Source organism: Synechococcus sp. BSA11S (assembly GCF_014224355.1).
Classification (GTDB): domain Bacteria; phylum Cyanobacteriota; class Cyanobacteriia; order PCC-6307; family Cyanobiaceae; genus Regnicoccus_A.
On sequence record NZ_VNWP01000001.1, the window covers coordinates 215,992 to 267,939 of the forward strand.

At 67.3% G+C, this 51,948-nt stretch carries 63 protein-coding genes and 3 tRNA genes (2 of these 66 cut by a window edge); 17 read left to right on the top strand and 49 right to left on the bottom strand.

Annotated features, from left to right (window positions below):
• From truA to rplC, 26 genes are all read right to left on the bottom strand, one after another.
• Window positions 1-859, bottom strand: partial view of a tRNA pseudouridine(38-40) synthase TruA gene (truA, locus tag FPZ61_RS01130; RefSeq protein WP_185464397.1) — the 5' portion only. 83 nt of this gene lie to the left of the window's left edge; the window shows 859 of its 942 coding nt (coding positions 1-859); the start codon lies at window positions 857-859; its stop codon lies beyond the left edge, outside the window.
• Window positions 860-885: 26 nt separating this feature from the next.
• Window positions 886-1,236 (bottom strand): 50S ribosomal protein L17, encoded by a 351-nt coding sequence (gene rplQ / locus FPZ61_RS01135; RefSeq protein ID WP_185464197.1) that lies wholly within the window; start codon window positions 1,234-1,236, stop codon window positions 886-888.
• 41 nt (window positions 1,237-1,277) lie between these two features.
• A complete protein-coding gene (locus FPZ61_RS01140) occupies window positions 1,278-2,216 on the bottom strand; it encodes a DNA-directed RNA polymerase subunit alpha (RefSeq protein WP_185464196.1) in 939 nt (312 codons plus the stop codon).
• A gap of 50 nt (window positions 2,217-2,266) precedes the next feature.
• Entirely contained in the window at window positions 2,267-2,659 is a 393-nt protein-coding gene (rpsK, locus tag FPZ61_RS01145; protein WP_006173334.1) for a 30S ribosomal protein S11, read from the bottom strand.
• A gap of 66 nt (window positions 2,660-2,725) precedes the next feature.
• Window positions 2,726-3,091: a 30S ribosomal protein S13 gene (gene rpsM / locus FPZ61_RS01150; RefSeq protein WP_185464195.1), complete on the bottom strand. Its 366-nt coding sequence runs from the start codon at window positions 3,089-3,091 to the stop codon at window positions 2,726-2,728.
• Window positions 3,092-3,185: 94 nt separating this feature from the next.
• A complete protein-coding gene (rpmJ, locus tag FPZ61_RS01155) occupies window positions 3,186-3,299 on the bottom strand; it encodes a 50S ribosomal protein L36 (protein ID WP_007100636.1) in 114 nt (37 codons plus the stop codon).
• A gap of 45 nt (window positions 3,300-3,344) precedes the next feature.
• A complete protein-coding gene (locus FPZ61_RS01160; protein ID WP_185464194.1) occupies window positions 3,345-3,893 on the bottom strand; it encodes an adenylate kinase in 549 nt (182 codons plus the stop codon).
• Window positions 3,894-3,938: 45 nt separating this feature from the next.
• Window positions 3,939-5,255, bottom strand: coding sequence for a preprotein translocase subunit SecY (gene secY, locus FPZ61_RS01165; protein WP_185464193.1), 1,317 nt, complete (start codon window positions 5,253-5,255; stop codon window positions 3,939-3,941).
• Window positions 5,256-5,388: 133 nt separating this feature from the next.
• Window positions 5,389-5,841: a 50S ribosomal protein L15 gene (gene rplO, locus FPZ61_RS01170; protein WP_185464192.1), complete on the bottom strand. Its 453-nt coding sequence runs from the start codon at window positions 5,839-5,841 to the stop codon at window positions 5,389-5,391.
• A gap of 5 nt (window positions 5,842-5,846) precedes the next feature.
• Window positions 5,847-6,506 carry a 30S ribosomal protein S5 gene (gene rpsE / locus FPZ61_RS01175; protein WP_185464191.1) on the bottom strand — a complete coding sequence of 220 codons (660 nt, stop codon included), beginning with the start codon at window positions 6,504-6,506 and terminating at the stop codon, window positions 5,847-5,849.
• Window positions 6,507-6,519: 13 nt separating this feature from the next.
• Window positions 6,520-6,885 (bottom strand): 50S ribosomal protein L18, encoded by a 366-nt coding sequence (gene rplR, locus FPZ61_RS01180; RefSeq protein ID WP_185464190.1) that lies wholly within the window; start codon window positions 6,883-6,885, stop codon window positions 6,520-6,522.
• Window positions 6,886-6,917: 32 nt separating this feature from the next.
• Window positions 6,918-7,457 (bottom strand): 50S ribosomal protein L6, encoded by a 540-nt coding sequence (gene rplF / locus FPZ61_RS01185; protein WP_185464189.1) that lies wholly within the window; start codon window positions 7,455-7,457, stop codon window positions 6,918-6,920.
• A 15-nt stretch (window positions 7,458-7,472) separates the two neighbouring features.
• Window positions 7,473-7,874 carry a 30S ribosomal protein S8 gene (gene rpsH, locus FPZ61_RS01190; RefSeq protein WP_185464188.1) on the bottom strand — a complete coding sequence of 134 codons (402 nt, stop codon included), beginning with the start codon at window positions 7,872-7,874 and terminating at the stop codon, window positions 7,473-7,475.
• A gap of 22 nt (window positions 7,875-7,896) precedes the next feature.
• Window positions 7,897-8,436: a 50S ribosomal protein L5 gene (gene rplE / locus FPZ61_RS01195; protein ID WP_185464187.1), complete on the bottom strand. Its 540-nt coding sequence runs from the start codon at window positions 8,434-8,436 to the stop codon at window positions 7,897-7,899.
• 83 nt (window positions 8,437-8,519) lie between these two features.
• Window positions 8,520-8,876, bottom strand: coding sequence for a 50S ribosomal protein L24 (gene rplX / locus FPZ61_RS01200; protein WP_185464186.1), 357 nt, complete (start codon window positions 8,874-8,876; stop codon window positions 8,520-8,522).
• 1 nt (window position 8,877) lies between these two features.
• Complete coding sequence (gene rplN, locus FPZ61_RS01205) at window positions 8,878-9,243, bottom strand: 50S ribosomal protein L14 (RefSeq protein ID WP_006173346.1); 366 nt, start codon at window positions 9,241-9,243, stop codon at window positions 8,878-8,880.
• Between the two features lie 12 nt (window positions 9,244-9,255).
• Window positions 9,256-9,507: a 30S ribosomal protein S17 gene (gene rpsQ, locus FPZ61_RS01210; protein WP_185464185.1), complete on the bottom strand. Its 252-nt coding sequence runs from the start codon at window positions 9,505-9,507 to the stop codon at window positions 9,256-9,258.
• A gap of 15 nt (window positions 9,508-9,522) precedes the next feature.
• The gene (rpmC, locus tag FPZ61_RS01215) at window positions 9,523-9,738 is read right to left on the bottom strand and encodes a 50S ribosomal protein L29 (protein ID WP_185464184.1); all 216 of its coding nucleotides are present in this window, start codon (window positions 9,736-9,738) and stop codon (window positions 9,523-9,525) included.
• Window positions 9,739-9,742: 4 nt separating this feature from the next.
• Window positions 9,743-10,204: a 50S ribosomal protein L16 gene (gene rplP / locus FPZ61_RS01220; protein ID WP_185464183.1), complete on the bottom strand. Its 462-nt coding sequence runs from the start codon at window positions 10,202-10,204 to the stop codon at window positions 9,743-9,745.
• A 16-nt stretch (window positions 10,205-10,220) separates the two neighbouring features.
• The gene (rpsC, locus tag FPZ61_RS01225) at window positions 10,221-10,949 is read right to left on the bottom strand and encodes a 30S ribosomal protein S3 (RefSeq protein WP_185464182.1); all 729 of its coding nucleotides are present in this window, start codon (window positions 10,947-10,949) and stop codon (window positions 10,221-10,223) included.
• Window positions 10,950-10,968: 19 nt separating this feature from the next.
• On the bottom strand, window positions 10,969-11,328 hold the full coding sequence (gene rplV, locus FPZ61_RS01230; RefSeq protein WP_185464181.1) for a 50S ribosomal protein L22: 360 nt from the start codon (window positions 11,326-11,328) through the stop codon (window positions 10,969-10,971).
• Between the two features lie 13 nt (window positions 11,329-11,341).
• Window positions 11,342-11,617 (bottom strand): 30S ribosomal protein S19, encoded by a 276-nt coding sequence (gene rpsS / locus FPZ61_RS01235; protein WP_185464180.1) that lies wholly within the window; start codon window positions 11,615-11,617, stop codon window positions 11,342-11,344.
• Window positions 11,618-11,652: 35 nt separating this feature from the next.
• Window positions 11,653-12,516, bottom strand: a complete 864-nt coding sequence (gene rplB, locus FPZ61_RS01240) for a 50S ribosomal protein L2 (RefSeq protein WP_185464179.1) — start codon at window positions 12,514-12,516, stop codon at window positions 11,653-11,655.
• Between the two features lie 15 nt (window positions 12,517-12,531).
• Window positions 12,532-12,834 (bottom strand): 50S ribosomal protein L23, encoded by a 303-nt coding sequence (locus tag FPZ61_RS01245; RefSeq protein ID WP_185464178.1) that lies wholly within the window; start codon window positions 12,832-12,834, stop codon window positions 12,532-12,534.
• Complete coding sequence (gene rplD / locus FPZ61_RS01250; RefSeq protein WP_185464177.1) at window positions 12,827-13,462, bottom strand: 50S ribosomal protein L4; 636 nt, start codon at window positions 13,460-13,462, stop codon at window positions 12,827-12,829. The genes FPZ61_RS01245 and rplD overlap by 8 nt, the downstream gene beginning before the upstream one ends.
• An 11-nt stretch (window positions 13,463-13,473) precedes the next feature.
• Window positions 13,474-14,121, bottom strand: a complete 648-nt coding sequence (rplC, locus tag FPZ61_RS01255) for a 50S ribosomal protein L3 (RefSeq protein ID WP_185464176.1) — start codon at window positions 14,119-14,121, stop codon at window positions 13,474-13,476.
• Between the two features lie 415 nt (window positions 14,122-14,536).
• On the opposite strand from rplC, the gene FPZ61_RS01260 reads away from it, so the two are divergent.
• The 6 genes from FPZ61_RS01260 to recA all read left to right on the top strand — a co-directional run bounded on the left by FPZ61_RS01260 (window position 14,537) and on the right by recA (window position 20,111).
• Window positions 14,537-14,998, top strand: coding sequence for an NAD(P)H-quinone oxidoreductase subunit N (locus FPZ61_RS01260; RefSeq protein ID WP_185464396.1), 462 nt, complete (start codon window positions 14,537-14,539; stop codon window positions 14,996-14,998).
• A complete protein-coding gene (locus FPZ61_RS01265; protein ID WP_185464175.1) occupies window positions 14,988-16,049 on the top strand; it encodes an LdpA C-terminal domain-containing domain in 1,062 nt (353 codons plus the stop codon). The genes FPZ61_RS01260 and FPZ61_RS01265 overlap by 11 nt, the downstream gene beginning before the upstream one ends.
• A 26-nt stretch (window positions 16,050-16,075) precedes the next feature.
• The gene (locus FPZ61_RS01270; RefSeq protein WP_221629691.1) at window positions 16,076-17,770 is read left to right on the top strand and encodes an AAA family ATPase; all 1,695 of its coding nucleotides are present in this window, start codon (window positions 16,076-16,078) and stop codon (window positions 17,768-17,770) included.
• Between the two features lie 156 nt (window positions 17,771-17,926).
• Window positions 17,927-17,998: transfer RNA gene (locus FPZ61_RS01275), tRNA-Gln, on the top strand.
• Between the two features lie 17 nt (window positions 17,999-18,015).
• On the top strand, window positions 18,016-18,765 hold the full coding sequence (locus tag FPZ61_RS01280) for an HAD family hydrolase (RefSeq protein WP_185464174.1): 750 nt from the start codon (window positions 18,016-18,018) through the stop codon (window positions 18,763-18,765).
• A gap of 155 nt (window positions 18,766-18,920) precedes the next feature.
• A complete protein-coding gene (gene recA, locus FPZ61_RS01285; protein WP_185464173.1) occupies window positions 18,921-20,111 on the top strand; it encodes a recombinase RecA in 1,191 nt (396 codons plus the stop codon).
• 29 nt (window positions 20,112-20,140) lie between these two features.
• Here the strand turns inward: recA and FPZ61_RS01290 are convergent, their stop codons facing one another.
• From FPZ61_RS01290 to FPZ61_RS01300, 3 genes are all read right to left on the bottom strand, one after another.
• Window positions 20,141-20,518 (bottom strand): DUF1815 family protein, encoded by a 378-nt coding sequence (locus FPZ61_RS01290; RefSeq protein ID WP_185464172.1) that lies wholly within the window; start codon window positions 20,516-20,518, stop codon window positions 20,141-20,143.
• An 86-nt stretch (window positions 20,519-20,604) separates the two neighbouring features.
• On the bottom strand, window positions 20,605-20,850 hold the full coding sequence (locus tag FPZ61_RS01295; protein ID WP_185464394.1) for a DUF2839 domain-containing protein: 246 nt from the start codon (window positions 20,848-20,850) through the stop codon (window positions 20,605-20,607).
• Between the two features lie 69 nt (window positions 20,851-20,919).
• Window positions 20,920-22,353 carry a helicase gene (locus tag FPZ61_RS01300; protein WP_185464171.1) on the bottom strand — a complete coding sequence of 478 codons (1,434 nt, stop codon included), beginning with the start codon at window positions 22,351-22,353 and terminating at the stop codon, window positions 20,920-20,922.
• 43 nt (window positions 22,354-22,396) lie between these two features.
• Between FPZ61_RS01300 and FPZ61_RS01305 the strand changes: the two genes are divergently transcribed.
• Window positions 22,397-23,266 carry a prephenate/arogenate dehydrogenase gene (locus tag FPZ61_RS01305; RefSeq protein WP_185464170.1) on the top strand — a complete coding sequence of 290 codons (870 nt, stop codon included), beginning with the start codon at window positions 22,397-22,399 and terminating at the stop codon, window positions 23,264-23,266.
• A 30-nt stretch (window positions 23,267-23,296) separates the two neighbouring features.
• Here the strand turns inward: FPZ61_RS01305 and crtD are convergent, their stop codons facing one another.
• A complete protein-coding gene (crtD, locus tag FPZ61_RS01310) occupies window positions 23,297-24,901 on the bottom strand; it encodes a C-3',4' desaturase CrtD (protein ID WP_185464169.1) in 1,605 nt (534 codons plus the stop codon).
• Between the two features lie 25 nt (window positions 24,902-24,926).
• Between crtD and FPZ61_RS01315 the strand changes: the two genes are divergently transcribed.
• Window positions 24,927-25,826 (top strand): fructosamine kinase family protein, encoded by a 900-nt coding sequence (locus tag FPZ61_RS01315; protein ID WP_185464168.1) that lies wholly within the window; start codon window positions 24,927-24,929, stop codon window positions 25,824-25,826.
• Window positions 25,827-25,836: 10 nt separating this feature from the next.
• On the opposite strand, the gene FPZ61_RS01320 is transcribed toward FPZ61_RS01315, so the two are convergent.
• Window positions 25,837-26,217, bottom strand: a complete 381-nt coding sequence (locus FPZ61_RS01320) for a CAAD domain-containing protein (RefSeq protein WP_185464167.1) — start codon at window positions 26,215-26,217, stop codon at window positions 25,837-25,839.
• A 46-nt stretch (window positions 26,218-26,263) separates the two neighbouring features.
• On the opposite strand from FPZ61_RS01320, the gene FPZ61_RS01325 reads away from it, so the two are divergent.
• Both FPZ61_RS01325 and moeB read left to right on the top strand, forming a co-directional pair.
• A complete protein-coding gene (locus tag FPZ61_RS01325; protein WP_185464166.1) occupies window positions 26,264-26,779 on the top strand; it encodes a M67 family metallopeptidase in 516 nt (171 codons plus the stop codon).
• A gap of 51 nt (window positions 26,780-26,830) precedes the next feature.
• Entirely contained in the window at window positions 26,831-28,003 is a 1,173-nt protein-coding gene (gene moeB, locus FPZ61_RS01330) for a molybdopterin-synthase adenylyltransferase MoeB (protein WP_185464165.1), read from the top strand.
• Window positions 28,004-28,068: 65 nt separating this feature from the next.
• On the opposite strand, the gene FPZ61_RS01335 is transcribed toward moeB, so the two are convergent.
• Entirely contained in the window at window positions 28,069-29,232 is a 1,164-nt protein-coding gene (locus tag FPZ61_RS01335) for a cob(I)yrinic acid a,c-diamide adenosyltransferase (RefSeq protein ID WP_185464164.1), read from the bottom strand.
• 46 nt (window positions 29,233-29,278) lie between these two features.
• Between FPZ61_RS01335 and larE the strand changes: the two genes are divergently transcribed.
• The gene (gene larE / locus FPZ61_RS01340) at window positions 29,279-30,199 is read left to right on the top strand and encodes an ATP-dependent sacrificial sulfur transferase LarE (protein ID WP_185464163.1); all 921 of its coding nucleotides are present in this window, start codon (window positions 29,279-29,281) and stop codon (window positions 30,197-30,199) included.
• Here the strand turns inward: larE and speD are convergent.
• Together speD and recF are read right to left on the bottom strand one after the other, a co-directional pair.
• The gene (gene speD / locus FPZ61_RS01345) at window positions 30,159-30,641 is read right to left on the bottom strand and encodes an adenosylmethionine decarboxylase (RefSeq protein WP_185464162.1); all 483 of its coding nucleotides are present in this window, start codon (window positions 30,639-30,641) and stop codon (window positions 30,159-30,161) included. The genes larE and speD overlap by 41 nt on opposite strands.
• A gap of 47 nt (window positions 30,642-30,688) precedes the next feature.
• The gene (gene recF, locus FPZ61_RS01350) at window positions 30,689-31,831 is read right to left on the bottom strand and encodes a DNA replication/repair protein RecF (protein WP_370593318.1); all 1,143 of its coding nucleotides are present in this window, start codon (window positions 31,829-31,831) and stop codon (window positions 30,689-30,691) included.
• An 81-nt stretch (window positions 31,832-31,912) separates the two neighbouring features.
• Between recF and FPZ61_RS01355 the strand changes: the two genes are divergently transcribed.
• Window positions 31,913-31,986: transfer RNA gene (locus tag FPZ61_RS01355), tRNA-Arg, on the top strand.
• Window positions 31,987-32,480: 494 nt separating this feature from the next.
• Here FPZ61_RS01355 and ppc read toward each other — a convergent pair.
• The 7 genes from ppc to FPZ61_RS01390 form a co-directional block, all read right to left on the bottom strand.
• A complete protein-coding gene (ppc, locus tag FPZ61_RS01360) occupies window positions 32,481-35,489 on the bottom strand; it encodes a phosphoenolpyruvate carboxylase (protein ID WP_185464161.1) in 3,009 nt (1,002 codons plus the stop codon).
• Window positions 35,490-35,521: 32 nt separating this feature from the next.
• A complete protein-coding gene (gshA, locus tag FPZ61_RS01365; RefSeq protein ID WP_185464160.1) occupies window positions 35,522-36,676 on the bottom strand; it encodes a glutamate--cysteine ligase in 1,155 nt (384 codons plus the stop codon).
• Window positions 36,673-38,202 carry an anthranilate synthase component I family protein gene (locus FPZ61_RS01370; RefSeq protein WP_185464159.1) on the bottom strand — a complete coding sequence of 510 codons (1,530 nt, stop codon included), beginning with the start codon at window positions 38,200-38,202 and terminating at the stop codon, window positions 36,673-36,675. The genes gshA and FPZ61_RS01370 overlap by 4 nt, the downstream gene beginning before the upstream one ends.
• Before the next feature lie 131 nt (window positions 38,203-38,333).
• Window positions 38,334-38,765 carry a photosystem I reaction center subunit II PsaD gene (locus tag FPZ61_RS01375; RefSeq protein WP_185464158.1) on the bottom strand — a complete coding sequence of 144 codons (432 nt, stop codon included), beginning with the start codon at window positions 38,763-38,765 and terminating at the stop codon, window positions 38,334-38,336.
• A 116-nt stretch (window positions 38,766-38,881) separates the two neighbouring features.
• Window positions 38,882-40,273 carry a HAMP domain-containing sensor histidine kinase gene (locus FPZ61_RS01380; protein ID WP_185464157.1) on the bottom strand — a complete coding sequence of 464 codons (1,392 nt, stop codon included), beginning with the start codon at window positions 40,271-40,273 and terminating at the stop codon, window positions 38,882-38,884.
• On the bottom strand, window positions 40,267-41,541 hold the full coding sequence (gene rodA / locus FPZ61_RS01385; protein ID WP_185464156.1) for a rod shape-determining protein RodA: 1,275 nt from the start codon (window positions 41,539-41,541) through the stop codon (window positions 40,267-40,269). Before rodA ends, FPZ61_RS01380 begins: the two co-directional genes overlap by 7 nt.
• A 5-nt stretch (window positions 41,542-41,546) precedes the next feature.
• Window positions 41,547-42,653, bottom strand: a complete 1,107-nt coding sequence (locus tag FPZ61_RS01390) for an Mrp/NBP35 family ATP-binding protein (protein WP_185464155.1) — start codon at window positions 42,651-42,653, stop codon at window positions 41,547-41,549.
• A gap of 133 nt (window positions 42,654-42,786) precedes the next feature.
• On the opposite strand from FPZ61_RS01390, the gene hemF reads away from it, so the two are divergent.
• Window positions 42,787-43,872 carry an oxygen-dependent coproporphyrinogen oxidase gene (gene hemF, locus FPZ61_RS01395; protein ID WP_185464154.1) on the top strand — a complete coding sequence of 362 codons (1,086 nt, stop codon included), beginning with the start codon at window positions 42,787-42,789 and terminating at the stop codon, window positions 43,870-43,872.
• Window positions 43,873-43,907: 35 nt separating this feature from the next.
• On the opposite strand, the gene FPZ61_RS01400 is transcribed toward hemF, so the two are convergent.
• A complete protein-coding gene (locus FPZ61_RS01400) occupies window positions 43,908-44,744 on the bottom strand; it encodes a dehydrogenase (RefSeq protein ID WP_185464153.1) in 837 nt (278 codons plus the stop codon).
• 10 nt (window positions 44,745-44,754) lie between these two features.
• On the bottom strand, window positions 44,755-45,309 hold the full coding sequence (locus tag FPZ61_RS01405) for a cofactor assembly of complex C subunit B (RefSeq protein WP_221629716.1): 555 nt from the start codon (window positions 45,307-45,309) through the stop codon (window positions 44,755-44,757).
• 83 nt (window positions 45,310-45,392) lie between these two features.
• Between FPZ61_RS01405 and FPZ61_RS01410 the strand changes: the two genes are divergently transcribed.
• Complete coding sequence (locus FPZ61_RS01410) at window positions 45,393-46,055, top strand: ribonuclease D (RefSeq protein ID WP_185464151.1); 663 nt, start codon at window positions 45,393-45,395, stop codon at window positions 46,053-46,055.
• A 36-nt stretch (window positions 46,056-46,091) separates the two neighbouring features.
• On the opposite strand, the gene FPZ61_RS01415 is transcribed toward FPZ61_RS01410, so the two are convergent.
• Both FPZ61_RS01415 and FPZ61_RS01420 read right to left on the bottom strand, forming a co-directional pair.
• On the bottom strand, window positions 46,092-46,349 hold the full coding sequence (locus tag FPZ61_RS01415; protein ID WP_185464150.1) for a hypothetical protein: 258 nt from the start codon (window positions 46,347-46,349) through the stop codon (window positions 46,092-46,094).
• A gap of 30 nt (window positions 46,350-46,379) precedes the next feature.
• Window positions 46,380-47,657, bottom strand: a complete 1,278-nt coding sequence (locus FPZ61_RS01420; protein WP_370593307.1) for a lipid-A-disaccharide synthase-related protein — start codon at window positions 47,655-47,657, stop codon at window positions 46,380-46,382.
• Between the two features lie 9 nt (window positions 47,658-47,666).
• On the opposite strand from FPZ61_RS01420, the gene FPZ61_RS01425 reads away from it, so the two are divergent.
• Window positions 47,667-47,737: transfer RNA gene (locus FPZ61_RS01425), tRNA-Cys, on the top strand.
• Between the two features lie 38 nt (window positions 47,738-47,775).
• Here the strand turns inward: FPZ61_RS01425 and FPZ61_RS01430 are convergent.
• On the bottom strand, window positions 47,776-48,333 hold the full coding sequence (locus FPZ61_RS01430; RefSeq protein WP_185464149.1) for a hypothetical protein: 558 nt from the start codon (window positions 48,331-48,333) through the stop codon (window positions 47,776-47,778).
• 74 nt (window positions 48,334-48,407) lie between these two features.
• Window positions 48,408-48,587: a hypothetical protein gene (locus FPZ61_RS01435; protein ID WP_185464427.1), complete on the bottom strand. Its 180-nt coding sequence runs from the start codon at window positions 48,585-48,587 to the stop codon at window positions 48,408-48,410.
• Window positions 48,588-48,628: 41 nt separating this feature from the next.
• On the opposite strand from FPZ61_RS01435, the gene FPZ61_RS01440 reads away from it, so the two are divergent.
• Window positions 48,629-49,597 carry an aldo/keto reductase gene (locus tag FPZ61_RS01440; RefSeq protein ID WP_185464148.1) on the top strand — a complete coding sequence of 323 codons (969 nt, stop codon included), beginning with the start codon at window positions 48,629-48,631 and terminating at the stop codon, window positions 49,595-49,597.
• A gap of 4 nt (window positions 49,598-49,601) precedes the next feature.
• On the opposite strand, the gene FPZ61_RS01445 is transcribed toward FPZ61_RS01440, so the two are convergent.
• A complete protein-coding gene (locus tag FPZ61_RS01445; RefSeq protein WP_185464147.1) occupies window positions 49,602-50,270 on the bottom strand; it encodes a hypothetical protein in 669 nt (222 codons plus the stop codon).
• An 89-nt stretch (window positions 50,271-50,359) separates the two neighbouring features.
• Entirely contained in the window at window positions 50,360-51,394 is a 1,035-nt protein-coding gene (purM, locus tag FPZ61_RS01450) for a phosphoribosylformylglycinamidine cyclo-ligase (protein WP_185464391.1), read from the bottom strand.
• A 432-nt stretch (window positions 51,395-51,826) separates the two neighbouring features.
• Between purM and FPZ61_RS01455 the strand changes: the two genes are divergently transcribed.
• Window positions 51,827-51,948, top strand: partial view of a septal ring lytic transglycosylase RlpA family protein gene (locus FPZ61_RS01455; protein ID WP_185464146.1) — the 5' portion only. 436 nt of this gene lie beyond the right edge of the window; only the first 122 of its 558 coding nucleotides appear in the window; the start codon lies at window positions 51,827-51,829; its stop codon lies beyond the right edge, outside the window.

The window sequence follows — 51,948 nt, forward strand, 5'->3', positions numbered from 1 at the left end:
GGGGTGGGCTCAGGGAAGGAAGCTCCGGCGGATCCTGGCATTCCAGCCAGAGCCGCGGTTGGCAATCATACCAGGCTGACAGCGGAAAAGGGGATGTGGGATAGCCAACCCGCAGCAGGCAGAGCCCGTGGGCTGGGGCCGCCTCTTTCACCTCCGAGCGGGCACGCCGCCGCCAGCGGTTCTCAAATCCGTCCGGACTCAAGCGCTCCTCACCCACGGCCACCAACTGGCCCATGATCAGGCGCACCATGCCGTACACAAAACCGCTGGCCTGGATCTCGGCCACGACCAGGTCGCCGTCACGTTCCAGACTCACGGCCTGCACCTTGGTGCGGGCGTGGGGGCGGCGGCTGCCGGCCCGCTGGTAGGCGCTGAAATCATGGGTGCCGAGCAACCCACGCAGTGCCCGGGCCATCGCGCCCTCGTTCAGACGCCTCTGGTAGCGGTGCCAGCTCCAGGGGGAGAGGAACAGGTTGGGCCTGCGGCCGTTGTAGAGGGTGTAGCGGTAGCGGCGGTAACTGGCGGAGAAACAGGCGTGCCAGCTGGAGGGAACCACTGCGGCCGCCCTCACCCGGATGGAGGCGGGCAGCCGGCCGTTGATGGCCGCGGCCCAGCGCTGGGCGGGGATCGGTCCGCTCGCCTCAAAATGCACCACCTGGCCGGCCGCATGCACTCCGCTGTCGGTCCGTCCGGCGGCCATGGCCCGCATCGGCCGGTGCGGATCAAGGTGGGCCAGGGCCTGCTCCAGGGTCTCCTGCACACTCAGCTGCCCCGGCTGGCGCTGCCATCCACAGAAGGGATACCCCTCGTACTGCAGACAGAGGGCGATTCGACGAATCCCCTCATGCGTGGACAACAGGGATGCTGGAGCGAAGTCGTGGGGCGTCAGACCAGCTCGATGATGGCCATTTCGGCGTTGTCACCCCGGCGGGGGACAGTACGGATGATCCGGGTGTAGCCGCCGCTGCGCTCGCCGTAGCGCTCCTGCGCCTTGTCAAACAGGGAGTGAACCAGCTGCTTGTCGAAGATGTAGCCAATGGCCCGCCGACGGGCGGCCAGGCTGCCGTCCTTGGCCAGGGTGATCATCCGCTCCGCCTCATCACGCAGGGCCTTGGCGCGAGCCTTGGTGGTGGTGACACGGCCCTCGCGGATCAACTGGGTGGTGAGGCCCCGCAGGAGGGCTTTGCGTTGGTCGGCGGGACGTCCGAGCAGGGGGACGCGGCACTGGTGTCGCATGGTTCCGGGAGAGGAAAGGAAAAGGGAGGAAACGGTGCCGCTCAGGCAGTGGTCCGGCTCTGGGGCAGGGAGATGCCGATGCGCTCCAGCGCTTCGATCACCTCATCAGCCGATTTGGAGCCGAAGTTCTTGATCTCGAGGAGGTCCTCGTAGCTGAAGCCCATCAGGTCGGAGACCGAATTGACCTGCGCACGCTTGAGGCAGTTGTAGGCCCGCACCGAGAGGTTCAGCTCCTCCAGGGGGATCTGGCTTTCAGCCGATGGCTCTGGCTCGAGGCCAGGCTCCTCGACCATGGTCAGGCTGGCCAGGGGCTGGAACAGGGCAATCAGCTGATTGGCCGCCTGGGCCATGGCGTCATCGGGAGTGATCGAGCCACTGGTGACGATCTCCAGGCGCAGGCGTTCCCGGGCCGAACCGCCTTCGCCAACAGCTGTTTCGTCGACCGTGTAGTTCACCCGTCGAACGGGCATGAACACGGCATCGATCTGCAGCAGGTCGATGGCGCTGGTGTCTTCATGGTGGCGATCCACCGGCCGGTAGCCGACCCCACGCTCCACGTGCACCTCAAGCTCCAGGGAGTGACCTTCGGCCACAGTGGCGATCGGGCGATCGAAATCAATCACCTGAACCTGGGAGGAGAACTGAAGATCACCTGCCGAGACGCTGGCTGGACCATTGACCACCAAGCGGCCGATCTCGAGGTCGCGGTTTCGGCTGTTGACCACGACTTCCTTGCAGTTCAGCAGGATGTCGAGGACGTCTTCACGAACGCCGGGGATGGTGGCGTACTCATGGTTGACCCCGGCGATGCGCACGGCAGTGATGGCACTGCCTTCCATGCCGCCCATCAGAACCCGGCGCAGGGCGTTCCCCAGGGTGATGGCTTGGCCGCGGTCGAGAGGCCCGATCACGAACACACCGGTCTGGGAGCGGTCGTCGGCGATGGAATGCTCGACCCGATCGATCTGATACTGATGCACGGCCTGATGGTGGTGAGGAGGAACGCCGGGAGGCGGTTGGAAGCGGGGATTCAGACCCGGCGACGCTTGGAGCGGCGGCAGCCGTTGTGGGGCAGGGGGGTGACATCCCGGATCAGGGTGATCTCGAGTCCGGCCACCTGCAGGGCACGGATGGCGGTTTCACGCCCGGAGCCGGGGCCACGGACCAGTACTTCGATCTGGCGCATGCCTTGCTCCAGGGCCCGGCGGCCGGCGGCCTCGGCAGCCGTCTGGGCGGCGAAGGGGGTGCCCTTGCGGGCTCCCTTGAAGCCGCTGGCCCCGGCCGACGACCAGGAGATCACCTCACCGGCGGTGTCGGTGATCGACACGATCGTGTTGTTGAAGGTGCTCTGGATGTGTGCCACGCCGTTGGGCACGTTGCGCTTGGTCTTTTTTGCGCCGGTTTTCTTGGCTGGCTTCGCCATGGACGGGGGCCTGGTGGGGTGAGGTGGTGAGGGATCTGACCGCCGTGGTGGGGTCGGACGGGAGAGTTACTTCTTCTTGCCGGCCACGGTCTTGCGGGCGCCGCGGCGGGTACGGGCATTGGTGCGGGTGCGTTGGCCACGCACGGGCAGGCCCATACGGTGACGGCGACCCCTCAGGCAGCCGATGTCCTGGAGGCGCTTGAGGGCCATGCCCTCCTGACGACGCAGGTCGCCCTCGAGGGTGAAACTTTCGGTGGCAGCCCGCAGTTTCTGGACATCAGCGTCTTCGAGGTCCTTGACGCGGGTGTCGGGGTTGACGCCGGCTTTGGCCAGGATTTTCTGGGCACGGGTGAGCCCGATCCCGTAGACGTACGTGAGAGAAATCTCGACCCTCTTGTCACGAGGGATATCGACACCGGCAATCCGAGCCACGAAGAAAACGATTCAGTAGGGCAGAGGGAGCCCGGCCGTTGAAGGCAGGGCGGTGTGCCCGAAGGGGCACTGGGAAAGAAGAGCTCGGCTCAGGTCAGCCCTGACGTTGCTTGTGCTTGGGGTTGGTGCAGATCACCATCACCCGGCCGTGGCGACGAATCACTCGGCACTTCTCACACATCTTCTTGACTGAGGCACGCACCTTCATGGGCGGCGGCTCTCCATTTTGCAAACAGCTACCGTATCACAAGGGTCAACCCAGGATGCTGCTGATTCTGGAGGCCACCGCCTCCACCGATCCTTCGGCCTCCACCTCCCGGATCAGGCCCAGGTTGCGGTAGAAGGCGATCAAGGGCGCGGTCTGCTCACGATAGACCTCCAGACGGTGGCGGATCACCGCTTCGTTGTCGTCCTCGCGGCCTCGGCTGAGCAGGCGCTGCAGAAGGATTCCGTCGTCGAGCTGGAGCAGGATCACGTGCTGGATCGGCTTCTGCAGTTCGTCGAGCAGCTCGCCGAGGGCTTCGGCCTGGGCCAGGTTGCGGGGAAAGCCATCCAGCAGCCAGCCACCGTCATGGCCGAGCAGGCGGGCCCGCACGATCGCCAGCACAAGTGCGTCGCTCACCAGCTCACCCCGTGACATCACGGCCTGGGCTTCGGCTCCCAGCTCCGTTCCCGCCTGCACTTCCGCCCGCAGCAGGTCGCCTGTGGAGAGGTGGAGCAGCTGGCGACCTTCGGCCAGCTGCTGGGCCTGGGTGCCCTTGCCGGCGCCGGGGGGGCCGAGGAAGAGAAGACGGTCGGACATGACGGGTGAGGGCGTCTGGGAATGGCGGCCAGGGGCTGGAGGAGATCACTCCCGCACCATGCCCTCATAGCGCTGGGAGATCACGTAGGTCTGCACCTGTTTGGCGGTGTCGATGGCGACACCGACCAGAATCAGCAGGGAGGTGGCACCCAGACCCTGGAAGGTGCGCACCTGGGTGGCTCCTTCCACGGCGGAGGGAATGATCGCCACCGCCCCCAGGAAGAGACCACCCAGCAGGGTCAGTCGGTTCTGCACACCGCTGAGGTACTGGGCGGTGGCGGAGCCTGGCCTGACACCGGGAATGGCCACACCCCCTCGCTTGAGGTTGGTGGCGATGTCGATCGGATTGATCGTGAGCGAGGCATAGAAGAGGGAGAAGCCACAGATCAGCGCAAAGAAGATCAGGGCATAGAGCCAGGGGGTGCTGCTGTTGGGGTTGAGGTAACCGGCCAGCTGGATCAGCCAGGGAGCCCTGGTGATGTTGGCGATGGTCAGGGGCAGGAAGACGACAGCGGAAGCGAAGATGATGGGCATCACGCCACCGGCGTTCAGCTTGAGCGGCAGGTAGCTCTGGCGACTGGCGAGAGCCGCCTGGCCTGCCTGACGCTTGGCGCTCACGATCGGGATGCGCCGGCTGCCCTCCTGCACGAAGATGATCCCCACGATCGTGACCAGGAAGATCAGGACGAGCACCACGATGCCGCCGATGGTGGCCCGGTCACCACTCTCGGCGAGCTTCACGGTGGAGCCGAGCGCCCTCGGCAGGGTGGCCACGATGTTCACGAAGATCACCAGCGAGGCGCCTTGGCCGATCCCCCGCTCGGTGATCACTTCACTGATCCACATCACCACCATCGCGCCGGTGACGAGCGCCAGGGTGGTCTGGATCACGAACACCGGTACCGGAATGCCGGGGAGGGCGTACTGGCGAAGGATCAGGGCAAAGACGGTGCTCTGAAGAAGGCCCCAGCCCAGGGCCACATAACGGGTGATCTGGGCGATCTTGCGTCTCCCGGCTTCCCCTTCGTTCTTCTGGAGATCCTCCAGTTGGGGCAGGGCGGCTGTAAGCAGCTGCAGGATGATCGATGCGTTGATGAACGGCAGGATCCCGAGGGCGAACACCCCGAGGGTGGAGATCCCTCCGCCGGTGAAGATGTCGAGGAAGCCGATCAGCTGGCCACCCTGCTGAATGAACTGCTGAAAGGCCACCCGATCGATGCCCGGCACGGGGATGTAGATCCCCAGACGCACAAGCAACAGCAAGCCAAGGGTGGTGAGGACCCGATCCCTCAGTCCCTTGGACTGGACCACCTGGGTGAGGATTTCCGCGGCACTGGGGTTGCGGCCCCGGCTGACGAGCATGGCGAGAAGGGATGAGGGACGGGCTTGCGAAACGGGAGCTGCTATGGCAAAGCCGCCTGCACGGCCAAGGGGCGGCGGCAGGCGGCTGGTTGCCCGGCGCACCCCTGAAGAGCAGGGGGCGGACCGTGACCGATCAGTCGATCAGCTCGCAGCTGCCACCTGCTGCCTCGATCTTGGCGCGAGCCGAGGCGGTGAAGGCGGCCGCCTCGACAGTCAGCTTCACATCCAGATCACCGCTGCCGAGGATTTTCAGCGGATGCTTGGGGCTGGTGACCAGACCGGAAGCCACGAGGGTGTCGAGGTTGACGGTGCTGCCGGCCTTGAGCCCAGAGAGCTTGGCCACGTTCAGCACGGTGAAGTGCCGGGGGTTGACCAGGGGGAAATGCTTGAGCTTCGGAATCCTGCGGTAGAGAGGCATCTGGCCGCCTTCAAAGCCTGGACGGGTGGGTCGGCCCGAGCGGGACTTCTGGCCGCGCATGCCGAACCCGCAGCTGGCGCCCTGGCCGGCGGCGATGCCGCGGCCTTTGCGCAGTTTGCGACGACGGGCACCGGTCTGGGGGGTGAGGGTGCTGAGAGAGAGGGTCATGGGGCTCAGGAGTAGATCTGCTCGAGGGAGATGCCCCGTTCCTTGGCCGTCTCCTTGTGGGTGCGCAGAGACTGCAGCGCCTGAATGGTGGCGCGGGCATTGTTGAGGGGAGTCTTGCTGCCCAGGCGTTTGGCCAGCACATTCTTGATCCCGGCCAGCTCGAGCACGGTACGGATCGAGCCGCCCGCGATCACGCCGGTGCCTGGGGCCGCCGGGCGCATCAGGATGCTGGCGGCACCGTCGACGCCATGGCCGTCGGTGGGGATGGAGCTGGTGCGGGTCAGGGGAACCTTCACCAGGTGCTTCTTCCCATCGGCGACGCCCTTGCGCACGGCGCCGATCACATCACCCGCCTTGCCGACGCCCACACCCACCTGGCCGCGTTCGTTACCGACCACGACGATGGCGCGAAAGCTCATCTTCTTGCCGCCTTTGACGGTCTTGGAGACACGGCGGATCTGCACCACCCGCTCCTGCCATTCGGAGTCGCGCTCCTGGCCGCGGCGGTTGTCGCCCCGGCGTCCGCCGCCGCCACGGCGGTCACCACCACCGCCACCACGGTTGCCGCCACCTCGGCGTTCCTGCTGAGCTTCGGCAGCAGCGGGAACTCCGACGGCCGCGGATGGCACGTCGCTGGATTTGGTCTGTTCGTTGGTTTCGGTCATGGTTGGAGGCGGTTCAGAACTGAAGGCCCGCTTCCCGGGCGGCATCGGCGAGGGCCTTGACCCGGCCGTGGTACAGGTTGCCACCGCGGTCGAAGACCACCTGCTGGATTCCCTTGGCAATGGCGCGGGTGGCCAGCAGCTGGCCCACGGCGACGGAGGCGTCGCGGGTGGCACTCGACTCGAGGCTGGTGCGCAGATCCTTGTCGAGGGTCGAGGCTGCACAGAGGGTGGCCTGGGCCGCGTCGTCGATGACCTGGGCGTAGATGTGGTTGTTGGAGCGGAACACGGCCAGGCGAGGACGATCGGCGGTTCCGTTGAGATGGCGACGCAGACGGCGGTGACGCTTCTGGGTCTGCTGTTTTCTGGAAAGGGTGGACATGGCAGTACAGGGTGGGAACGCTCAGGCAGGCCTCATTTCTTACCGGACTTGCCGGCCTTGCGCAGGATGCGCTCACCCGCGTACTTGATGCCCTTGCCCTTGTAGGGCTCAGGAGGACGGATGGCGCGGATCTTGGCGGCTTCATTGCCCACAAGCTCCTTGTCGGCTCCGGACACCATCACCTGGGTGGTGCCCTCCACCGTGAAGCTGACGCCCTCCGGGGGAGTCACCTCCACCGGGTGGCTGTAGCCCGCACTGACCACCAGCTTGCGTCCCTGGACCTGGGCGCGGTAGCCCACTCCCACGATCTCGAGCTTGCGGGTGAACCCCTGACTGACGCCCTCCACCATGTTGGCGACGAGGGTGCGGCAGAGGCCGTGACGTTCCCTGGAGCGGCGGCTTCCGTTGGAGGGGGTGACCACCAGGGTGTTGTCCTGCTGGCTGACCGCCACCCCATCGGGGAGGGTGCGGCTGAGCTCACCCTTGGGACCTTTGACCGTTACCGCCAGACCCGCCAGGGTGACATTCACCTTGTCGGGAACGGGGATCGGCGATTTACCAATACGAGACATGGATCGACTCCCTGATCAATAGATGTAGCAAAGCACTTCGCCGCCAACGCCCTGCTTGCGGGCATCGCGGTCGCTCATCACCCCTCTGGAGGTGGAGATGATCGCCACACCCAGGCCGCCAAGGACCTTGGGAAGCTGGCGGGTGTTCTTGTAGATGCGCAGACCTGGCTTGCTCACCCGCTGCACCGAGCGGATGGTGGGCTGACGGTGCTTGCCGCTGTATTTCAGCTCAAGAACAAGAAAGCGTTCAACGCCTTCTCCCTCCTCGCTGATCTGGGCAATGAAGCCTTCATGCTGCAGCACCTTGGCGATGCTGTGGGAGAGGCGTGAAGCAGGCACCTTGGTGGTCTGGTGCTTCTTCTCACTCGCATTGCGGATGCGGGTGAGCATGTCGGAAATCGGGTCGTGATTAGCCATGGTTGGGATCCGAAGAGGGGGCTCAGTTGCTGCGGAACGGCATTCCCATCTCGCGGAGGAGGGCCCGGCCCTCTTCGTCGTTGCGGGCGCTGGTCACGATGGTGATGTCCATGCCACGGATGGCGTCGATTTTGTCGTAGGAGATTTCGGGGAAGATGATTTGCTCCCGCACCCCCAGGGTGTAGTTGCCACGTCCGTCGAAGCTTTTCGGGCTGACGCCACGGAAGTCGCGGATGCGGGGCAGGGCCAGGTTGATCAGCCGCTCCAGGAAGGCATACATCCGATCCCCGCGAAGGGTGACGGCCACGCCGATCGGCATGCCTTGGCGAATCTTGAAGCCGGCGATGGCTTTCTTGGCGCGCGTTACCACAACCTTCTGACCGGTGATGGTGGCCAGTTCGCTGATGGAGGCTTCAAGAGCCTTGGCGTTCTGGGCGGCTTCGCCGAGTCCCCGGTTGATGGTGACTTTCACCACCTTGGGGACTTCATGGACGTTCGAGAGGGTGAGATCCTTGAGCAACTTGGGCAGGATCGTCTCCCGATAGCGCTGTTTGAGTGACATGGCGGGGATGGGGGGATGCGCTTCTGGGCGTTGTCAGAAAGCGGACAGGGTTCGTTCAGCGGTGGGAGCGGACGTGCTTGCCGTCAGGCAAGAACTTCACCCGTCTTCTTGAGGCGGCGCTTCTTGGTGCCGTCGGCCTCGACGACAAGCTCCACCCGGCTGGGGACGTTGTTGGCGGTGGAGAACACCATCACGTTGGAGGCATGGATGGAAGCCTCTTCGGTGAGGATCCGGCCGGATTCGCCTTCCTGGGTGGGCTTCATGTGACGGGTGCGCAGGTTGATTCCCTGCACCACAACACGGTTCTCGTTGGGAAGGGTGCGCAGGACCTCCCCGGTCTTACCCTTGTCCTTACCGGCGATCACCTTGACGGTGTCGCCTTTGCGGATGCGCATCTTGACCCGCTGGAGGGGCCTGGTTTTTGGTGTGGCTGTGGCCATCTCAGATCACCTCCGGGGCGAGAGACACGATTTTGGTGAAGTTGCGCTCCCGCAGTTCCCGGGCCACAGGGCCGAACACCCGGGTGCCTTTGGGGTTGTTGTCGGTGCCGAGGATGACGGCGGCGTTGTCATCGAAACGGATGGCATTGCCGGTGTCACGGCGCAGGGTGGCCCTGGTGCGGACCACCACGGCCTTGACCACATCCGACTTCTTCACCCCCATGTTGGGCATGGCGTCCTTGACGGCAGCCACGATCACATCCCCCACGTGGGCATAGCGACGGTTGGTGCCCAGCACCCTGATGCACTGGATGCGCTTGGCGCCGCTGTTGTCAGCGACATTGAGGAAGGTTTCCTGCTGAATCATGGTGGGATCTCCTCAGCTCGCGCCGGATGTGGTGAAAATCTCGGCCACGGCCCAGCGCTTGGTGCGGCTGAGGGGACGGGTTTCTGTGATGCGGACCCGATCACCCACGCGACAACGGTTGTCCTCGTCGTGGGCTTTGTAACGGGCGGTGCGGCTGACGGTCTTCTGGTAGATGGGATGGGGGAAGCGGTTCTCCACCGCCACCACCACCGTTTTGTCCATCTTGTCGCTGACGACGACGCCGACCCTTTCCTTGAGTGCCATGGGTGGTGTGGGGGATCAGGAGGCGGAGGGGGTGGAGCTCTGACGCTCCTTCTGCACCGTCAGCAGCTGGGCCAGCTTGATGCGGCTCTGCTTGAAGCGGTGAGGATGTTCCAGACGGCGGGTGGCCTGCTGGAAGCGCAGATCGAAGAGATCACGGCGGGTGCTGTTGATCTGTTCGCTGATTTCGGCGTCGGTGAGCTTGTGCACCTCGGCGATGTCAGGACGGGCCATGGGTTCAGGACTCCACAGGGACGGTGATCTCCGGTTCGACCGCACTCACCTGCTCGTCAAGGGCCAGGAACTTGGTCTTGATGGGCAGCTTGTACTGGGCCAGGCGCATGGCCTCCTTGGCGATGGTTTCGGTGATTTCGGCACCGCCCATCTCGAAGAGGATGCGACCTGGTTTGATCACGGCCACCCAGAACTCGGGGTTGCCCTTACCGGAGCCCATGCGGGTTTCGGCGGGGCGCATGGTGACGGGCTTGTCGGGGAAGATCCGGATCCAGATCTTCCCGCCCCGCTTGACGTAGCGGGTCATGGCCCGGCGGCTGGCCTCAATCTGGCGGGAGGTGATCCACCCGCATTCCTGGGCCTGCAGCGCAAACTGACCGAAGGCAATGGTGTTGCCCCGGCTGGCGACACCGCACATGCGGCCTCGCTGCTGTTTGCGGAATTTGACGCGACGTGGACTCAGCATGGTTCAGGCTTCCTGCTCACTCCTCGTTGGAGCGGTCTTCGAACTGTTGGGGCCGCCGGTTGGCGCGGCGCCGTGGTGCTGCCCCGACGGGGAGTTTTTCCTGCTGACCAGGAAGCACTTCACCTTTGAACACCCACACCTTGATGCCCAGCACCCCGTAGGTGGTGGACGCCACCTTGGTGGCGTAGTCGATGTCGGCGCGCAGGGTGTGCAGCGGAACCCGGCCTTCCCGGGTCCATTCGGTCCGGGCGATCTCGGCGCCATTGAGGCGCCCGCTCACCTGGATTTTCAGGCCGAGCACGCCGGCCCGCTGGGCCCGCTGCACGGTCATGCGCATGACCCGGCGAAAGGCCACCCGCTTCTCCAGCTGCTGGGCGATGTATTCGGCCAGCAGGAAGGCGTCGGCATCGACTCGCTCCACCTCCACCACGTTGATGCGCACCTGGCGGTTGCGGTCACCGACAGTTTTCTGAATGCCGGCGCGCAGATCCTCGATGCCGCTTCCCTGGCGCCCCACCAGCACTCCGGGTCGGGCTGTCTTGAGCTCCACCTCCAGCTGGTCGGCCTTGCGGGCGATCAGCACATCACTGATGCCGGCGGACGCGTACTTCTTGTGGATGAAGCGGCGAATCCGGTCGTCCTCCTGGAGGAGGGTCGGATAGGTCTTGCTGGGGGCGTACCAACGGGAGCGGTGGTCCTGGGTGATCCCCAGGCGCAGGCCGGTTGGATGGATCTTGTGTCCCATCGGGCGGTGTCCTCGGGGGTCAGGCGGAAGGAGCCACAGCAATGCTGATGTGGCAGGTTTGCTTTTTGATGGCGTAGGCACGGCCCTGGGCCCGTGGCCGGAAGCGCTTCAGGGACGGACCCATGTCGGCGCTGGCGGTGCTGATCACCAGGGTGGTGGGATCGAGGCCCATGTTGTGCTCCGCGTTCGCCACCGCCGATCGCAGCACCTTGGTGATGGGGCCGGTGGAGCGGTAGGGCATGAACTCGAGCAGGATCAGCGCCTCGCGATAGGTGCGGCCGCGGATCTGATCGAGAACCCGGCGCACCTTGGAGACGGAACCGCGGATGTAGCGGCCGTGGGCGCGGGCTTCTTGGCTGGGGGTGGTGGTGTTGGCCATGGTGAATCGCTCCTTAACGGGCACCTTTCTTGTCTTTGATGTGGCCCCGGAAGGTGCGGGTGGGGGCGAATTCCCCCAGCTTGTGGCCCACCATCTGCTCGGTCACGTAGACCGGCACATGGCTTTTGCCGTTGTGGACGGCAATGGTGTGGCCGATCATCATCGGCAGGATTGTGGAGGCCCGCGACCAGGTCTTGATCACGGTTTTGTCGCCAGCACTGTTCTGCGCTTCGATCTTGCGCAGCAGATGGTCGGCGACAAAGGGTCCTTTTTTGAGTGAACGTCCCATAGCGAATCAGGCAGACAGCAGAACGGTGTTGAGCATCAGGAATCCCGTCCGCCACGGCTCCGCTTGGAGGTGCGGCGACGCTTCCGCAGCACAAACCGGTTGCTTGGCTTGTTGCGCTTGCGGGTTTTCAGGCCCAGGGCGGGTTTTCCCCAGGGGGTGACTGGGCCGGAGCGGCCGATCGGTGCCCGACCTTCGCCACCTCCATGGGGGTGATCGCAGGGGTTCATCACGCTGCCGCGAACCTGCGGGCGGCGGCCCAGCCAGCGGGTGCGACCCGCCTTGCCGAGGCTGGCGTTGCGCACTTCGGCATTGCCCACTTCGCCGAGGGTGGCGAAGCACTCGCGACGCACCAGCCTTACCTCGGTGGAGGGGAGCTTGAGGGCGACATAGTCGCCTTCCTTGGCCATCACCTGGGCGCTGGCACCGGCGGTGCGGACCATCTGGCCACCACGGCCGGCATAGAGCTCGACGTTGTGGACGCTGGAGCCGAGGGGAATGGCCGAGAGCGGCAGGGCATTCCCCACTTCAATCGGGGCGTCGGGGCCGGAGACGACCATCTGCCCCACGGTGATGCCGGCAGGAGCCAGGATGTAGCGCTTCTCTCCATCGGAGTAGAAGAGCAGCGCCAGCCGCGCATTGCGGTGGGGGTCGTAGTGGATGGCGGCCACCCGGGCGACCACGCCGGTCTTGTCGCGACGGAAGTCGACCAGGCGGTAGAGGCGCTTGTGGCCACCGCCGCGGTGGCGGCAGGTGATCACACCGCGATTGTTGCGGCCTTTCTGACGGTGTTTGGCCACCACAAGCGTGCGCTCGGGGCGTCGCTCCGTGACTTCACTGAAGTCGCTGGAAGAGCGGCCGCGAGTGCCGGGGGTGTAGGGGCGGTAGTTGCGGATTGCCATAACGATTCAGACCCCTCAGGCCTCTGGGAACAACTGGATGGCATCGCCGGCGGCGAGGCGCACCACGGCTTTCTTCACCTGGGCGCGCTTGCCGGCGAAGCGACCGACCCGCCGGCTTCTGCGCGGAGGATTCATGGTGCTCACCCCGATCACATGCACGTCGAACAGATGTTCGACAGCGGCCTTGATGTCGGGTTTGGCTGCCCTGGGGTCCACCTCGAACGTGTACTGGTTGAGTTCCAGGGCTCGGGTGGCTTTTTCAGTAATCAGCGGCCGGCGGATCACATCCGCGAGCCGGCCATTGAAACGCTCAGTCATCGCCGTAGATCTCCTGAATCTTGGCCAGTGCCTCTTCGCTCAACACCAGCACATTGGCGTGGAGCAGGTCGAACACATTGAGCTGATCCGCGGCGATCAGCTTCACCTTCTCGAGGTTGCGCACCGAGCGGCGCACCACATCGCTCGGGGCATCAAGCACCAGAAGGACCTTCCTGCCGGCCGGCACATCCCAGCGCTCAAGCGCGTCCACGATCTCCTTGGTCTTCGGAACCTTGAGATCGGTTGCGAAGCCTTTGACCACGAGGATGTCGGCAGCACGGCTGAGCAGGGCCGTGCGCAGGGCCAGGCGACGTTCCTTGCGGTTCATCGCCAGGCTGTAACTCCGGGGCTTGGGCCCGAAGATCACACCACCACCGGGACGCAGCGGGGTGCGGATCGAGCCCTGACGGGCCCGGCCCGTGCCCTTCTGCTTGTAGGGCTTGCGGCCGCCACCGCGGACTTCCGCGCGGGTGAGGGTACTGGCGGTGCCCTGACGGGCGTTGGCCAGCTGACGCACCACCGCCCTGTGCACCAGGTCGGCAGCGGAGGATTTCTTGGCGACCTTCAGGTCAAGGCTGGCCTCGCCGGCCTCCTTGCCCTGCCAATCGCGAACAACACAATTCACCATCTGATTTCTCCTCAGTTCGCGGCCTTGGCGCCGACCCGCAAGGCGGGGCGGATGCTGAGCAGGGTGCCGGGCTTGCCGGGCACCGAACCTTTCACCACCAGCAGATTGCGGTCCTGATCCACCTTGAGGATGGTGAGGCCACGGGTGGTGATCTGCTTGCCGCCGTAGCGGCCCGCCATGCGCTTGCCCGGATAGACACGCCCTGGAGTGGTGCCGGCACCGGTGGACCCAGGCTCGCGGTGATTCTTGGAGCCGTGGGTCATCGGACCCCGGCTGAAGCCATGACGCTTCTGATAGCCGGAGAAACCCCGGCCGACGGTGTCGCCACTGACGTCCACCTTCTGTCCGGCTTCGAAGGCCTCGACCGTGATGGAAGCCCCCAGCTCAAGCCCATCAAGGGAGTCGAGCCGGTACTCCTGGAGATGGCGGAGCAGCTCATCGCCCGACTTGGCCAGGTGGCCGGCAGCAGGCTTGTTGACGAGCTTCTCGCGGACCTCGCCAAAACCGATCTGCGCGGCGGTGTAGCCGTCAGTGGCGGGAGTCTTGAGTTGAGTGATGCGGCAGGGGCCCGCCTCGATCACGGTGACCGGGATGGATTTGCCGTTGGGGTCGAAGTACTGGGACATGCCCAGTTTCTTCCCAAGGATGCCGAAGGACATAGGAGGGAGAAACGCCAGCGGGACAGCGGCACGCACGCAGGGTGCGAACCACTCGGGACTGAATCGGGCAGACGCGCTGGGCCAGGAACCTGGCTCCGGAGCCGCTGGAAGGCAGATCTTCCTGAGCGGTTTCGGGTGGGCTAGCGGTTGGCGAAACAGTTGGCTGGGACTTGTCCGCACCTGCTGGGCAAGGCGGCAGTATCCCGGCGGCTGTGGCGTTGCGCGGAGCAATCCGGCAAGCCTGGCCGCACTGGCCAGAAGAGACCGTCGCCAGCGACGATCCCGTGCACAGCTCCGGAGGCCCGGCTAGCGGTCGGGCGCAGATCAGTTGCACAAGCAACCAACATACCCCACGGCCTTCACCCACCCCCGACACTCCCTGCCAGACTGCCGCCACCAGTTCTGGTGCCGCCCCATGCCTCTGCTGCTCTCCGGACGTCGCTTCCGTCAGGACCTTGAGCAGGCCGGAGCCCTGGCCCTCTATGCACCCCTTGAAGGCGGCGCCGAGACCAGGCTGCTGCGGCGTCTGCGCGCCGCCGGCTACGGCGCCCAGATCACCTCGGCCCGTGGACTGGGCGATCCGGAGGCCTTTCTGTTCCAGAGCCACGGCGTGCGCCCCCCCCATCTGGGTCACCACAGCGTCGGCCGTGGGGCTGCCGTGGGAGAGGTGCAGAGGGTGATGCCCCAGCTCGGATCCCTGCTGGAGGGCATCAAGCCGATGGTCCTGTGGTTGCTCGAAGCGCAGGTGCTCTCGTCTGCTGAGCTGCAATCGTTGTGCACGCTCACCCGCCGTGAGCCCAGGCTGAAGATCGTGGCGGAGCTGGGCGGCGCCCGCAGCCTTCGCTGGAGGCCGCTGGAGCAGATGGTTGCGGCCTGAGCAGGCCCTGGCCTGCGGTCGCTGGGTCAAGCTGATCTGCGGGGCCAGCAACCAGGATCTCGCCGCCATCGAAGATCTCTGTGGGCTTTATGCCCTTGCGGGGGTCCACTGCATCGATGTGGCCGCCGATGAGGCGGTGGTGGCGGCCGCCAGGCGCGGCCTGCGCTGGGCCCGGTGCCAATGTCCGGAGATGGTCCCCCCCTGGCTGATGCTCAGCCTCAGCGACGGGGAAGATCCCCATTTCCGCAAGGCCTGGTTCGATCCCAGCCGCTGTCCAGCCGACTGCCCCAGGCCTTGCGCCCGCGTCTGCCCTGCCGAGGCGATTCCGTCCGGCTCGGGCGTGATCGCGGAGCGCTGTTATGGCTGTGGCCGCTGCATCCCTGCCTGCCCCCTGGGATTGATTGAGCCCCGGAGCCATGGGCTGGAGGCCCGGGAGGTGCCGGCCCTGCTGGCGCGTCTGCGCCCGGACGCGGTGGAGATCCACACCCGCCTGGGTCGGGGAGACGCCTTCGCCAGGCGACTGGAGCAGGTGGTGGCCTCGGGACTGCCCCTGCGGCGGCTGGCTGTGAGTTGTGGACTGGAGGCAGGCGCCGGTGCCACCAGCGCTGATGCCGGCGCCGACGCCACCCCCGCTCGCCTGGCCCGGGAGCTCTGGCAGCGGTTCGCCCTGCTGCGCCGCCATCAGATGCGCCCCCTCTGGCAACTCGATGGCCGCCCGATGAGCGGAGACGTGGGTCACGGCACCGCCCATGCCGCCGTCAATCTGCTGGTCGCCGTGCGCCCGCTTGCTCCCCCGGGACCCCTGCAACTGGCGGGTGGTACCAATGAACGCAGCCTGCCGCTGCTGCGCCAGCGCAGTGGGGGCACCCGTGCTGGCCGGGCGACAGCCGCAGGCGTGGCCTTCGGTGGTCTGGCCCGCCGAAGGCTCGCCCCTCTGGTCCAGGAGGCGGCGCGCCATGGCCGGCGTGTGCTTGACGATCCAGACCTCTGGCCCCGGGGCCTGGGGCTGGCCCGGGAGCTCGTCTCTCCCTGGCTGGTCGCCGACGGCTAGAACGGCAGTGCAGAGGGCCCCCGTCCATGCCCAGTTCAAGTGTCGCCGGTCGTCCCTCGGATCCCCTCCCGATCACCCCCCAGGGGATCACCGACGATCTCGACCGCCTGCTGGAGGTGCTTCCCGATCGGGTCGGGGAGGCTCTGGCCAGCCTGGGCAGCAGGGAGCAGTTGCTGGAGGTGGTGCTGGATCTGGGCCGAGCTCCTGAGGCTCGCTACCCCGGACGGGCCAGCGTGCTGGATCAGCGACCGATCGATCGGGCCGATCTGGCGGCCGTGGTCCAGCGGCTCGGGGCCTTCGGCGGCGACAACCGGGCTGGGATCGAGCGCACCCTGCACCGCATCAGCGCCATCCGGAACCGAGCCGGTGAGGTGGTCGGGCTCACCTGCAGGGTGGGTCGGGCTGTGTTCGGCACGGTGGCGATGGTGCGCGACCTGCTTGACAGCGGCCAGTCGCTGCTGCTGATGGGGCGCCCCGGCGTCGGCAAGACCACGGCCCTGAGGGAGATCGCCCGGGTGCTGGCCGACGACCTGGAACGGCGGGTGGTGGTGATCGACACCAGCAACGAGATCGCCGGTGACGGTGACATCCCCCATCCCGCCATCGGCCGTGCCCGGCGGATGCAGGTGGCGCGTCCTGAGCAGCAGCATCAGGTGATGATCGAGGCGGTGGAGAACCACATGCCCGAGGTGATCGTGATCGATGAGATCGGCACCGAACTCGAGGCCCAGGCCGCCCGCACCATTGCCGAGCGGGGCGTGATGCTGGTGGCTACGGCCCACGGCAACGAGCTGGCCAACCTGATCAAGAACCCCACGCTCGCCGATCTGATCGGAGGCATCCAGTCGGTCACCCTTGGCGATGAAGAGGCCCGCCGCCGCGGCTCCCAGAAGACTGTTCTGGAGCGTTGCGCCGAGCCCACCTTCCCCCTGGCGGTGGAGATGCACAGCCGCCACCGCTGGTCGGTTCATGCCGACGTGGCCCGTACCGTTGATCAGCAACTGCGGGGTCAGCCCGTGCGCCCCCAGATCCGCGAGTTGGACAGCGACGGTCGCCTGCGCCTCAATGATCCCGAGCCTGCCCCGCCCTCCCCCCGGATGCCCCGGCGGGGCCTGGCCCCGGTCGCCACCCCGCCCTCCCTCCGCCCGGTCCTGGCGCCGGTGCCCCTTCCCGATCCTTCGCTGCCCCCGCCCCATCGCCGGACGGTCTCTCCCACCACGGCCGCGGCGCCCCTGCGCCTCTACTGCTGCGGGGTCAGCCCCCAGCTGCTGGAGCAGGTGGTGCGCAGCCGTCAGCTGCCCGTCCAGCGCGCCAGCCAGGTGGAGGAGGCCGACGCGGTTCTCAGCCTGCGCCAGCAGCTGGGCCGTGATCCACAGGTGCGCAGCCAGGCCCTCGAGCGCCATGTGCCGATCCTGGTGATCAAGGCCGACACCCTCCCCCAGATCCAGCGGGGCGTTGAGCGGCTGCTGCGCCGTCGCGGGGGTGATGGGGTTCCCCCGTCCACTGGTCGTGCCAGCGCTCCTGACGACGCCCATGGCGCCATGGAGGAATGCCGTCTGGCGGTGGAGCAGGTGGTGCTTCCCCAGGGGCGGCCGGTGGAGCTGTTGCCGCGCAGCCCATCGGTGCGCCGCATCCAGGCCGATCAGGTGAACGGCTACGGCCTGCGCAGTGCCGAGTTCGGCAGCGGCGACCAGCAGCGGCTTCGGGTCTTTCCCCCCTGACAGTCCCGGCCCTGGTGCACCGGGTTCCCCACCGGTCCGGAGAGATTGACGAAGGACGGCCCGCTGTGGGTAACTAACAAGGCAACCGGCCAAGCCCCTTCCTCTCGAGATCCATCCGCTTGGATCCCCTCGATCGGTAGGTCGCTGCTGGAGCGTTGGGCCGTCGCCAAGTGGTAAGGCAGCGGGTTTTGGTCCCGCCATTCCTAGGTTCGAATCCTAGCGGCCCAGTTCTGAGAGATTTCTGTGTGGCCCCCGGCCCTCTGCTGGTGTTCGACTTCGACGGCGTACTCGTCGACGGCATGGCGGAGTACTGGTGGGCGGCCCGCCAGGCGGCCCTGAGGCTGTCTCCGGATCTGCCCCTTCCCGAGCAGGCTCCCGCCGCCTTCGCCCGGCTGCGCCCGCTGATCCACAAGGGGTGGGAGATGGTGCTGGTGGCCGCGGAGCTCGCCCGCCATCCCAGCGCCCTCAGTGCCCCTGGCGTCGCTTACGACCAGGCCCTGCCTCTGGCCCTGGCCCACTGGGGCTGGAGCCCGCCGATCCTGCAGTCCACGCTCGAGGATGTGCGCCGGGAGGCGATCCATGCGGATCGCTCCCACTGGCTGGCGTTGCACCGGCCTTATCCAGGAGTGCCGCAACGGCTGCGGGCCCTGGCGGCGGAGAGGGCCGACTGGGCCGTGCTCACCACCAAGGGCGGCGACTTCGCCAGGGAGCTGCTGGCGGCCCAGGACCTTGTCCCCCTGCAAACCTTCGGCCACGAGGACGGCACCAAGCCCGAGGTGCTGCTGCGCCTGCTTGCCCTGCAGCGTCCGCTCTGGTTCATCGAAGACCGCCGAGCCACCCTCGAGGCCGTTCGGGCCACCGCAGGCCTCGAGGCCGTGCGTTGCTTTCTCGTGAGCTGGGGCTATCTCGGCCCCCGGGATCTGGCCGATCTGCCCGAGGGCCTGACGGTGCTGGAACCGACGGCCTTCGCCGCCCCCTTGGCGGAGTGGCCCTGACCCGTTAGCGTACGCCTGTACTAATCTCGGGGCGTACGGGTCGTCGCCCTGATACATCCGACGGCTTTGGTGGCACCTGTAGCTGTGAGGCCGCAGGACGACATCCCCTTCAGGGTCCGTCCCTTTCCGGCCTGTTCCTTCATCCTCCACTGACCATGCCTGCCGACCCCAAGAGCACCGATCTCAGGTCCGCCCAGCCCCGTTCCGCGAGCGCCGCGACATCCTCGGGCGCCGCCGGTGCCGCCGAGCGCGACAAGGCCCTCAACCTGGTGCTGGGCCAGATCGAGCGGAACTTCGGCAAGGGCTCGATCATGCGCCTGGGGGATGCGTCCCGGATGCGGGTGGAAACGATGTCCACCGGGGCGCTCACCCTGGATCTCGCCCTTGGTGGCGGCTATCCCAAAGGGCGGGTGGTGGAGGTGTACGGGCCGGAGAGTTCCGGCAAGACCACCCTCACCCTCCATGCCATCGCCGAGGCCCAGCGCCGCGGCGGGGTGGCCGCTTTCGTGGATGCCGAGCATGCGCTCGATCCGGTCTATGCCGCCGCCCTCGGCGTCGATGTGGAGAATCTGCTGGTGTCGCAGCCCGACACCGGTGAGATGGCCCTGGAGATCGTTGATCAGCTGGTGCGTTCCGCTGCGGTCGATATCGTCGTGGTCGACTCGGTGGCGGCCCTGACCCCCCGCGCCGAGATTGAGGGGGAGATGGGCGACCTGGCTGTCGGCAGCCAGGCCCGACTGATGAGCCAGGCGATGCGCAAGATCACCGGCAACATCGGCAAGTCGGGCTGCACGGTGATCTTCCTCAACCAGCTGCGTCAGAAGATCGGCGTCACCTATGGCAATCCTGAAACCACCACCGGTGGCAACGCTCTCAAGTTCTATGCCTCCGTGCGGCTCGACATCCGTCGCATCCAGACCCTCAAGCGCGGCACGGAGGAATACGGCATCCGCGCCAAGGTGAAGGTGGCCAAGAACAAGGTGGCTCCCCCGTTTCGCATTGCCGAATTCGACATTCTCTTTGGCCGTGGCATCAGCACCCTGGGCTGCGTCCTCGACCTGGCCGAGGAAACCGGTGTGGTGATCCGCAAGGGAGCCTGGTACAGCTATGGCGGCGACAACATCGGACAGGGGCGTGACAACACCATCACCTGGCTGGAGCAGAACGCCACGCAAAAGGAACAGATCGAGGCGGAGGTCCGGCAGAAGCTCACGGAGGGAGCTGATGTCACCGCCAATTCGATGAAACCGCTGGCGGAGGCTGCCGCCAAGCTGGCGACTTCCAGTGGAGCAGGCGAGCCGAAGGCCCCAGCCGGTGGTTCTGTGCTTGAGGCTGCCTCCCGCTGAACGGCCTGACGGTGAGCTGGATCTCTTGATCAGCTCAGAGGAGCCCCAAGCTTCTTGGCTTGGGGCGGTTCGCTGGTGTCAGGGCTTGCCGCAACAGGCTGGGACTCTTGCAGAAACGTGGCCACCCGCTGCAGTTCCTGGATGGCCTCGGCACCTTCCAGCTTCACCAGTTCGCAGCCGTTGCGCGATTCAACCCAGCTGATGCCGAAATCGGAGACAAGAAAGCGGACCATGTGGGCATCCCCGAGGTCGGCCACGAAGGACGCTCCATGGCCATCACGGCCATCACCGCAGACATAGCAGGTGGCCACAAGGCCCTTTCGCTGCAGGCTGCTGGCCAGGGCCTGCAGGCTCATCACCAGATCCAGCACCACGGAGCGGTACTGCTCAGCGAGGCGGGGAAACATCGGCCAGCTCTGTAGTTTGAGCGATCCTAAGGTTTTCTTCCACTTTCTGCCAGCTCTTGAGGCTCTGTGGGCAAAGGCGCACCCGATCAGTCGGCGAGGGTCCACCAGCCGGCGGCCGGTCCGATGAATCGCACCGTCACCCAGAACAGCACCAGAGCCGCGATCCCCACCCAGGCCCCCCGGGTGGACACCTCAACGAAACGGTCGGCCTGGCGGCGGGTCAGCGGAAGCCAGGGGGCCAGCCGGGGGGAGCTCTCCTGAGCAGCGCCGGGCTTGTTCTGTGGCCCTCGGGGTGGCAATCCCTGCTCCGTGCGACGTCTGGCCTCTCCCATGCTTCTCGGCGTCATCCTGGCGGCCACCAGGCTACGGGCTGCTCCTCGACCTCTTCAGCCCTGCTGTCCTCACGGCGGCAGCAGACGCTGCAGGGCCACCCATGGTTCAAGAGCGCTGAGCACCTGCTGCCCCCAGCTGCGGCTGCGCAGGCGTCCGTCCAGCACCGCCAGCCGCCCGCCGCCCCGACGCAGCCCAGCCAGTGCCAGCTGCAGACGGGTCATGGCCTCCGGCAGCAGCAGCTCTCTGAACCAGTCGTGGCCGGCCTGGCGCAGCCGGGTGACCCGGGCCTCCGTGAGGGGATCTTCGAGACTGGCGATCGGCAGAGGTCCGACGATCACCTGACGGGGCAGCGGCAGGCGCCCCTGGTGCTCCAGCCACCACACCCAGCCGCAACAGATCACTCCATTGCTCTCGGGGGCCGTGGTCTCGTGGCCCACCCTGCGGCCGAATTCCGCCGCCAGGGCGCTGGCGAGGCTGAGCCGCTGGGGAAGCTCGTCCACCAGCACGATCGTCAGTCCGCTCTGGCCGAGCACGAGCCGTCTGCAGTGATCGAGCAGATGGGTGCCGAAGTGGGGGCTGTTGGGGAAGGGTTGCCCCAGGGGCGCATAGAGCGGCAAAGGGTCGCAGAGGGGCGGATCCGCCAGGTTCACGCTCACCTGCGGAGTGATGCCCGCCAGGCTGTCGCTGCGCCCGAACTGGCCCACCAGCACGGCGCCGCGGTTGTGCAGCAGGCCATCCATGGCCTCCAGGGGCTCCAGGGGCTGGCGGTGCAACTGCCACTGCAACAGGTCCCGGTCCACGCTGGCCCAGCTGGTCCAGCTGGGTCCGGCGGCGGCCCTCCAGAGTTCCCAGGGTTCCGGCAGAGGCCCGAGCAACGCCAGCAGATGCCGGAGGGGGGCTTCCTCTTCGGGGCTGATCGGCACCAGACCCGAGGGTGTGGGCGGATGGGCGAAGATCCGCCGGCTCATGCGTTCATGCAGGGTCAGCAGGCTGGGTTCGGCACTGGGAAGAACCCGTCGCAGACGCTCCCAGTCGCTGTTGTCGAGGGAGCGATCCAGGGACTGGCGCAGCTGATGGTGCAGCCGTTCGGCCTCCGGCACGACCAGCTGCCGCTCCCCCAGCTCATTCCTGCGCCAGGCCCGTTCCAGTTCAGCGTGGCTGAGCAGCCAGAGAAGGGATTCCGCTGGTGCAGCGGTGGGCCCTTCCCAGCAGGGGAGGTGCAGGCCCACGGCCCTCAGCCTTGGCATCTCCACCTGCTGGAGGCGGCGCCGCAGCGGATCACTCGCCACCAGGGCGAGAGGAGCCTCGCTCAGGGCCAGGGGCACCAGCAGCCCCACCAGCCAGTCGGGGTCACTGCCCGGGGCCAGGCGCACGAGGGTGTGATCGCTGCGCCGCAGACTGCGCGCCACCAGCCGGCTCATGGTCAGATGGTGAGGCCAGCGGATGCCCCCCTCCTGATGCAGGAGCTGTTTGAGCTGCTGGTGGGCGCGGGCTTCCAACATCGCGGAATCGTAGGAAGGTGGGGCGAGTGGGCCCGTACCAGTGATGACAACCCTCTGGCGTGAGCGACCGGTGGGGGTGGTGGGTCTCGGGCTGATCGGCGGCTCGATCGGGCTGGACCTGATGGCTCTGGGCCTTGATGTGCGTGGGCTGGTTCATCGCCAGGCCACGGCGGAGCGGGCCCGGCAGCGGGGCCTGGCCCGCCAGGTGAGCACCGATCCAGCGGTGCTCACAGACTGCGCGCTGGTGCTGCTGGCCTTGCCGCTCGACCAGTTGCTTGAGCCCTCCCGGGACCTGCTGGCGGCTCTGCCGCCGGGGGCGGTGATCGCGGATCTGGCCTCGGTGAAGGCGCCGGTGCTGGCGGCCTGGGAGCCGCTGGTTCCCCGCTTCGTGGCAACCCATCCGATGGCTGGCACCGCCGAGGCCGGGGTCGAGGCCGGCCTGCCCAACCTGTTCCGCGGCCGCCCCTGGGTGGCCACCCCCACGACCCACACCGACCGTGAAGCGCTCGGGCAGATGCGCGCCCTGGCGGGCGCCCTCGGGGGCCATTGGCTGGAATGCGACGCCCATTCCCACGACCGGGCTGTGGCCCTGATCTCCCACCTGCCTGTGTTGGTGGGCGCGGCCCTGCTGCGGGCGGCGGAGCGGGGGGCTGAGGTGCCGCCTGCTGAAGGGCTGCCGCAACTGGTGCGTGCCCTGGCCTCCAGTGGCTTCGCCGACACCACCCGGGTGGGCGGCGGCAACCCGGAGCTGGGCGCTCTGATGGCGCGCAGCAACCGCAAGGCCTTGGCAGAAGCCCTGGGGCAGTACCGGCTGGCCCTCGACGGCCTTGAAGAACTGCTTCTGCGGGACGACTGGGTCGGGCTGCTCCGGGAACTGGAGGGCTGCCGCGATCTCAGACCTGAGTTTCTCTGAGCCACCGGCCCGGGAGCCAGGGCCAGGGCTTCAGGGGACGCGCAGGTTCCTGCCCCGTCCCTGCAGCAGTTGCCTGCAGGCCATCAACGCCGAGAGACTCACACCTGCGGTGCCTTCCCCGGGGTGGATGCTGTCGCCGCAGAGCCAGAGCCCCGGCAGGGGGGTGCGGCTGGCCAGGCCGAACGGCCCGAAGCGGGAGGGATGCTGGCCAAGCCCCCCCACGAAGCCGAAGGGCCGCCCGGTCCAATGGGCAAATCCCCGGGGTGTCGCCAATTCCGCGTGGCGCCAGGCTGTCGCGCTCACCCCCAGGTTCCGCTCCAGACCGGCCTGGATCAGGCCCATGGCCTTCCCCTTGGCCTGGTTGTAGGCCTTTCTCTCCAGGGCCAGCCAGGGGCGAGCGGGCGTGAAGACGCTGGCGATCACCGTGGCCTGCCCTGCCGGCGCCCGCCCGTCACCTTCCCGGCTCACCGACAGGAAGAGCGAACCGGGATCATCCCAGTCGATCTGCAGGTGGGCCGGACACTCCGCTGGCAGCAGAGCCCGTTCGACGGCCCCATAGAACACCAGGGCCCCGCTGGGGTCTGGGAAGCCGTTGATCCGGCGGCGGTAGGCGTCAGGCATGGCCTCTCCCAGCAGATCGGCCAGGCTCTGGGGAGGCAGGGCCACCACCACATCCCGGCAGGAGACGCTGAAGGGGCGCCGACCTGGCCCCTGTCCGCCCACGCTCCAGAGCTTCGGGCTGGGGTCCGCCTCGGAGCCAGAGCCGCCCTCCGTTTCCGCCCGCTGCAGACTCAACGCCCGATGGCCCAGGCGCAGGTGGCCGCCATGGGCGCGCAGGGCGGTTTCAAGGCTTGTGCTCAGGGCCTGCATCGAACCCTGGAGGTGCCACAGGCCCAGGGGGGCCTGAGCCATGGTCAGCACACTGGCGCCGTAGAGGGCGGCTGTGCCCGCCGCCGGTTCCTGGGAATAGAGGCGGAGCTGCAGATCGAGGAAACGCCGCAGGCGACGATCCCCCGCGCAGCCGCTCAGGCGCAGCAGGTCGGCCACGCTGGCGAAGGCGAGCGCCGAACTGGCGAGATTGGCGGGCCTCAGTGCCCCCAGCAACTGCCTCAGATCCCAGAGGCTGCGGGGAGGCAGCACCGGATCGCGCCGGGCAAACGACCAGTTGGCATCATGCAGGGTGGCGCACAGGGTCCAGAAGGGTTCGCTGCCGGGGAACTGGCGCTGCCTCTCCCGGCGCCAGCGTTCGGGATCCCTCCAGAGCCTGATGGGAGGCTGGCCGTCGCCCAGATCCACCACACAGCCTGGATCGAGCGGGTTGGCCAGCGGCGGCTCGACCCCCAGATGGCGGAACAGACGTTCATGAATGCCGCCGGGTTCCAGCCCCGCCACCTGAGTGGCTCCCACATCGAAGACATAGGGGCCTCGGCGAAAGGTGCCGGCGCAGCCTCCGCTCTGGCTGTGGGCCTCCAGCAGCTGCACCGAGAGCCCTTCCCGGGCCAGCAGGGCGGCGGCGGTCAGCCCGGCGATGCCGCCGCCGATCACCGCCACATCCAGCACCTGCACGGCCTTGATGGAGGAATCCAGGGGAGAAGGGCTGACGGCCAAGCGATGGGCGACAGGGGCAGCCGGCATGCTGGCAGGCCCGGCATGGCCCGCGATGCGTGAACCCTGGGTGCGTTGGCTGGAGGAGACCCTGGGCCAGGACGTGGAACGGTGCCGCCCTGTGGGAGGTGGCTGCAGCCACAGGGCCTGGGCCCTGGATCTCGCCAATGGCGGCCGCCTGTTCGCCAAAACGAACCAGGCCGATCTCCTGCCCGTGCTGGAGGCGGAGCAGGAGGGGCTGATGGCGCTGGCCGCGGCCGCAGGCCCGGAGCTGGTGGTGCCCAGGCCCCTGCACTGCGCCCTGGCTGGTTCCCAGGCCCTGCTGGTGATGGAGTGGCTGGATCTGCGCGCAGGCGGATCTGAGCAGGTCTGGGCTGCCGCAGGGGCGGGGCTGGCGCGGCTGCATCGCCGCACGGCCTCCGAGGGGGGCGCCGGTTTCGGTTGGCCGCGCGACAACTACATCGGCAGCGCGCTTCAGGCCAACCGCTGGAACCCCGATTGGGGTCTGTTCTTCGCCCAACAGCGACTGGGCCCCCAGCTGACGCTCGCGGAGCGATCGGGCCGGTCGCTGCCTGGCAGCCAGCGGCTGCTGGAGTGCACTCCGCAGTGGTTGAACGGCCATGGAGCCGTTCCCTGCCTGGTGCACGGAGATCTCTGGGGAGGCAATGCCGCCGGCTTGTCCTCCAGCTCAGCCTCCCCGGGCTCAGCTGGGGTGGCTCTGTTCGATCCAGCCGTCTACAGGGGTGACCGGGAAGTGGATCTGGCGATGGCCCATCTCTTCGGTGGCTTCCCGGCTGCTTTCTTCAGGGGTTACGAGCGGGAATGGCCCAGGCCCGACGGTCACCGCCTTCGGCAGAAGCTCTATGACCTCTATCACCTGCTCAACCACGCCAATCTGTTCGGTGGTGGCTACTGGGGTCAGGCCCAGTCCCTGATCACCGAGCTGGTGGGCTGAGCCGGGGGCTTCAGCCGAGGTACTCCTGTCGCACGGACTGCAGACGGGAGACCACTGCGGAGCGCTTTTCACTGGTGCTGAGGTTCTTCCAGCTCCACTGGCCGACCACCACCAGGCCCAGCAGCTCCAGCAGACCCGGCACCACCGGCAGCAGGTTGATGGTGTCGAGCACGCCCTTGATCAACACCTGGGCCACGATCACCACCAGCAGGATGCCGACACCCTTGCCGATCCGGCTGACCTGGGACCAGTCCACCTGATCCAGAGTCTGGTTGACCTTGGAGAGGATCTCGCCGTAGCGCTCACTGAAATTGGCGCCAGCTTCGCTCTCCGCCCATGTGGTGCCGCCCTCGGTGGTCGTCGGCTCCTGTTCGGTGGTTGCGTCGCTCATCAAAGGGGGGGCGATGGTGTGAGAGTCAAGGGCTCAAGGTATCGGCATGGACAGCGGCTGGCCAGCGCGGCTTCTGGTTGATTCGCATCAGCTGACCGTTCTGCGGGCGGTGCTGACTGCCGCGGCGCCCCAGGAGGGATGTGCGCTGCTGCTCGGCGAGCCCACCCGTGGAAGGGCGCCGGCGCCGGCTGACGCTGCATCACGGATTCATGCCATCTGGCCTTGCCTGAACGTCTGGTCGCGCCCTGAGCAGCGCCATGAGCGTTTCGCCATCGACCCCCGGGAGCAACTGCTGGCGCAGAAATGGGGTCGACTCCGGCGTTGGCAGGTGCTCGGCACGGCCCACAGCCATCCGGGTTCGGAAGCGATTCCTTCGACCACAGACCGCGCCTGGGCCTTCCCCCCGGCCCTGATGCTGATTCTCGGCGCCTCGGGCGAGCTGAGGGCCTGGTGGCTGGAGGAGCCGCCGGCGGCTCCTCGGGCCCTGCCGACTGCCCGGGAACTGGATCTGGTCACGCCGGATGTCCGGCCATCACGGGGGGGCGAGGATTTGGGAGAGTAGGGAGAGGGCTGCCCCGCGCGGTCCCTTCTGCGGCCCTTGGCCTTCTCGCCCATGCTTCCCCCCGACATCAGCGGTGTTCAGCTCAGTCCCGATGAGGTGGCGCGCTTCTCCCGTCATCTGATCCTGCCGGAAGTGGGGATTGATGGACAGAAGCGCCTCAAGGCGGCCTCAGTGCTGTGCGTGGGCACCGGCGGCCTCGGCTCCCCGCTCCTGCTCTATCTGGCGGCCGCCGGCGTGGGCCGGATCGGCATCGTCGACTTCGACGTGGTGGACCACTCCAATCTCCAGCGTCAGGTGATCCACGGCACCAGCTGGGTGGGCAAGCCAAAGATCGAGTCGGCCAAGGCGCGGATCCATGAGATCAATCCCCACTGCCAGGTGGACCTCTACGAAACGGCTCTCACCAGTGAGAACGCCCTGGCGATCATCGAGCCCTACGACCTGGTCTGCGACGGCACCGACAACTTCCCCACCCGCTACCTGGTCAACGACGCCTGCGTGCTGCTGGACAAGCCCAACGTGTACGGCTCGATCTTCCGCTTCGAGGGCCAGGCCACCGTGTTCAACCTGAATGCCGAAAGCCCCAATTACCGCGATCTCTTCCCCGAACCGCCGCCGCCGGGCATGGTCCCCTCCTGCGCCGAGGGCGGTGTGGTGGGAGTGCTTCCTGGCATCATCGGCGTGATCCAGGCCACCGAGGCCGTCAAGATCATCACCGGCATCGGCACCACCCTCAGCGGCCGCCTGCTCCTGTTTGATGCCCTCGCCATGAAATTCCGGGAGCTGAAGCTGCGCCCCAATCCCGAGCGGCCGGTGATCGACAGGCTGATCGATTACCAGCAGTTCTGCGGTGTGGGCGGCACGGCTCCCGGACAGGAGGAAGCGGCCAGCGTCCCGAGCATCACCGTGGCTGAGCTCAAGACCGTGATCGACGGCCAGCTGGAGGACATCCTGCTGCTCGATGTGCGCAACCCCCCCGAAGCCGACATCGCGGTGATCCCCGGCTCGGTGCTGATGCCCCTCGATCGGATCGAAAGTGGCGAGGCGATCGATGACGTGCGCCGGATGGCCGAGGGCAAGCGGCTCTACGTGCACTGCAAGCTGGGTGGCCGCAGTGCCAAGGCTCTGCTGGCCCTGGGGCGCCACGGCATCGAAGGGGTCAACGTGAGTGGAGGCATCCAGGCCTGGAGCCAGGAGGTGGATCCTGCCGTGCCGATCTACTGAACCGGATCGGTTCAGCTGGGGCCGGCGGGCACCCATGGGGTGGTGGTCTCAGTCGTCCGCTTCGCTCAGTAATCCACCCCTCGCTTGAGGTCGACCCCCCGCTCGGCGTAGTGCTTGTGGCACACCATCTCGGAGTGCACACTGGCCAGATCGAAATAAGCGGGGGGATTCTTGCAGCGCCCCGTGATGATCACCTCCGTTTCAGAGGGTTTGCGAAGCAGCGTCTGCATGATCGGTTCGACGGGCAGCAGTTCCAGGTCAACGGTGGGATTGAGCTCATCGAGGATCACTGTTTTGTAAAGTCCGCTGGAGATGGCGGCCCGGGCGATTTCCCAGGCTCGCTCGGCTTCCACATAGTCAATCGGCTGCTGTTGACCCCTCCAGACGATGGCGTCACGGCCGGATCGGAGATGATCCACCAGGTGCGGGTAACTTTCACGCAGGGCAGCGATTGCCGCGTCTTCGGTGTAGCCGCTGCCCCCCTTGAGCCATTGCAGAATCAGGACCCGATGGCTCTTGTCCTGGCTGATGCCGCGACCGATCGCCTGCAGAGCCTTGCCCAGGGCACTGGTGGATTTCCCCTTGCCCTCACCGGTGTAGATCTCGATGCCGGCGATGCCGGCGCTGTCGTTGGCTTCACGCCGGTGGGCCCGCATCTCCGAGTGCAGGTCGGCCAGTTGCACCAGCGATCGCGGCGCACCCCGACCGGTCACGATCACCTCCATGCCGGCCGGTTTGGCCGCCAGGGTGCGCACCACCTCCTCCACCTCCAGGAGCCCCAGGTCGAGCACCGGACTCAGTTCGTCGAGCACCACCACGGAATAGAGCGCGCTGGCGATCGCACCTCGCGCGATGTCCCAGCCGCGCTGCGCCTCCTGGCGATCGAAGCGGGTGGCCTCCTCAGCGCCGAAGTGGTCGCCACGGCCCGTGCGTACCTGATCGATCAGGTGGGGAAATCCCTGCTGCAGCGCCTCGATCGCGGCGTCCTCGTCGTAGGCGCGGCCTGGGCCCTTGAGGAAGCGCAGCAGCAGCACCCGGGTGCGCCTGCGTTCGCAGATTCCCAGGCCGATGGTGCGCAGCACCACCCCCAGGGCCGCCTGACTCTTGCCCTTGCCGTCACCGTCGTAGACGTGCAACTGGCCATGGCTGCGCTCATGACCGCCGGCGGCGGTGCGGATGCCGATGGCGCGGGACGGTGCACCGGAGGCCGCGCTGGAGGTCGGTGCCATGGGCTGGCCTTCTACGGTTGGATCTTAACGACCTCTGCCCCAGGCGATGAGCTCCCCGGCCCTGCACCCGTTGGTGGAATGTCTGCCACCGCCTCTGGAGCAGGCTCTCGCCGGCCTGCGCCAGAGCATCAAGGCGCTGGGCTCCACACTGGTGGCTTACTCAGGTGGCGTCGACAGTGCCCTGGTGGCGGCCATCTCCGCCGAGCAGCTGGGGGCTGATGCCGAAGCCGTTACGGGGGTCTCGCCTGCCCTGGCCCCCCATCTGCTGCGCGAGGCCCGCTCCCAGGCGGCCTGGATGGGCATCCGCCACCGTGAAGTGGCCACCCGTGAACTGGAGGATCCCGCTTACAGCAGCAACCCGATCGACCGCTGTTATGCCTGCAAGCGGGAATTGCATGGGCTGCTGGCCTCCCTCTCAGCCGGTGGGATTCAGGTGCTGGATGGGGTGAACCTCGACGACCTCGGCGATCACCGTCCGGGCATCCGGGCCGCCCGCGAGCGGGGGGTGGTTTCGCCCCTGGCCGAACAGGGCATCGACAAGGCCGCCGTCCGTCAGATCTCCCGGGCGCTGGGGTTCCCCTGGTGGGACAAGCCGGCCCAGCCCTGCCTGGCTTCGCGCTTTCCCTATGGCGAGCCGGTCACGGCGTCGCGGCTGCAGCGGGTGGCCGCGGCCGAAGACTGGCTGCGCAGGCGCGGACTGGAGCAGTTGCGGGTGCGCTGCCAGGGAGCGACAGCCCGTCTGGAAATTCCAGCTGCCCAGCTCGATGACCTGTTCAGCTGGCTGCCACGTCAGGAGCTGGTGGAAGCGTTCAGGGCCCTCGGTTTTGTGGCCGTGAGCCTTGATCTCGAAGGGCTGATCAGCGGCAAGCTCAACCGCGAGCACGGTCTGCAGCCAGCGGCCCCCGATCCGCTGACCTCAGATGGTTTCAGGCGGCCAGATCCAACGGTTCCCGGGCCTGGTCGCTGATCGCTTCAGGAGTTTCCCGGCGGAAGCTCTTGAGGTTGCAGCTGGATGCCTCCAGCTCTTCCCCCAGCACCTGGCAGGCCCGCTCAGGCATGGTGTGGTCGCCGCAGGTGAAGACATCCACCGCTGCATACCCCGATTCGGGCCAGGTGTGGATCGAGATATGGGACTCGGCCAGTAGAGCCAGGCCCGTGACCCCCTGCGGTTCGAAGCGGTGGGTGATCAGATTGAGCAGGGTGGCGCCGGCACGTTTCGCTGCAGTCGTGATGGCGTCCCTGAGAAAAGCTTCATCGTCGAGCTTCCCTGAATCGCAGTCGTAAAGCTCGAGGATGCAGTGTTTCCCCACCATGTCGCTGGTCGTGGGGGGTTGGGCTTGAAGGCTCTGGGGGCTTTGGGCTCCACTCCATCCCGGGTTGGGGTGGAGGCAGGGCAGGCTCTGGGTCATCGAATGCAGCCAAAGAGATCGCCATCCTACGCATCCCTTCAGATTTCTTACCGATTGGTCGGGGAATCCACCAGCTCCCCCCGGCTGATCCGCACCACCTGGGAGTCGCCCCCCTGCCAGGTGGCGCTGAACGAAGCCAGATGGGTGGCGCTCACCAGGCACTGGTGGCCTGTTCCCACCATCTCCAGTAGCAGCTCCTGCCGCCTCGGGTCCAGCTCCGCGAGCACATCGTCGAGCAGAAGCAGCGGTGGCTCACCCCAGAGCTGCTGCACCAGCTCCAGTTCTGCCAGCTTCAGGGCCAGCACCAGGGTGCGCTGCTGACCGGCGGATCCGAACCGGCGAGCCGGCTCCTCCCCCAGCAGCATCGCCACCTCATCGCGGTGGGGACCCACCTGGCAGGCCCCCAGCCGCCGTTCCTGCGGGCGCTGCCTTCTCAGTTGCTCCAGCAGCGCCTCCCGCCAGGGGGCCTCCGCTTCCTCCCCCTCCAGGCGACTGCCCGCCTGGTAGCGCAACTCCAGCCGCTCACGGCCACCACTGAGCCGTTCCTGCCAGGCTGCGGCCAGCGGTTGCAGGCGAACCAGGGCGCGGCGGCGACGTCGATGCAGCCGCGTGCCGATCAGGGCCATCTGCTGATCGAAGGCGTCGAGCAGTGACTGCAGCTGCTGCTCCCCCTGGCTCACGCCCCGGCGCAGCAACTGGCTGCGCTGGCGCAGAAGCCGGCCGTAGCGAGCCAGCAGCTCTGCGTACACCGGCTCCAGCTGCAGCACCACCCTGTCGAGCCACTGGCGCCGCTGGGAGGGCTCCCCCCGCACCAGCTCCAGATCGAGGGCACTGAAGCCCACGCACCGCAGGGGGCCCACCAGATCGAGCTGACGGTCGAGAGCCTTGCCGTTGCGGCGGGCCAGACGCCCTCCCTGGCGCCGCAGTTCCAGCTCCAGCTGATCGAGCGAAGACCCCGGAGCACCGAGTCCATGGCCTTGGCCGTCGCCGCACCAGCCGCGCACCAGCGCCCGGCTCTGGCCGTGACGGACCATGTCGCGGTCGTGACCGCTGCGGTGGGAGCGCAGGCTGCCGAGCAGCTCCACCGCTTCAAGCAGATTCGACTTGCCTTCTCCGTTGGCACCGATCACCAGCAGACGCGGGGCAGCGAGCTCGATCGAGAGCTGGGCGTAGTTGCGAAAATCAAGCAGCTCCAGGCGGTGCAGCCGAATGGGTCAGGAGCGACGTGCGGGTAAGCTACGACCACCGGGACAGGGATGACCTCCCCGCTCGGGCATGTAGCTCAGTTGGATAGAGCGTCAGATTCCGGTTCTGAATGTCGGGGGTTCGAGTCCCTCCATGCTCGCTTCACTCGGCTCCCCCAGCTGCTGCTCACGGCCCTTCTCCAGCACCAGTCCCATGGCGCGGATTCCGCCTGGATCCACCATGAACCCGTGCTGCTGAAGTGCTGAGAGCGCCTCAGGCGGGGCTGCCACCGAAATGCTGCAACCGCTGAGCTCACGGCGCAGGCGGCTCAGGGCGCCGTGCACCAGCACCGCCAGCACCGTCGACTGCTGGGGATCCAGAGGGCAGGCCGAGAGATCCCAGAGGTTGGCGTTGAGGGCCTGATCGCTGGTGGCCCTCACGAAACCCACCAACCGTCCCTGAGGATTGCGCACGCACAGCTGCCAGGCGCTGCGTTCCAGCACCAGAGCCAGGCGGGCTTCATCCCGTGGCGTCTCGCCGCAGTCCACCAGCAACAGGTTCAACTCCCCGGGCTCAGGGGCCTCGACCTCCGTTCGGTAGCCCTCGGGAAGCCGTGGGGCGGGCGGTTGACTGCGGAAGGGAATCAAGCGCGGCTCAACCGGTGTTGCGCATGCCCGCGGCGATGCCGTTGATGGTGAGCAGAGCTCCGCGCAGCAGTTCGCTGCGGCTGTAGGTGCGTCCATCCTGGCCTTCCCCGCTGCTGGCTTCGCTCATGGGGGGCTGTCGGTTCTGATCGCGCAGACGCCGCAGCAGGGCCACCTGCAGATACCCCAGGGGCACGATCGTCTGGTTCCGCAGCTCGACGGAGAGCTGCAGGGCCGGATCCCCATCGAGCAGGCGGGTGTGGCCCGAGATCATCAGCACCAGATCCCGGGTGAGCACGAATTCGGCAGCGATCACTTCGAAGATCCCCTCGAAGGCCTCGCGGTGGCTGGGGCGCCCCAGGGCCTGCACATAGTGGTGGGCCAGGTCGAGATCCACCTTGGAGAGGGTCATCTCCACCTTCGAGATCAGCATCCGGAAGAAGGGCCAGCGCTGGTACAGCAGCCGCAGCAACTCCAGCTGTCCGGGGTCCTCGGTCAGTTCCTCCTCCAGGGCCGCCCCAACACCGAACCAGCTGGGCAGAAGGAAACGGCTCTGGGTCCAGCCGAACACCCAGGGGATCGCCCGGAGGCTGGAGAGGTCCTTGGCGCCACTCTTGCGGCGGGCGGGGCGGCTGGAGATCTGCAGCTTGCTGATCTCCTCGATCGGCGTGACCTGCTGGAAGAACGCCACCAGGTCGGGGTTTTCATGCACCAGCCGGCGGTAATGAACCCTGGAGCGGGCCGCCAGGCGGCCCATCAACTCGTTCCAGGTGGGGGTGTCATCGACGCTGGTGCTCACCAGGCTGTTCTGCAGCACGGCTGTGGTCACCGTTTCGAGGTTGTAGAGCGCCAGTTCAGGCAGGGAGTACTTGGAGGCCAGCACTTCCCCCTGCTCGGTGATCTTGATGCGGCCGTTGAGGGTGCCACTGGGCTGGGCCAGGATCGCCTGGTAGGCCGGTCCGCCCCCCCGTCCCACCGAGCCACCACGGCCGTGGAAAATGCACAGGGCCACATCGTGCTCGCAGGCCAGCCGCTGCAGGGCGATCTGGGCCTTGTGAATTTCCCAGTTGCTGGAGAGGAACCCCGAGTCCTTGTTGCTGTCGGAATAGCCGAGCATCACCTCCTGAAGGGGCTTGTCGGATTCGGAGCTGCTGGCCAGCAGGGTTCGGTAGAAGGGTTCGCTGAACAGGCGTTGCATCACCGCCGGGGCGCGCTGCAGATCCTCCACCGTCTCGAACAGGGGCACCACCAGCAGCTGGGTCTGCACGGCCTTGGGGTCCACCAGACCGGCCTCCTTGGCCAGCAGCATCACTTCGAGCAGATCGGAGACCGTGTGCGCCATCGAGATGATGTAGCTGCGGCAGATGCGCGGGCCGAATTCCTCCTGCAGCCGCTGCAGCATGCGGAACACAGCGAAGGTTTCGTCGGTCGCGGGGCTCCAGCGGGCGGCTGGGGGCAGCAGCGGCCGCCGGGTCTGCAGTTCCTGGAGCAGCCACTGCACCCGCTGTTCCTCGTCCATGTCCCCGTAGGGGACGGGCAGTTGCAGGTAGCGGGTCAGTTCGTCGAGCGCATCGCTGTGGCGGGTGCTCTCCTGGCGGATGTCGAGACTGGCCAGGCAGAAGGCGAAGATGTGGACCTGGCTGAGCAGGGTCTGCAGGGGTGCACAGCTCAGGCCTGTGGTCTCGAGGCTGTCGCGCAGCAGTTCCAGGTCCTGGCGCAGCTCGTTCACCGAGCCGTAGTGCAGTTCGGGCGGGGCGGCGGCCATCGGCCCGGTGCCTGTGATCAGCACAGCCGGCCCGGCGTTGTCGCAGGGGGATTCCCAGCCGGCTTCGGCCAGCTGCTGGTTGCGCTGATGGGTCAGGCGCAACCGCTCCACGATGTAGCTGAGCTTGAGGCGGTAGGGCTCGAGCCGGTAACGGGCCGCCCGCTCCTCGTAGATCTCGGGGAACCGCAGGCGGTCCATCTCCAGAGACTCGAGCAGGGGGGCGCTCACCTGGGACCACTGCATCGAGATGCTCAGCTGGTCGCGCAGGCCCTGCACCGCCGTGATGTAGCGCTCGATCATCAGCTGACGCTGATAGCAGGCGGTACGCCAGGTGATGTCGGGGGTGACGGAAGGGTTGCCATCGCGGTCGGAGCCCACCCAGGAGCCGAAGGTGCAGAAGGCATCCCGCGGCGCCACCACGTCCGGGTAGCTGCCGCTGAGGGCATTGATGATGCGCTGGCGCAACAGCGGCATCGCATCGAAGAGCACCTGCTGGAAGTAGTGGAGCGCGTAGTCCACCTCGTCGAGCACCGAGGGTTTGAACTGGTGCAGCTCGTCGGTGCGCCACCAGAGCCGGATCTCCTCCTCCAGCTGCAGCCTGAGGCTGCGTTCGTCCTGCAGTTCGGTGGGACTGTCCTGCTGAAGGCGATGAATCAGTGCCGCCACGCGCCGCTGTTTGTGACGCACGGTATGGCGCACGATCTCCGTGGGGTGTGCCGTGAACACCAGGCGGATGTCGAGTTCCCGCAGCAGGTTCTCGATCTGGGCCGGAGGAACGTTCAGTCCCCGCAGCCGCGTGAACAGCTCCCGGAAGGTGGCGGGATCGGTCTGACTGGCGAGCGGGGGCGCGAAGGGATCGGGGCTGGTGGGAGGGGCGGTCTCCTGCAGGCTGGCGAGATAGCTGTCTTCCTCGATGTGCTGCTCGAGGATGTTCACCAGCTGGAAGTACAGGGAGAAGGCGCGGGCGGCCGCGATCGCCTCCGAGAGGTCCATCTCCCTGATCAGCTGGACGATGGCCGCGGTGGTATCCAGAGTTCCATCGGCGGCCTCCGTCGGGTCACTCAGCCGCTTGAGGCGCAGCAACCTCTCGGACTGATCGGGCGGACATTCGCTGCGCAGAACTGTTCGCCACAGGTCTTCGACCAGCTCCAGCCGCTCTCCCAGCAGCCTGGTGACACGGGGAGATGGAGCCGTTGGCACGGCCTGGGAAGCCTGGGCGAGAACGGCTGATGGGGCGGACAGGGGCTGCCGCATGGGGGCCGACGCAGGCGAGGAAGGCTCCATGATCATCCCAAAGGGTGAGAAGTCGCCGTGTTGCGTGGTGCTGGTTCCGCTTCCGCCAGCTGCATGGCCTCGGCTTCATCCGAGAGGATCTCAGCCAGAGGCAGGCCTTGGGCGTGCCTCTCCAGCCAGCGCATCGCTTCATTGCCCTGTCCCAGGATCAACTGGAGCGGCTCAAGCCAGGGGCTCAGGCCGAGCTCGGCGGCGAGGGGTGCCATCCCATCGAGCTCCCGTTGAATCCAGCTGGCGGCCTCGATCTCTTCCCCCGAGCGCCAGTCGCTGAGCGTGGCCTTCAGGCTCAGGCGGGCGGCGGCACGGTCGTTGCGGTCGGCAAGCTGGGCCAGCCGATCCGGCCCCAGTGAGCTGGCCAGCAGAGGATCGTGGGCCGCAGGATTCTCCAGCATCTGGAGCAGGCGCAGTTCCGCGAACACGGTGACGGCCAGGAGCTGGCGCGGTTGGCTGATCAGATCACAGATCCGGATCTCCAGCCGGTTGAGGTCGTGGGGTCGATTCTCCCCATTGGGTCGCACGGAGGTCCAGAGATGACGCACGTTGCGCATGGACCCGGCGGCCAGCTGGGCCTCCATCCACTGGATGTAGTGCTGATGATCGAGAAACAGCGGCACCCTGGCCGGCGTGAGCGGAAACTGCAGCCAGCGCTGGGAGTGGGCACCGGTGACGACCCCATCGAGGAAGGGTGAGCTGGCACTGAGGGCCAGCAGCAGGGCCCCCTCGCAGCGCAACAGCCGACAGCCGGCGAACAGGCCGTCCATCTCGGTGAGCCCCAGGTTGATGTGCACACTGGCGGTCACCACCCGGGTGCCGTAGGTGGCCTCGATGTAGCCGTGGTAGGGGTTGGTGGGATCGGAGCGCTCGAAGCGCCGGCTGTCCCCGCGGCTGAGGGTGCTGCCTGGGAGCAGCGTCAGGCTCCGCTCGTTCAGCCAGCGGCGCAGGCGTCTGCGGGGCTCCAGCAGCAGCTCCAGCTGGTGGCCGTAGTCGGCATCCGGCGAGGTGATGTACTCGAGGTTGCGGTGGTCGGGTTCGGTGACGAAGCCCTCCAGATCGGTGGCGGCCTGCTCCGCCACGCCCACCACCGTGCCGTCGGCCCTGCCGGTGAACAGTTCCACCTCGAAGCCCTTGAGCAGGAGACGATCGTTCATGAACCGCTTCCCTGCAGGCAGGCCAGAGCCTTGAGCAGGCCGCGGGCCTTGTTCAGGGTTTCCTGGTATTCGGCGGCCGGCTGGGAGTCGGCCACCAGTCCTGCGCCGGCCTGCACCTGCACCCGCCAGCCACCTGCGCCGTCGGGGAGCACCACCATGGTGCGGATCGTGATGGCGGTGTTGAGGGCGCCGGCCAGATCCACCGCTCCGTAGACCCCGGAATAGGGGCCGCGGGCATCCGGTTCGTGGGCGTGGATGAGCTGCATGGCCCGGATCTTGGGCGCGCCGCTGACTGTTCCGGCGGGGAAGGCGGCCTTGAGCAGATCCCAGACGTCCTGGTTGGGATCGAGCAGGCCCTCCACCTGACTGACGATGTGCATCACGTGGGAGTAACGCTCGACAACCATCAGCTCGGTGACCCGGACACTGCCCGGCCTGCAGACCCGGCCCAGGTCGTTGCGACCCAGGTCCACCAGCATCACGTGCTCGGCGCGCTCCTTGGGGTCGGACAGCAGCTCCTGCTCCAGAGCCAGGTCCTCGGCCTCGTCGGCTCCGCGGGGGCGAGTGCCGGCGATCGGGCGCAGTGAAGCCTGGATGCCGCCGGTCACCGGTTCGGCCTTCACCATCACCTCCGGGCTCGAGCCGATCAGATACCAGCCGCCGAAGTTGAAGAAAGCCATGTAGGGCGATGGGTTCACCATCCGCAGGCTGCGGTACAGCTCGAAGGGATCCCGATGGATGCGCGTCTCCAGCCGTTGGCTGAGCACCAGTTGGAACACGTCACCCGCGGCGATGTGCTCCCGGGCGGCCACCACCGCCGCCTCGAAATCGGCCTGGGTTCGGTTGCTGCGGGTGTCCAGGTCCTGCTCGGGCTCAGCCTCCCACTGCAGGGGTGTGACGCCAGCCGGCAGGGGGCCGTGCATGCGCTCCTCAAGCGACTGAATCCTGGCGGCGGCCTCAGCGTAGGCCGCCAGGGGATCGGCCCCAGTGCTGAGGTCGGCATAGGCCACGGCCGTGATCTGTCGCTTCACCTGGTCGAATACCAGCAGGCTGTCGGCCAGCATCCAGCAGCCGTCGGGAGGGCCCTCGGGATCACTGGGATGGACCGGCACGCTGGGCTCGATCCAGCGGATCAGCTCATAGCCCCAGAAACCGAACAGTTGCCCCAGGGGTGGCAACCCGGGGATGACCGTGGGATGGATCGAGGCCAGGCAGCCAGCCAGCAGCTCGAAGGGATTCCCTTGAAACTGCGTCTGGCGGCCATCGCGCCAGCACTGCTGTCCGCTGTCTCCGCGGGCGGTGAAAGTCCAGACCGGATCGGACACCACGACGCTCCAGCGCCCCAGCCGCTCGCCCCCCTCCACCGACTCCAGCAGCACGCCATGGCTGCTGGAGGCCCCCACCTTCAGCCAGGTGGTGAGAGGGGTTTCCAGATCAGCAGGCCAGCGCTTCCAGAGAGGGATGAAGGTGCTGTCGTTGCCGTCCGCCGCCTGGGCAAGGAATGCGTTGCGATCGGGGAAGGGCATCACAGCAACGGGCAGACAAAAAAAACGGGGCACCCGGCCCCGCCTTTCTAAGGGTTGGAGGAATCAGGCCAGAGGGCCGATCCCCCAAGGAGATTCCAGGATGGATCAAGAAGCGCACCCAGGCCCGGAATTCAGGAATCGAAGGTGTTGCGGCCGGAGAACTTGAGGGTGGAGGGATCGGGGTTCTCTCCGATGCTGCGGGGGTTGTGACCCACGATCGGACGACCTTCGTTCACTTTCTCGGGGAAGACACCATCTTTGGGGTGCAGGTATTCGGTATCACCGCCGGGGAAGATGCGGTAGATCTTGAAATCCTCGATGCGTGGCTTGAACTTGGTACGCAGCTGGGTACCGAGGGCAAGGCACTGCTCCTTGCGGGAGAAGTACATGATGTTCTCGCCTTCGTTCATCTCTGCAGCTCCACCGGTGGGAAGCTCAAACACCTGGCCCTTGGCGCTGGTCCAGGTGATGGCGTACTTCTCCTCGGTTTCGGCGGAGTTGAGCAGACCGCCCGTGCTGCCGATGGACTTGGGAAGTTGACCGCTCAGCGCCGTTGCTGTCATGGCTGTTGGGGGTGTTGAGTCGGCGGACCCGTCGGGGAGTCGGCGGACCATGTCGGCTGGAAGCTAGCACTGCAATCTTGGCCCCCCTGGCTGCTGCCCCGCTCTCTTCACACCCGTCAACAAACGTCTGTGTCGTGGACGGTTTCACCCCCCGCCACGGGAAAGAACACGGTCAGACCCTGGCCGGCCCGTTCCGTGAAACGTCCTCCCAGGCTGTGGAAGAGGCGCTGGGTGGCCTGGCGGCTCAGTTGCAGGCTGCCCGTGAGGGGATTCCAGCGCAGCACCGGACCAACATCGTCGGCCGTGTCTTCTTCGGGTGTGCTGGCCAAGGTCGTTGCGCCCCCGGGCGGTTCGGTGCAGCGCAGCTGCAGCTTCAGGCGCGAGCCTGCGGGTTGCAGGCGGATCAGCACCGTGCTGCCCGAGGGCAGACTGCGGATGAAGCGATCCACCAGCCCCCCAAGCATCGTCTCGAGCCGGTTCGGGTCGCTCAGCACCGGTGGCAGCTGGCCGCTGATCGCCAGCTCCAGTTTCAGTCCACGGCGCCTCAGCTGCCGTTGCCAGAGCTCTTCGAACCCTTGCAACAGCTCGGCCAGGTCGGTGCGGGCCAGGGTCTGGTGGGGCCGTGGCCGCCGCTGCAGCTCGGCGGCATGGAAGATCAGGCCGAAACGGTCGATCTGTTCGCTGCATTCCCCGTCGATCTGCTCCAGCCGTTGGCGAACCACAGGCGGCAGGTCGGTGCGCCGCAGCACCGAGCGGATCAGGGTGCGGATCGTGGCCAGGGGCGTGCGCACCTCGTGGGTGAGGGCCTCCAGCAGGGCCAGTTCCCCGTTGCTCACCGCCCGGTCGTCTTCCTGACCCTGCACCAGGGGCTGCAGAGTCAGGCTCGGGGCCATCGCCGCCAGCCGCTCAGCCAGCCTCGGCCAGAAGCGCAGTGCTGTGCTCTCCTCGCTGCGCAGGGGGCCGAGCTCCTGGAGGGCCTTGCGCAAGCGCAGGGCCGACCGGGGGTCCGTGGCCCTCAGGCGCTCATCCACCAGAGCCAGGGTTTCCGAGAGGGTGGTGGGATCGAAGCGAAGCACCAGCCGCCGCTGCTGTGGGCTGCCTTCGAGGGCCATGGCCAGCTGCAGCTGGGGCGTGATCAGTACGAGCAGGGGGTCTGTGCCGTCTTCGGGCTCCAGGGCCAGGCGTTCGTAGGGGTTGGCGCCGCCGGGGGGGCCTGGTTTCGCTGCGGATTCCGCTCCGGGCAGCAAGGGACCTGATGGGCGCAGGCCAGTGCCGATCTGAGCCGGAGCCCACACCCAGCCCTGCAACTGCTCCAGCAGCGCGGGCTCGTAGAGGGCCGGCAGCGGTGAGGCCAGCCAGACGCCCCGCAGCGGTTGCAACGGAAGCAGGAAATCGTCCTGCAGGGTGGCCAGCGCGGCCCACCACTGGCGCCGCACCGTGTCGTCATCGCTGCGGCCCGGCGGGACTCCCTGCGACAGCCTGGCCTGCAGGACGGCCAGGCTCACCATCGCCGATGGGGCGCTCGGCCATGGCGGGACACCGAGGCGCACAGCCCCAGGGAGATGAAGTTGACGAGCATCGCCGAGCGCCCGTAACTCAGCCAGGGCAGGGGAATGCCGGTGATCGGGCCCAGGCCGATGGTCATGTTGATGTTCACCACCACCTGGAACATCAGCATCGCCCCGATGCCCACAACCACCAGGGATTCGTAATCGTTGCGTGCCCCCCCGGCGATCTGGAGGAGGCGCCACATCAGCACCACGAAGCCCACCACCACCAACATCGAGCCGATGAAACCGGTTTCCTCCCCCAGGGCACTGAAGATGAAATCGGTGTGCTGCTCAGGGATGAAGCGCAGCAGGGTGAGATGACCCTGCATCAGGCCGGTGCCCCAGAGCCCCCCCGAGCCGATGCCCACCGTGCTCTGCAGGAGGTGGTAGCCACCTCCGAGGGGATCCTGGGAAGGATCGAGAAACATGGTCAGCCGCGCTCGCTGGTGCTCCTTGAGGCCGTGGGACCAAAGCCAGGGGGTGCCCAGGGCGAACACCCCCTGAATCAGAACGGTGAGGGAAGCCGCCTGGGCCTTCCAGGGGAGGCTGCGCCAGGCCAGCAGGCCCATGGCGGGGATCCAGGCCACCAGCGCCCAGGGAATGGTGCCGGCGAGGATCGCTGTGACCAGTGGCGAGAGCAGGAGCAGCAGCCAGGCCCCGGGCATCCCCGACCAGAACATCATCACCAGCAGCAAGGCGCCGAACACCAGGGAGGTGCCCAGGTCGGGCTGGACGAACACCAGCAGCCAGGGCACGCTGATCATCGCCACGGGGCGGATCAGATCCACCGGACGCTCCACAGGATGGCGGGCGAGCACCCCAGCCAGCAGCAGGATCGCGGCCACCTTGGCGAATTCCGAGGGCTGCACGTTGAAGCCGGCGATGTTGATCCAGCTCTGGGCACCGAGGGCGCTCACCCCCACCACCCGTACTGCCACAAGGCTCGCCACCATGACCCCATAGATCAGCCAGCGGAACGGCTGGTAACGCTCCAGCGGGATCCGGGCCAGCACGAGGGCGAGGCCCAGGCCCACCGCCGCGGTGATCCAGTGCTGGTACCAGACGGCATAGGGGGCCTGGCGCTGGGTGCTGGCGATCAGGAGGCCGGCCACTGCCACCATGGCCAGGGGAATGCCCCACAGCACCAGATCCACCCCCTCGAGAGGCCGCCGCCGGGACGGCCGCGCCGTCGAGAACATGCTGCGCCGGGTGCCCAGCCAGGCCATCGTGATCAGGCGGCGGCCAGGCTGAGGCTGGTGATCCGCTGGGCCAGGGACTGGAAGGCGCGGGCAGTGGCCGACTCGGGTCGAGCGATCACCACCGGCCTGCCCTGGTCACCCCCATCCACCACGGCCATCTCGAGGGGCAGCTCGGCCAGCAGGGGCACGTTGGCTTCGGCGGCCAGGGTGGCCCCACCGCCACTGCCGAAGATGGCGTAACTGGCCTCGGGCCTGTCGGGGGGGATGAAGGTGCTCATGTTCTCGACAACGCCCAGCACGGGAACACCCATCTGCAGGAACATCGCCAGGCCGCGGCGGGCGTCCTGCAGGGAGACCCGCTGGGGTGTGGTCACGATCACCACGCCGGCCATCGGCACCGCCTGGGCGAGCGTGAGCTGGGCATCGCCGGTGCCGGGTGGCAGGTCCACCACCAGCACGTCGCGCTCCCCCCAGTCGGCCTGGTAAAGAAACTGACGGATGATGCCGTTGAGCATCGGGCCCCGCCACACCACCGGTTGGTTCTCCTGGATCAGCAGGCCCATCGACACCATGCCGATGCCGCAGGTCTCGATCGGCACCAGCACCTGCTCGTTGCCGCTGCCGCGCACCTCCGGGGTGCGGTCGGCCACCCCGAGCATGGTCGGGGCGTTCGGGCCGTAGATGTCGGCATCCAGCAGACCCACCCGAAGACCGCTCTGGGCCAGGGCGCAGGCCAGGTTCACCGCCACGGTGCTTTTGCCCACGCCTCCCTTGCCACTGCTCACGGCGATGATCCGGCCCACGCCGGGGATGCCCTGGCGCTCGGGCAGGTTGCCGCCGCCACCGGGGCCGTGGCCCGCGCCACCGATCGGTGACCCCTCAGGCCGCCCGCCTCCGCTGGGCTGGGCCAGCTCGATCTGCACTTCCTCGATGCTCTCGAGCGCCATCAGCGCCGCGCGGGCTTCGGCGGCGATGCGCTCCCGCTGGCTGGTGGCATAGCCCGGCAGGGCCAGGCTGAAGACCACACGGCTTCCCTGGGGACGCACCTGCTGGATCCAGCCCAGTTCGAGCAGACTCTGCCCCGTGCCCGCATCGCAGAGGGGCTCAAGGGCGGCAAGGGCCTGTTCAGCGGTGGCCATCCATGGGTGCCGGCATCAGGGACGATCCTAGGGGCCGCCCCCATGACAGAGGCTCTCGAAGGCTTGTGCGCCGGTTCGGCTGGCTGGAATGGTGGAGAGGTTTCGGACGTCCGGCGGGGCGTGATCCTCAGTGGTGGAGCAGGGACAGACGGGTGTGGCCGGTGGGGAGCAGGGCCGGGAAGTGCCAGAGCCCCTGCAGCGCCCCCCGGCCGATTCCCGCGCCCGTGCCCGCGCCCTGCTGATGGGCCTGCAGGACAGCATCTGCACGGGCCTGCAGGCCCTTGATGGCGAGGGGGTGTTCCAGGAGGAGAGCTGGGAGCGGCCGGAGGGGGGCGGAGGTCGCTCGCGGGTGATGAAGGCCGGGCGGGTCTTCGAGCAGGGCGGCGTGAATTTCTCCGAGGTGGAGGGTGACCAGCTCCCTCCATCAATCCTCAGCCAGCGGCCGGAAGCCGCCGGCCAGCGCTGGTTCGCCACCGGCACCTCGATGGTGCTCCATCCCCGCAGCCCCTACGTGCCCACGGTGCACCTCAACTACCGCTATTTCGAGGCGGGGCCGGTGTGGTGGTTCGGCGGCGGCGCCGACCTCACGCCCTACTACCCCTTTCTCGCGGATGCCCGTCACTTTCACCACACCTTGAAGGGGGCCTGTGACAGTGTCGATCCCACGCTGTATCCGGTGTTCAAGCCCTGGTGCGACGAATACTTCTTCCTCAAGCACCGCGGTGAAACCCGGGGAGTGGGCGGCATCTTCTACGACTACCAGGACCACGGTGGAGCCCTCTACAAGGGGCAGGATCCCAGCGGTCGTGCTGCGGCCATGGCCGCAGCCACCGGCCCGGTCCCCCACAGCTGGGAGCAGTTGTTCCAGCTGGCGAGCGCCTGTGGCAACGCCTTTCTGCCCAGCTATGTGCCGATCGTGGAGAAGCGGCACGGCACCCCGTACGGGGAGCGGGAACGCCAGTTCCAGCTCTATCGCCGTGGCCGTTATGTGGAGTTCAACCTGGTGTTCGATCGCGGCACGATCTTCGGCCTCCAGACCAACGGCCGCACGGAATCGATCCTGATGTCGCTGCCGCCGCTGGTGCGCTGGGAATACGGCTACGGCCCCGAGCCCGGCAGTCGCGAGGCCCTGGTCACGGAGGTGTTCACCAAGCCCCAGGACTGGTTCGGAGATGCCGCTCTGGAGGACCTCTGTCGGGCCCGGGGTGCCTTTGGCTGAATCCCTGGCCCTGGCCAGGTGCCGCCCGCAGTTGCTCAGGGGCGGGTTGTTGCCGGGTTACCGAGGGAGGTGGCCGGCAGAGTCGTCGGTCGGGGGCTGAGGCCCTGCTCCAGGGCCAGAACCACCCGCTCGGCGATGGCGTTGAGGGCTGAATCCCGGCTGCGGGGATCCCTCAGAGCCGATTCCAACGGACTCTCCAGCTTGCCGATCTCGAGGATGGCAATGCCGCGGCGGGGCGCACCAAGGCCGCCTCTGAACGCGAAGGGAAAAGCCCCGAAGGAGGCCGCCAGGCTTTCGTCGAGCAGGGTGGGAGCCTGATGCAGCGGCGGGATCAGCCCCGAGCCGAAGCCGTCGGGTCCGTAGGCGTCGTAATGGATCTCCATGGCGTACCCACCGCGGCGCACATGGGCCTTGCCCACACTCCAGTTGGTGCGGGGATCATCGCCGTCGGCGATGGTGCGCTGCGAAGGGACGTAGAGGCGGATCGGCAGACCGCGCCGGCGGCCGATCGCCACGACCCGCTCGGCGGTGCGCAGATTCCAGTAGAGCTCGTCGCGGATGCCAGGCTGCATCGGCCGGGCTCCGAAGCGATCCACCGCTTCACCACTGGTGCCGGACCCTTCCATTCCCTGGGAATCGGCGTGGCCTGCCATCACCAGGATCGGCGTGCCAGACGCCAGGGATCTGCGGCCGATCCAGTCCTTGCTCAGGGGTGAGCGTGGGCCGGTGAGCGGGTCAATGGCCAGACGTGCCGGGGCTTCAGCGGCGCTGCCCAGCACCAGCACAAGTCCCAGCCCCAGCAGGGCCAGGCCCAGGGACCTTGGTCGTGCCCGGAATGGGCGTCGGGCTGGAGCCTTCGGGAGGAGTCGCATGGCCTGGGGGTCAGATGGGTGAACTGAGCAGGGTGCCGTCACTGGCCAGCTGCAGCCTTGGTCCCAGTTCCAGTTCCAGGGCAATCAGCTCGTCGCGGTGAGCCCTCAACTGCAGTTGGCTGAGGGAGGCGTCGTCGGCGCTGATCAGGCGCAGTTCCACCAGTTCCTGACGAGCGGCCCGCTTGCGGTAGATCAGTCCCGCGAGAGGCCCGAGCAGGGCCAGCAGCAGCGGCCACCAGCCCAGCATCGGCAGCAGCTGGCGGAGCACCAGGCCCAGGCAGGCCGCTCCGACCGTACCCAGCAGCGTCAGCAGCAGGGCCAGGGTGCCGCTGGCCCCCACCTGGCCACGAAAGCGCAGCACCCGCCGCTCGGCATCCCCCGCTTCGGCCTGCCAGCCCCGTTGCCTCAGCCACTGGCTGAGGCCGTCGAGCACCTCCAGGGCCGGCCTCGGGGATTGCACCTCCACCACCGTGGTGCGGTCCTTGCTTGCGGCCCGCAGGAAGAAGACCAGGCCGATGGCCAGCAGCAGGGTCAGCAGCAGGGTGGACCCCAGGGCAGGGGACAGGGTCGAAGGCACGCGGGCAATGCAGGACGGAAGCGACTCATTCTCCCCCTTTCGGCACGATGGCGTCGTTTGCTTCTGCCCTGATGTCCTCGACTCCCGGCTCCGCCCCTCACCGGTTTGCCGTCTTCGACGGGGATCTCGACCCTGAATGGCACGGGCTGCTCGCTCAGGCCCCCGCCCTGGCGGTGGACACCGAGGCGATGGGTCTGGTTCATGGGCGGGATCGCCTCTGCCTGGTTCAGATCGCCGACCACCTCGACAACGTCTGCTGCATCCGCATCGCTCGGGGCCAGCGGCAGGCGCCGCGTTTGCAGGAGTTGATGGAAAGCCCGGCGATCGAGAAGGTGTTCCATTTCGCCCGCTTCGATCTGGCGGCCCTGGGGGAAGGCCTCGGCATCGCCGTGGCTCCGGTGTTCTGCACCAAGGTGGCCAGCCGCCTGGCCCGCACCTACAGCTCCCGCCACGGGCTGAAGGAGGTGGTGCAGGAATTGGTGGGTGTGGAGCTCGACAAGCAGTCCCAGAGCAGCGACTGGGGCCGGGTCGAGGACCTGGGAGAAGCCCAGCTGGCCTATGCGGCCAACGACGTGCGTTATCTGCTCGGCGCTCGCCAGGCCTTGGCTTCCATCCTCGAACGGGAGGAGCGCCTCGAGCTGGCCCAGCGCTGTTTTGCCTGCCTGCCGGTCTTCGCCGAGCTCGATCGCAGCCGTTTCGGCTCGGTGTTCGAGCATTCCTCTTCGTCCCGCTGAAGGTCCCTGACCCCCGGCTCAGAAGGGCAGCGGCGATCAGTCCTCGAGGATGAAGCCGCTCTCGTCGTCTTCGGCGACCAGGAGTGCATCCAGCAGTTGGCCCTGAGTCCTGGCTGCCCCCTGGGATTCCTGGATCATGCGCTCAGCGATGGCGACGCGCCCGCCTGTCTCCCGGGTCCCTTCCCGCGCGGCCTGCTGGTCGACCCGGCGGCGGGCCGCGGCGATGCTGACCCCCAGCAGGGTGGCCAGCTGACCGGTGACGGTGGCGTAAGCCCGGTCGATGGGAGCTGGCATGGGGGTGAGCCTGGATGGTGGGAAGTTCCATCATCCCTGGGGCTGTGACAGCAGCTTCCAATCCACAAGGGCCGCCAGCCGTTCGCTGCCGCCGGCGTCCCCCATCCGCCGCCGGCCGATGCAACCGCGCTGGCGGCGCAACTGGGCATCTTTGAGCAGCCGATCCAATTCACCAGCCAGCTCCAGGGGTGAGGTACAGACCCGAACGCCCCCCCCCAGAAGCCGGCTCTGCCGGCGGGCAAAACCGCGCTTGAACTGAGGACCTGGGCCCGGCATCGAGAGCACGGGCACCCCGAGCCCCACCAGTTGTTCGGTGGCGGTTCCAGCCGTGGCCAGGCCCACCTCCCCCCAACCGGCCCAGCTCTCGAAGCAGCCCTGCCCGAGCAGCACAAGCCTTTGCTGGAGACCCCAGGCCGCGCTGGCGCCGCAACCAGGCGTGATCGGCACCTGGGTGTAACCCTGGGCGCGCAGGAGTGGATCGAGATCCTGGCGACTGGGGCGGGAGCCGGTGGGGCAGAGCACCACCTGCGGCTCCAGGGTTGGCAAACAGGCCAGGCCTTCCAGCAGCCGCCGGGCATTGCCGAGGGCCTCCGGCAGGCGGCTGCCGCAGAGCAGCACGATTCTCCTCCGCTGCCGTAACGGCTCAGGCAGAGGAGCCGGATCAAGCCCGTCCATCATCGGGTTGCCTGGTGCAAGAGCCGCCACCCCCCGGCGTCTCAGTCCCCTGGCCGTCAGACCATCACGGACCGCCACCAGCTTGGCGCGGCGATCAGCCATCAGCGCCCATTCCCACGGATCCCATTCGCTTCCCTTGCACCGGTGGTAGCGATCGGCCAGGGGGTCGCGATCAGGACCGCTGCGCCAGGTGTAATCGCTCTTGGGTGTTCCCAGGAAGCCATAGGGTGCGCCGCTGCCCCAGGCCAGCAGCAGGGGCAGCAGATCCCCCACCGCCAGAATCGGATCGCCTGCATCGCCCCAGCGGCGCACCAGCTGCCACTGGCGCCAGCTCAGAGCGGGCAGTCCCGCCCTCAGGTCGTGGAGCAGAGCGGGAAGACTCTGGTTGCTGAAGCCACCGCTGGGCAACCGCTGGCGTGGTCCCACCTGCTGCAACCAGCCGTCCTGTTCAGCCTTCCGGTAGACCTCCCCCTCCCCCACAAGGGGCAGGGCGCACAGCTGCATCGCCGGACGTCGTTCGCGCAGGGCTCGCCCGATGCGCAGGGCGATCAGATCCTCCCCATGGCCATTGCTGAGCAGCAGCAGCCGGGCAGGCTGTGAACGGCTGATACGATCCGCAGTTCCGGGGTTCACCCCTGGAATGGCGGCATGGCCAAGTGGTAAGGCAGAGGATTGCAAATCCTTTATCCCCAGTTCGAATCTGGGTGCCGCCTCTGATTCCGATCCCGACGGCATTCCGCTAGGGGGTCGTTCACAGTTCAGCTCTGGCCGACCAGCGCTCGCCCGAGAGAGCCCTGGCTTCGCAGTGCACGTCGTGCTTCTCGACCTTGCAGGTGCCATCGGCGGGCCAGGCGCTGGGCAGGCCGGTGGGCAACCCACGCTGGTCGAAGCCCAGTTCACTGACGCTGGTGACCTCGGTGCTGAGGGGGCCATCCAGGCGGCAGCGTCCTTCGCGGCAGTTCAGGCCGGCCGCCCCATCCTTGACCACCCCCACGAAGGTGACCAGGTTGCTGGTGATCTCGCCACTGCCGGGGCCGACGAAGCGGATGTTGAGCAGTCCTTCCCGGTTCTGCTCGAAGCGCAGCTCTGAGCAGGGTCCGGGGCTGGCGTCGGAGAGGTTGCGCTGGCAGGTCCGGGTGGCGCGTTGCACCCGGCCGAAGTCAACGGGGGGGTTCTCGGCCGCCAGCAGATCGCCCCCTTGGGGAAGCAGGCTGAGCAGGGCCCCGGCCAGCAGTGGCGCCAGCTGGCGGAAGCCTGTCCTGGGGCGGGGCTGGCACTTGAGCGGCTTGGAACTGGTGGTGTCGGCCAAGGAGGTCCCGCGTGCAGGGCTCCCATTCTGGAGCTGCAGGGTGTTCGGAAGGGTGGGGAGTGACGTGGCCGTGTTCAGTAGTCCGAGTCGGCCACGCAATAGCCCTGGCAGCTGATGCCATTGCTGGCGGTGCGGCCACAGTGATGGCAGAGCACCGGGTCACCGGCCGGCTTCGAGCCGGGTGCCTCCCTCCCCGGGGGGGTCTGGGCCTGCGGCTCAGGTTGCGTCTGGGTCGAGGGGGATGGGGAGGTCATGCTCCGATCATGGCGAGGTCGCTTGCAGCCCGGAGAGTCCCATGGCGCAGTCCGTCTCGATCGGCGTGGGCACCTGGGCCTGGGGAAACCAGTTCCTCTGGGGCTACCGGCCCGAGCTCCATGACGCGTCTCTTGAGGCCACCTTCCGGAGGGCGGTGGCCCTGGGACTTCATTTCTTCGACACGGCCGATTCCTATGGCACCGGCCGTTTCACGGGCCGCAGCGAGCAACTGCTCGGTCGATTCCTGAACGCCATGCCTCAGGAGCGGCGCCATCAGCTGTGTGTGGCCACCAAGCTGGCCCCGTTCCCCTGGCGGCTGGGTCGCCGTGGCTATGACCGCGCCTTCCAGTCCTCCCGCCAGCGGTTGGGTGGCCAGCTTGATCGGGTGCAGCTCCACTGGAGCACGGCCCGTTATGCCCCCTGGCAGGAGGGCCCCCTGCTGGATGGACTGGCGGATCGGGTGGTGGCCGGGGATGTGGCCAGCCTGGGGGTCTCGAACATGGGGCCTCGTCGTCTGGCGCAGGTGCAGCGGCGACTGGCCGATCGGGGGGTGCGCCTGGCCAGCCTTCAGGTGCAGGTGTCGCTGCTGGCGCCAGAGGCTGTGACCAGCGGGGATCTGGCGGCGTGTTGCCGGGATCTGGGGGTGGACCTGATTGCCTACAGCCCACTCGCCCTCGGACTGCTCAGCGACCGGAGCTGCGCGGGGACGGAGGGTCCCAAAGGAGCCCGGGGGCTGCTGTTCCGTCGACTTCGGCCCCGGATCGAATCCTTGTTGGTGCTGATGCGGGGAATCGCGGATGACCGTGGGGTGCCGGTGAGTCAGGTGGCCCTGAACTGGTGCCGGGCCCATGGGGCGATGCCGATCCCAGGCCTTCGCACACCTGAGCAGGCGGAGGCCGCGGCGGGGGCCCTGAGCTGGCAGATGGACGACGCTGAACGCGCTGCCCTCGATCGCCAGGCCCTGGCCCTGCCGGTGAGGATGCCGGCGAATCCCTTCCTGAGTGATTGAACGCTCAGGGGGAGTCCGCGTCGGCCGGGGGGCTGGAGGGGTCGGGAGAGAGCACCACGGGCAGAACGTCGGCCGTCGGAAGCCGTATCACCTGAGCAGGCCTCCCGGCCAGGGGATCCGTGGGGTTGGTTATGGCGCTGGCCTCGCTGCCCTGGTCGGCCTGCCTGGGCATGGGGGCATCACAGGCGGTAAGGGCTTCCTGCAGCAGGGAGTCGAATGTGGCTCCCGGCAGGCGATGCCGGGAGATTTCCAGGAAGGCCCGCGCCAGCGACTCCCCTGCGGCCGCTCGCAGGGCTGGATTGTTGCGCCTGTCGCACTGCTCGTCTTCGATGGCCTGAAGGAAGCGCTCGGTGACACTCCGTTTGGTGCTGGCTCTGATCTGGGTCTCCTGCTCGATCGGCTGGAGGCTGGTCAGCTGATCGAGTTCCTCGAGGCGGCGGTTGAGACTCTCCAGCACTCCCTGAGCCTCCTTCGCCACCCGTGAGAGCTGGCCATCGGAGAGGCGGGGAAGGTCAGCCACGTAGACCTTCCCATGGTCGCGAAGGGTGAGATAGGTGGGTCTGCTGGCTCCTGAACGGGTCTGGGGAGGAGCGTTGAGCCGCCGGGGTGGAGCGGCGGGCTGAGGCCCCGCTGAACTGCGCCGTCGGGTGGTGCGGCTGCCGGAGCTGTGCATGGGTAGAAGCGTATGGATTTTCGGGTGCGCCGCCGGCGATCAGGCGCCGAGCAGGCCCTTGCAATCTGCCAGGACGGTGGATGGGCTGGTCAGTACGGCAAACCCGCCAGGGGTTCCACACCAGCATCGCCCGGCTCCACCACTCCCAGGGGCCAGGCCTGGTAGGAGTGCTGCCTGCAAACGTCGAGGGTGCGGGACACAGCAGACTCCGGCACCACGAGGCAGAAGCCGACGCCCAGGTTGAAGGTGTTCCAGAGATCCGCTTCCGGGACCTCGCCTGCGACCTGGAGCCAGCGGAACAGCTCCGGCCGCTCCCAGCTGGTGGTCTCGATCCGGCCATGGGTTCCAGGCGGCAGGCAGCGGGGGAGGTTCTCGGGCAATCCTCCGCCGGTGATGTGGGCCATGGCATGAAGAGGGATAGCCGCTTCCTGCAGGGCCTTCACCAGGGATCCATACAGGCGGGTGGGTTCCAGCAGGGCCTGGATCACCGGAGGACCACCGTCTGGCAAGCGGGCGGTCTCACCGCTGCCGGTGCTCTCCAGGATCCGTCTCACCAGGCTGAACCCATTGCTGTGAACCCCACTGCTGGCCACGGCCAGGATCCGGTCACCAGGTCGTACCCGGTGGCCATCGATCAGCTCCTCCTCCTCCACCACGGCCACACAGAAACCTGCCAGGTCGTAGCGGCCTGGGCTGTAGAAGCCCGGCATTTCCGCCGTTTCGCCGCCAAGCAGGGCGCAGCCGCTCCGGCGGCAGCCGTCGGCGATCCCCTCCACCACCAGCGCCATGGCCTCGGGAGCGAGCTTGCCGGTGGCGATGTAATCCAGGAAGAAGAGTGGTTCCGCTCCGCTGGTGATCACGTCGTTGACGCACATCGCCACCAGGTCGATGCCGACGGCGTGGTGGTGGCCGTGGGCCTGGGCCAGCTCGAGCTTGGTCCCGACCCCATCGCTGCCGGCCACCAGCAGGGGGCGCCGCAAGCCCTGCGGCAACCGGCACAGCCCTCCGAATCCTCCGAGGCCGCCGAGCACCTCAGGGCGCCGTGTGCTCTCGACGCTGGAGCGGATCCGCTCGACGAAGGCCCTGCCTGCGGCCACATCCACTCCGGCGGCGCGGTAATCCATGGCGTTGCTCCTGCTGGGCGGATCCAGATCACCGCTGATCCTCCGATGCCAGCGGGTCAAGGGGTGATCACGGCCAGCACCGCCGCGAAGGGGCGCTCGATCGGGAGTCGCCTGCTCGACTGTCACAAGAATTGATCAGTTGCGCTGATGCATCCGATTGGCGTCACTGATCAGTGCCGGCGCCCTGATTCGTTCGCTGCACTGCGGCTGACTGCGATGTCGCCGTTGATGACTCTTCCTGATCGATTCTTCTCCCCAATCTGCTCATCACATCTCCAGGGACTTCCTGTAGGTTTCCGAGGTCGTGATTTTTGATCAGGAACTTTTTCGCAGGATCTGCGCTTTCATCTTCTTCAATCGTTAGCGCGATCAACCCAGCCACGAGTCTTCAAACGGAAGGCCGCTGCTTCGTTGCGTTGAGTTTCGTCTGTTATGCGTCGCACTTTTCCCCTGGGGGCACTTGCCCTCCTGCTTTCCGGCAGCGGCGTAGCCGTTCCTGTTCTGGCCGAGTCGGCCCGTACGGAATCTGATTCCCGCGTCGCCATGGCCCGTCC

What these genes read in the sequence shown, in the direction of transcription:
- rplQ (WP_185464197.1), bottom strand. Translation starts at nt 1,236, where the DNA reads ATGCGACACCAGTGCCGCGTCCCCCTGCTCGGACGTCCCGCCGACCAA.
- rpsK (WP_006173334.1), bottom strand. Translation starts at nt 2,659, where the DNA reads ATGGCGAAGCCAGCCAAGAAAACCGGCGCAAAAAAGACCAAGCGCAAC.
- rpmJ (WP_007100636.1), bottom strand. Translation starts at nt 3,299, where the DNA reads ATGAAGGTGCGTGCCTCAGTCAAGAAGATGTGTGAGAAGTGCCGAGTG.
- FPZ61_RS01160 (WP_185464194.1), bottom strand. Translation starts at nt 3,893, where the DNA reads ATGTCCGACCGTCTTCTCTTCCTCGGCCCCCCCGGCGCCGGCAAGGGC.
- secY (WP_185464193.1), bottom strand. Translation starts at nt 5,255, where the DNA reads ATGCTCGTCAGCCGGGGCCGCAACCCCAGTGCCGCGGAAATCCTCACC.
- rplO (WP_185464192.1), bottom strand. Translation starts at nt 5,841, where the DNA reads ATGACCCTCTCTCTCAGCACCCTCACCCCCCAGACCGGTGCCCGTCGT.
- rpsE (WP_185464191.1), bottom strand. Translation starts at nt 6,506, where the DNA reads ATGACCGAAACCAACGAACAGACCAAATCCAGCGACGTGCCATCCGCG.
- rplR (WP_185464190.1), bottom strand. Translation starts at nt 6,885, where the DNA reads ATGTCCACCCTTTCCAGAAAACAGCAGACCCAGAAGCGTCACCGCCGT.
- rplF (WP_185464189.1), bottom strand. Translation starts at nt 7,457, where the DNA reads ATGTCTCGTATTGGTAAATCGCCGATCCCCGTTCCCGACAAGGTGAAT.
- rpsH (WP_185464188.1), bottom strand. Translation starts at nt 7,874, where the DNA reads ATGGCTAATCACGACCCGATTTCCGACATGCTCACCCGCATCCGCAAT.
- rplE (WP_185464187.1), bottom strand. Translation starts at nt 8,436, where the DNA reads ATGTCACTCAAACAGCGCTATCGGGAGACGATCCTGCCCAAGTTGCTC.
- rplX (WP_185464186.1), bottom strand. Translation starts at nt 8,876, where the DNA reads ATGGCCACAGCCACACCAAAAACCAGGCCCCTCCAGCGGGTCAAGATG.
- rplN (WP_006173346.1), bottom strand. Translation starts at nt 9,243, where the DNA reads ATGATTCAGCAGGAAACCTTCCTCAATGTCGCTGACAACAGCGGCGCC.
- rpsQ (WP_185464185.1), bottom strand. Translation starts at nt 9,507, where the DNA reads ATGGCACTCAAGGAAAGGGTCGGCGTCGTCGTCAGCGACAAGATGGAC.
- rpmC (WP_185464184.1), bottom strand. Translation starts at nt 9,738, where the DNA reads ATGGCCCGTCCTGACATCGCCGAGGTGCACAAGCTCACCGACGCCGAA.
- rplP (WP_185464183.1), bottom strand. Translation starts at nt 10,204, where the DNA reads ATGCTGAGTCCACGTCGCGTCAAATTCCGCAAACAGCAGCGAGGCCGC.
- rpsC (WP_185464182.1), bottom strand. Translation starts at nt 10,949, where the DNA reads ATGGGACACAAGATCCATCCAACCGGCCTGCGCCTGGGGATCACCCAG.
- rplV (WP_185464181.1), bottom strand. Translation starts at nt 11,328, where the DNA reads ATGGCCAACACCACCACCCCCAGCCAAGAAGCCCGCGCCCACGGCCGC.
- rpsS (WP_185464180.1), bottom strand. Translation starts at nt 11,617, where the DNA reads ATGGGACGTTCACTCAAAAAAGGACCCTTTGTCGCCGACCATCTGCTG.
- rplB (WP_185464179.1), bottom strand. Translation starts at nt 12,516, where the DNA reads ATGGCAATCCGCAACTACCGCCCCTACACCCCCGGCACTCGCGGCCGC.
- FPZ61_RS01245 (WP_185464178.1), bottom strand. Translation starts at nt 12,834, where the DNA reads ATGACTGAGCGTTTCAATGGCCGGCTCGCGGATGTGATCCGCCGGCCG.
- rplD (WP_185464177.1), bottom strand. Translation starts at nt 13,462, where the DNA reads ATGGTGAATTGTGTTGTTCGCGATTGGCAGGGCAAGGAGGCCGGCGAG.
- rplC (WP_185464176.1), bottom strand. Translation starts at nt 14,121, where the DNA reads ATGTCCTTCGGCATCCTTGGGAAGAAACTGGGCATGTCCCAGTACTTC.
- FPZ61_RS01260 (WP_185464396.1), top strand. Translation starts at nt 14,537, where the DNA reads ATGCCTCTGCTGCTCTCCGGACGTCGCTTCCGTCAGGACCTTGAGCAG.
- FPZ61_RS01270 (WP_221629691.1), top strand. Translation starts at nt 16,076, where the DNA reads ATGCCCAGTTCAAGTGTCGCCGGTCGTCCCTCGGATCCCCTCCCGATC.
- recA (WP_185464173.1), top strand. Translation starts at nt 18,921, where the DNA reads ATGCCTGCCGACCCCAAGAGCACCGATCTCAGGTCCGCCCAGCCCCGT.
- FPZ61_RS01290 (WP_185464172.1), bottom strand. Translation starts at nt 20,518, where the DNA reads ATGTTTCCCCGCCTCGCTGAGCAGTACCGCTCCGTGGTGCTGGATCTG.
- FPZ61_RS01295 (WP_185464394.1), bottom strand. Translation starts at nt 20,850, where the DNA reads ATGGGAGAGGCCAGACGTCGCACGGAGCAGGGATTGCCACCCCGAGGG.
- FPZ61_RS01300 (WP_185464171.1), bottom strand. Translation starts at nt 22,353, where the DNA reads ATGTTGGAAGCCCGCGCCCACCAGCAGCTCAAACAGCTCCTGCATCAG.
- FPZ61_RS01305 (WP_185464170.1), top strand. Translation starts at nt 22,397, where the DNA reads ATGACAACCCTCTGGCGTGAGCGACCGGTGGGGGTGGTGGGTCTCGGG.
- crtD (WP_185464169.1), bottom strand. Translation starts at nt 24,901, where the DNA reads ATGCCGGCTGCCCCTGTCGCCCATCGCTTGGCCGTCAGCCCTTCTCCC.
- FPZ61_RS01315 (WP_185464168.1), top strand. Translation starts at nt 24,927, where the DNA reads ATGCGTGAACCCTGGGTGCGTTGGCTGGAGGAGACCCTGGGCCAGGAC.
- FPZ61_RS01320 (WP_185464167.1), bottom strand. Translation starts at nt 26,217, where the DNA reads ATGAGCGACGCAACCACCGAACAGGAGCCGACGACCACCGAGGGCGGC.
- FPZ61_RS01325 (WP_185464166.1), top strand. Translation starts at nt 26,264, where the DNA reads ATGGACAGCGGCTGGCCAGCGCGGCTTCTGGTTGATTCGCATCAGCTG.
- moeB (WP_185464165.1), top strand. Translation starts at nt 26,831, where the DNA reads ATGCTTCCCCCCGACATCAGCGGTGTTCAGCTCAGTCCCGATGAGGTG.
- FPZ61_RS01335 (WP_185464164.1), bottom strand. Translation starts at nt 29,232, where the DNA reads ATGGCACCGACCTCCAGCGCGGCCTCCGGTGCACCGTCCCGCGCCATC.
- larE (WP_185464163.1), top strand. Translation starts at nt 29,279, where the DNA reads ATGAGCTCCCCGGCCCTGCACCCGTTGGTGGAATGTCTGCCACCGCCT.
- speD (WP_185464162.1), bottom strand. Translation starts at nt 30,641, where the DNA reads ATGACCCAGAGCCTGCCCTGCCTCCACCCCAACCCGGGATGGAGTGGA.
- ppc (WP_185464161.1), bottom strand. Translation starts at nt 35,489, where the DNA reads ATGCGGCAGCCCCTGTCCGCCCCATCAGCCGTTCTCGCCCAGGCTTCC.
- gshA (WP_185464160.1), bottom strand. Translation starts at nt 36,676, where the DNA reads ATGAACGATCGTCTCCTGCTCAAGGGCTTCGAGGTGGAACTGTTCACC.
- FPZ61_RS01370 (WP_185464159.1), bottom strand. Translation starts at nt 38,202, where the DNA reads ATGCCCTTCCCCGATCGCAACGCATTCCTTGCCCAGGCGGCGGACGGC.
- FPZ61_RS01375 (WP_185464158.1), bottom strand. Translation starts at nt 38,765, where the DNA reads ATGACAGCAACGGCGCTGAGCGGTCAACTTCCCAAGTCCATCGGCAGC.
- FPZ61_RS01380 (WP_185464157.1), bottom strand. Translation starts at nt 40,273, where the DNA reads ATGGTGAGCCTGGCCGTCCTGCAGGCCAGGCTGTCGCAGGGAGTCCCG.
- rodA (WP_185464156.1), bottom strand. Translation starts at nt 41,541, where the DNA reads ATGGCCTGGCTGGGCACCCGGCGCAGCATGTTCTCGACGGCGCGGCCG.
- FPZ61_RS01390 (WP_185464155.1), bottom strand. Translation starts at nt 42,653, where the DNA reads ATGGCCACCGCTGAACAGGCCCTTGCCGCCCTTGAGCCCCTCTGCGAT.
- FPZ61_RS01400 (WP_185464153.1), bottom strand. Translation starts at nt 44,744, where the DNA reads ATGCGACTCCTCCCGAAGGCTCCAGCCCGACGCCCATTCCGGGCACGA.
- FPZ61_RS01410 (WP_185464151.1), top strand. Translation starts at nt 45,393, where the DNA reads ATGTCCTCGACTCCCGGCTCCGCCCCTCACCGGTTTGCCGTCTTCGAC.
- FPZ61_RS01415 (WP_185464150.1), bottom strand. Translation starts at nt 46,349, where the DNA reads ATGCCAGCTCCCATCGACCGGGCTTACGCCACCGTCACCGGTCAGCTG.
- FPZ61_RS01435 (WP_185464427.1), bottom strand. Translation starts at nt 48,587, where the DNA reads ATGACCTCCCCATCCCCCTCGACCCAGACGCAACCTGAGCCGCAGGCC.
- FPZ61_RS01440 (WP_185464148.1), top strand. Translation starts at nt 48,629, where the DNA reads ATGGCGCAGTCCGTCTCGATCGGCGTGGGCACCTGGGCCTGGGGAAAC.
- FPZ61_RS01445 (WP_185464147.1), bottom strand. Translation starts at nt 50,270, where the DNA reads ATGCACAGCTCCGGCAGCCGCACCACCCGACGGCGCAGTTCAGCGGGG.
- purM (WP_185464391.1), bottom strand. Translation starts at nt 51,394, where the DNA reads ATGGATTACCGCGCCGCCGGAGTGGATGTGGCCGCAGGCAGGGCCTTC.